Source organism: Halobacillus sp. HZG1, from assembly GCF_035818575.1.
In the GTDB taxonomy this organism is placed as follows: domain Bacteria; phylum Bacillota; class Bacilli; order Bacillales; family Halobacillaceae; genus Halobacillus; species Halobacillus litoralis.
The window spans coordinates 57672-112980 of record NZ_JAYLVQ010000024.1 but is presented as its reverse complement, the minus strand read 5'-3'; the positions used below and the strand labels follow the sequence as shown (position 1 = coordinate 112980).

At 43.5% G+C, this 55309-nt stretch carries 55 protein-coding genes (1 of these 55 running past the window's edge); 42 read left to right on the top strand and 13 right to left on the bottom strand.

Going from position 1 to position 55309, the window contains the following annotated elements:
- Positions 1–232: 232 nt before the first annotated feature.
- Positions 233–1426 (bottom strand): S8 family peptidase, encoded by a 1194-nt coding sequence (locus tag VKA52_RS03610; RefSeq protein ID WP_202412345.1) that lies wholly within the window; start codon positions 1424–1426, stop codon positions 233–235.
- A gap of 401 nt (positions 1427–1827) precedes the next feature.
- Here VKA52_RS03610 and VKA52_RS03605 point away from each other — a divergent pair, with 401 nt between their 5' ends.
- From VKA52_RS03605 to VKA52_RS03590, 4 genes are all read left to right on the top strand, one after another.
- The gene (locus VKA52_RS03605) at positions 1828–3564 is read left to right on the top strand and encodes a carbon starvation CstA family protein (RefSeq protein WP_326314225.1); all 1737 of its coding nucleotides are present in this window, start codon (positions 1828–1830) and stop codon (positions 3562–3564) included.
- 66 nt (positions 3565–3630) lie between these two features.
- Positions 3631–3996, top strand: a complete 366-nt coding sequence (locus VKA52_RS03600; protein ID WP_160911387.1) for a hypothetical protein — start codon at positions 3631–3633, stop codon at positions 3994–3996.
- Positions 3975–4238: a cory-CC-star protein gene (locus VKA52_RS03595; protein WP_089651275.1), complete on the top strand. Its 264-nt coding sequence runs from the start codon at positions 3975–3977 to the stop codon at positions 4236–4238. Before VKA52_RS03600 ends, VKA52_RS03595 begins: the two co-directional genes overlap by 22 nt.
- Before the next feature lie 11 nt (positions 4239–4249).
- On the top strand, positions 4250–5209 hold the full coding sequence (locus VKA52_RS03590) for an ArsA family ATPase (RefSeq protein ID WP_326314224.1): 960 nt from the start codon (positions 4250–4252) through the stop codon (positions 5207–5209).
- On the opposite strand, the gene VKA52_RS03585 is transcribed toward VKA52_RS03590, so the two are convergent.
- The 6 genes from VKA52_RS03585 to VKA52_RS03560 form a co-directional block, all read right to left on the bottom strand.
- The gene (locus VKA52_RS03585; RefSeq protein ID WP_326314223.1) at positions 5210–5569 is read right to left on the bottom strand and encodes a hypothetical protein; all 360 of its coding nucleotides are present in this window, start codon (positions 5567–5569) and stop codon (positions 5210–5212) included.
- A 114-nt stretch (positions 5570–5683) separates the two neighbouring features.
- On the bottom strand, positions 5684–6313 hold the full coding sequence (locus tag VKA52_RS03580) for a TasA family protein (protein ID WP_326314222.1): 630 nt from the start codon (positions 6311–6313) through the stop codon (positions 5684–5686).
- Positions 6314–6396: 83 nt separating this feature from the next.
- Positions 6397–6963 (bottom strand): signal peptidase I SipW, encoded by a 567-nt coding sequence (gene sipW, locus VKA52_RS03575; protein ID WP_326314221.1) that lies wholly within the window; start codon positions 6961–6963, stop codon positions 6397–6399.
- A 13-nt stretch (positions 6964–6976) separates the two neighbouring features.
- Positions 6977–8179 carry a hypothetical protein gene (locus VKA52_RS03570; protein ID WP_326314220.1) on the bottom strand — a complete coding sequence of 401 codons (1203 nt, stop codon included), beginning with the start codon at positions 8177–8179 and terminating at the stop codon, positions 6977–6979.
- Between the two features lie 611 nt (positions 8180–8790).
- Complete coding sequence (locus tag VKA52_RS03565) at positions 8791–10161, bottom strand: MATE family efflux transporter (RefSeq protein ID WP_326314219.1); 1371 nt, start codon at positions 10159–10161, stop codon at positions 8791–8793.
- Positions 10162–10178: 17 nt separating this feature from the next.
- Positions 10179–11912 carry a glycoside hydrolase family 13 protein gene (locus VKA52_RS03560; protein WP_326314218.1) on the bottom strand — a complete coding sequence of 578 codons (1734 nt, stop codon included), beginning with the start codon at positions 11910–11912 and terminating at the stop codon, positions 10179–10181.
- A 263-nt stretch (positions 11913–12175) separates the two neighbouring features.
- On the opposite strand from VKA52_RS03560, the gene VKA52_RS03555 reads away from it, so the two are divergent.
- From VKA52_RS03555 to VKA52_RS03510, 10 genes are all read left to right on the top strand, one after another.
- Positions 12176–13477: an extracellular solute-binding protein gene (locus VKA52_RS03555; protein ID WP_326314217.1), complete on the top strand. Its 1302-nt coding sequence runs from the start codon at positions 12176–12178 to the stop codon at positions 13475–13477.
- 159 nt (positions 13478–13636) lie between these two features.
- Entirely contained in the window at positions 13637–14902 is a 1266-nt protein-coding gene (locus VKA52_RS03550; RefSeq protein WP_160911864.1) for a carbohydrate ABC transporter permease, read from the top strand.
- A 1-nt stretch (position 14903) separates the two neighbouring features.
- On the top strand, positions 14904–15743 hold the full coding sequence (locus VKA52_RS03545; RefSeq protein WP_160911396.1) for a sugar ABC transporter permease: 840 nt from the start codon (positions 14904–14906) through the stop codon (positions 15741–15743).
- Positions 15744–15867: 124 nt separating this feature from the next.
- A complete protein-coding gene (locus VKA52_RS03540) occupies positions 15868–16905 on the top strand; it encodes a LacI family DNA-binding transcriptional regulator (RefSeq protein ID WP_326314216.1) in 1038 nt (345 codons plus the stop codon).
- 260 nt (positions 16906–17165) lie between these two features.
- Positions 17166–17864 (top strand): ABC transporter ATP-binding protein, encoded by a 699-nt coding sequence (locus tag VKA52_RS03535; protein ID WP_326314215.1) that lies wholly within the window; start codon positions 17166–17168, stop codon positions 17862–17864.
- A complete protein-coding gene (locus VKA52_RS03530) occupies positions 17861–18619 on the top strand; it encodes an ABC transporter permease (RefSeq protein WP_326314214.1) in 759 nt (252 codons plus the stop codon). The genes VKA52_RS03535 and VKA52_RS03530 overlap by 4 nt, the downstream gene beginning before the upstream one ends.
- A complete protein-coding gene (locus VKA52_RS03525) occupies positions 18616–19230 on the top strand; it encodes an ABC transporter permease (protein WP_326314213.1) in 615 nt (204 codons plus the stop codon). Before VKA52_RS03530 ends, VKA52_RS03525 begins: the two co-directional genes overlap by 4 nt.
- A 166-nt stretch (positions 19231–19396) precedes the next feature.
- A complete protein-coding gene (locus VKA52_RS03520) occupies positions 19397–20419 on the top strand; it encodes an SEC-C metal-binding domain-containing protein (RefSeq protein ID WP_326314212.1) in 1023 nt (340 codons plus the stop codon).
- Between the two features lie 333 nt (positions 20420–20752).
- Positions 20753–22423, top strand: a complete 1671-nt coding sequence (locus VKA52_RS03515) for a catalase (protein WP_326314211.1) — start codon at positions 20753–20755, stop codon at positions 22421–22423.
- A gap of 82 nt (positions 22424–22505) precedes the next feature.
- Positions 22506–22967, top strand: coding sequence for a hypothetical protein (locus VKA52_RS03510; protein ID WP_326314210.1), 462 nt, complete (start codon positions 22506–22508; stop codon positions 22965–22967).
- A gap of 37 nt (positions 22968–23004) precedes the next feature.
- Here the strand turns inward: VKA52_RS03510 and VKA52_RS03505 are convergent, their stop codons facing one another.
- Both VKA52_RS03505 and VKA52_RS03500 read right to left on the bottom strand, forming a co-directional pair.
- Complete coding sequence (locus VKA52_RS03505; protein WP_326314209.1) at positions 23005–25764, bottom strand: alpha-amylase family glycosyl hydrolase; 2760 nt, start codon at positions 25762–25764, stop codon at positions 23005–23007.
- 114 nt (positions 25765–25878) lie between these two features.
- The gene (locus VKA52_RS03500; RefSeq protein ID WP_326314208.1) at positions 25879–26472 is read right to left on the bottom strand and encodes a YdcF family protein; all 594 of its coding nucleotides are present in this window, start codon (positions 26470–26472) and stop codon (positions 25879–25881) included.
- A gap of 192 nt (positions 26473–26664) precedes the next feature.
- On the opposite strand from VKA52_RS03500, the gene VKA52_RS03495 reads away from it, so the two are divergent.
- Positions 26665–26874, top strand: coding sequence for a YkvS family protein (locus VKA52_RS03495; protein ID WP_115822794.1), 210 nt, complete (start codon positions 26665–26667; stop codon positions 26872–26874).
- A 477-nt stretch (positions 26875–27351) separates the two neighbouring features.
- Here VKA52_RS03495 and VKA52_RS03490 read toward each other — a convergent pair whose 3' ends face one another.
- Together VKA52_RS03490 and VKA52_RS03485 are read right to left on the bottom strand one after the other, a co-directional pair.
- The gene (locus VKA52_RS03490; RefSeq protein ID WP_326314207.1) at positions 27352–28413 is read right to left on the bottom strand and encodes an LCP family protein; all 1062 of its coding nucleotides are present in this window, start codon (positions 28411–28413) and stop codon (positions 27352–27354) included.
- Between the two features lie 138 nt (positions 28414–28551).
- Positions 28552–30012, bottom strand: coding sequence for an APC family permease (locus VKA52_RS03485; RefSeq protein ID WP_326314206.1), 1461 nt, complete (start codon positions 30010–30012; stop codon positions 28552–28554).
- 223 nt (positions 30013–30235) lie between these two features.
- On the opposite strand from VKA52_RS03485, the gene VKA52_RS03480 reads away from it, so the two are divergent.
- On the top strand, positions 30236–31282 hold the full coding sequence (locus VKA52_RS03480) for a glycosyltransferase family 4 protein (protein WP_160911413.1): 1047 nt from the start codon (positions 30236–30238) through the stop codon (positions 31280–31282).
- Between the two features lie 32 nt (positions 31283–31314).
- On the opposite strand, the gene VKA52_RS03475 is transcribed toward VKA52_RS03480, so the two are convergent.
- Entirely contained in the window at positions 31315–32301 is a 987-nt protein-coding gene (locus tag VKA52_RS03475; protein WP_326314205.1) for an LCP family protein, read from the bottom strand.
- 14 nt (positions 32302–32315) lie between these two features.
- A complete protein-coding gene (locus VKA52_RS03470) occupies positions 32316–32957 on the bottom strand; it encodes a YigZ family protein (RefSeq protein ID WP_160911416.1) in 642 nt (213 codons plus the stop codon).
- Between the two features lie 160 nt (positions 32958–33117).
- Between VKA52_RS03470 and VKA52_RS03465 the strand changes: the two genes are divergently transcribed.
- From VKA52_RS03465 to galU, 26 genes are all read left to right on the top strand, one after another.
- Entirely contained in the window at positions 33118–34257 is a 1140-nt protein-coding gene (locus VKA52_RS03465; RefSeq protein WP_326314204.1) for a sensor histidine kinase, read from the top strand.
- A gap of 170 nt (positions 34258–34427) precedes the next feature.
- A complete protein-coding gene (locus VKA52_RS03460; RefSeq protein WP_160911420.1) occupies positions 34428–35105 on the top strand; it encodes a response regulator in 678 nt (225 codons plus the stop codon).
- 312 nt (positions 35106–35417) lie between these two features.
- Positions 35418–36263: a DegV family protein gene (locus tag VKA52_RS03455; RefSeq protein WP_326314203.1), complete on the top strand. Its 846-nt coding sequence runs from the start codon at positions 35418–35420 to the stop codon at positions 36261–36263.
- Between the two features lie 59 nt (positions 36264–36322).
- Positions 36323–37738: a DEAD/DEAH box helicase gene (locus VKA52_RS03450; protein WP_326314201.1), complete on the top strand. Its 1416-nt coding sequence runs from the start codon at positions 36323–36325 to the stop codon at positions 37736–37738.
- 101 nt (positions 37739–37839) lie between these two features.
- Positions 37840–38400: a ComF family protein gene (locus tag VKA52_RS03445; protein ID WP_326314200.1), complete on the top strand. Its 561-nt coding sequence runs from the start codon at positions 37840–37842 to the stop codon at positions 38398–38400.
- 76 nt (positions 38401–38476) lie between these two features.
- Positions 38477–38890 carry a TIGR03826 family flagellar region protein gene (locus VKA52_RS03440; protein WP_326314199.1) on the top strand — a complete coding sequence of 138 codons (414 nt, stop codon included), beginning with the start codon at positions 38477–38479 and terminating at the stop codon, positions 38888–38890.
- A 29-nt stretch (positions 38891–38919) separates the two neighbouring features.
- Complete coding sequence (flgM, locus tag VKA52_RS03435; protein ID WP_326314198.1) at positions 38920–39237, top strand: flagellar biosynthesis anti-sigma factor FlgM; 318 nt, start codon at positions 38920–38922, stop codon at positions 39235–39237.
- An 18-nt stretch (positions 39238–39255) separates the two neighbouring features.
- On the top strand, positions 39256–39747 hold the full coding sequence (locus tag VKA52_RS03430) for a flagellar protein FlgN (protein WP_326314197.1): 492 nt from the start codon (positions 39256–39258) through the stop codon (positions 39745–39747).
- A gap of 18 nt (positions 39748–39765) precedes the next feature.
- Positions 39766–41307, top strand: coding sequence for a flagellar hook-associated protein FlgK (gene flgK, locus VKA52_RS03425; RefSeq protein ID WP_326314196.1), 1542 nt, complete (start codon positions 39766–39768; stop codon positions 41305–41307).
- A gap of 11 nt (positions 41308–41318) precedes the next feature.
- Entirely contained in the window at positions 41319–42200 is an 882-nt protein-coding gene (flgL, locus tag VKA52_RS03420) for a flagellar hook-associated protein FlgL (RefSeq protein ID WP_326314195.1), read from the top strand.
- Between the two features lie 77 nt (positions 42201–42277).
- Positions 42278–42829 carry a DUF6470 family protein gene (locus VKA52_RS03415; RefSeq protein ID WP_326314194.1) on the top strand — a complete coding sequence of 184 codons (552 nt, stop codon included), beginning with the start codon at positions 42278–42280 and terminating at the stop codon, positions 42827–42829.
- A 2-nt stretch (positions 42830–42831) separates the two neighbouring features.
- Positions 42832–43278, top strand: a complete 447-nt coding sequence (gene fliW, locus VKA52_RS03410) for a flagellar assembly protein FliW (RefSeq protein ID WP_326314193.1) — start codon at positions 42832–42834, stop codon at positions 43276–43278.
- Positions 43265–43492, top strand: a complete 228-nt coding sequence (gene csrA, locus VKA52_RS03405) for a carbon storage regulator CsrA (RefSeq protein WP_326314192.1) — start codon at positions 43265–43267, stop codon at positions 43490–43492. Before fliW ends, csrA begins: the two co-directional genes overlap by 14 nt.
- Before the next feature lie 125 nt (positions 43493–43617).
- A complete protein-coding gene (locus tag VKA52_RS03400) occupies positions 43618–44694 on the top strand; it encodes a flagellin N-terminal helical domain-containing protein (protein ID WP_326314191.1) in 1077 nt (358 codons plus the stop codon).
- A gap of 304 nt (positions 44695–44998) precedes the next feature.
- A complete protein-coding gene (locus tag VKA52_RS03395; protein ID WP_075035335.1) occupies positions 44999–45133 on the top strand; it encodes a flagellin in 135 nt (44 codons plus the stop codon).
- A gap of 177 nt (positions 45134–45310) precedes the next feature.
- Entirely contained in the window at positions 45311–45667 is a 357-nt protein-coding gene (gene flaG / locus VKA52_RS03390) for a flagellar protein FlaG (protein WP_326314189.1), read from the top strand.
- A gap of 12 nt (positions 45668–45679) precedes the next feature.
- Entirely contained in the window at positions 45680–47221 is a 1542-nt protein-coding gene (locus VKA52_RS03385; protein WP_326314188.1) for a flagellar hook-associated protein 2, read from the top strand.
- Positions 47222–47244: 23 nt separating this feature from the next.
- On the top strand, positions 47245–47634 hold the full coding sequence (gene fliS, locus VKA52_RS03380) for a flagellar export chaperone FliS (RefSeq protein WP_326314187.1): 390 nt from the start codon (positions 47245–47247) through the stop codon (positions 47632–47634).
- The gene (locus tag VKA52_RS03375; RefSeq protein ID WP_326314186.1) at positions 47634–47984 is read left to right on the top strand and encodes a flagellar protein FliT; all 351 of its coding nucleotides are present in this window, start codon (positions 47634–47636) and stop codon (positions 47982–47984) included. The genes fliS and VKA52_RS03375 overlap by 1 nt, the downstream gene beginning before the upstream one ends.
- Before the next feature lie 13 nt (positions 47985–47997).
- The gene (locus VKA52_RS03370; protein ID WP_326314185.1) at positions 47998–48381 is read left to right on the top strand and encodes a hypothetical protein; all 384 of its coding nucleotides are present in this window, start codon (positions 47998–48000) and stop codon (positions 48379–48381) included.
- A gap of 137 nt (positions 48382–48518) precedes the next feature.
- Complete coding sequence (locus VKA52_RS03365) at positions 48519–49925, top strand: cell wall-binding repeat-containing protein (protein WP_326314184.1); 1407 nt, start codon at positions 48519–48521, stop codon at positions 49923–49925.
- A 208-nt stretch (positions 49926–50133) separates the two neighbouring features.
- The gene (gene hpf, locus VKA52_RS03360; RefSeq protein WP_326314182.1) at positions 50134–50694 is read left to right on the top strand and encodes a ribosome hibernation-promoting factor, HPF/YfiA family; all 561 of its coding nucleotides are present in this window, start codon (positions 50134–50136) and stop codon (positions 50692–50694) included.
- Between the two features lie 194 nt (positions 50695–50888).
- Positions 50889–51071 (top strand): hypothetical protein, encoded by a 183-nt coding sequence (locus tag VKA52_RS03355; protein ID WP_326314181.1) that lies wholly within the window; start codon positions 50889–50891, stop codon positions 51069–51071.
- A 121-nt stretch (positions 51072–51192) separates the two neighbouring features.
- Positions 51193–53706: a preprotein translocase subunit SecA gene (secA, locus tag VKA52_RS03350; RefSeq protein WP_326314179.1), complete on the top strand. Its 2514-nt coding sequence runs from the start codon at positions 51193–51195 to the stop codon at positions 53704–53706.
- 68 nt (positions 53707–53774) lie between these two features.
- Positions 53775–54879 (top strand): peptide chain release factor 2 gene (gene prfB, locus VKA52_RS03345; RefSeq protein WP_160911454.1). Its coding sequence is split into 2 segments (ribosomal slippage): positions 53775–53846 and positions 53848–54879, totalling 1104 coding nucleotides; the frame shifts between segments, so codons are not numbered across the junction.
- Between the two features lie 101 nt (positions 54880–54980).
- Positions 54981–55309 carry the beginning of a UTP--glucose-1-phosphate uridylyltransferase GalU gene (gene galU / locus VKA52_RS03340; protein WP_326314178.1) on the top strand. The gene runs 553 nt beyond the window's last position, so the window shows 329 of its 882 coding nt (coding positions 1–329); it begins with the start codon at positions 54981–54983; the stop codon falls past the right edge of the window.

The following is a 55309-nucleotide window of genomic DNA, read 5'->3' as shown; positions in this document are numbered from 1 at the left end:
TTCGAGACACTTAAAAGGTCAAGGGGCGGAGGGAAACGGTGAGACTCCTATGGGACGTGTGGGACAGGTGAGACCCCGGAAGGCGTAGCCTGAGGAGGCTCACCGCCCGCCCCATGGAAAGCGAACCTTTTCCCGGAGCCCATAGAATCACACAAACATCTCGAAACTGAGTCTTCAACTAAAGGGAGCTATTGTAAAACAAAAAAGCGGCCGGGGGCCGCGTTTTTTTAGATTAATAGTTTACAGCATCATAAGAGTTGATGACACCGTGTTCGAAGTAGTAGCCGGTACCAGATATAGGATCAGCTGTTTGTTCGATAGCTGCACGGATGTTGCTGTTCGAACGACCTTGAGCCGCAAGCAATCCAGCTAACCCGGCTACGTGAGGGGAGGCCATGGATGTACCGGACATGTAGGCATATCCTCTGTTAGGTACAGTGGAAGCGATGTTGACACCAGGAGCTGTCACATCGACCCATGTTCCATAGTTTGAGAAGGAAGCCTTGTTGTTATTGCTGTTTACCGCACCAACAGCGATGACGTTGTCATAGGAAGCAGGTTCGAAAGTTGTGGATACGCCATCGTTACCTGCAGCGGCGATGACTACTGATCCTTTGTTCCAGGCATAGTTTACGGCATCTTCAAGTGTTTGCGTGTCGCAGTTACAACCAAGAGAGAGGTTGATGACTTCAGCACCTACATCAGCAGAGTAGCGGATGGCATCAGCGATATCATAAAGGGATCCATTACCACTTGCATCAAGGGCACGAACGGCAAGGATTTTCGTGTTTGGTGCCATACCTGCAACACCTGAACCGTTATTCGTTTCTGCAGCTGCCGTTCCTGCCACGTGTGTTCCGTGGTTGTTCAAGTCCATTGGATCATAATCGTTATCTACGAAATCATAGCCTTTGATTGTTTTTCCATCAAGGTCCGGGTGATTGTAGTCGACACCGGAGTCGATGATAGCAATTTCCTGGCTGCTGCTTCCCCGGGTAATATCCCAAGCGGCTTCTGTGTCTGTATTCTGCGGACCATACTGGTATCCACGATAGTAAGTATCATTTGGCGTCCATGTTGCTTCGAAAACGTAGTTGGGTTCTGCATATTCCACGTTTGGATTTTTGCTCAGTGCTTTTGCTACAGCTTCTACGTTTCCGACTTTAAGTACTTTTACTTTGGAATCTACAAAAGAGCGCTCTGCTGTCACTTCTTTTGCTCCGAACGTCTTCATTTGTTGCTTGTTCAAAGACTTCCCATTTTTAAACTTAACCACAATTTCTCCTTTTACGAACTCCCCTTTGTCTTCCTGTACGTTGATTTTATTCAATGACTCCGGCTGGGAATCAGCGAATACCTGCCCTGTTGTTGGCAGGAAGGCCAGTGTAGCGGCCAGTGATAATGTTGCTAGTTTTTTGAACTTCAAATGTATTCCTCCTTAAAAAGTTTATATTCTAATAATTCTGTCATTTTTGCTGTTTTCCTTCAAAATACGGGTTGGGATAGTTGCTGTGATTTTAGGCTTGTTAAGGAGGTTTTTACGAACGGATATTCCCAAGTCCGTGCGTTGAAAAGGTATGTAGACCTTCTTTAATGGATAAAAATGGGCATTCGAATTGAATAAGAGGATATTTACCATTAATCCAACTAATCTTCCTGCCTCATTTCTTCTATATAATGTAAGAAAAAGCATGGGCGTACGTACCTCATTCATATTTATTATTTTCAGAAAAATCTGTATATCGCATTGAATTCGGAATGGAAAGTAATATATAATACATTTAAATGTAAACGCATACATATTTTTGTAGATTGAGGAGGGTTTTTGTGAGTGGGATTTGGTTAGCTGTTGTTGGAGGTCTCATCTTTTTTCTAGGTTATCGGTATTATTCAAAATTCATTGCCGAAAAGATCTATCGTCTCGATCCGAATTATGTCACACCCGCCCATCAGTATAAGGATGGTGTCGATTTTGTCCCAACGAATAAGTTTGTATTATGGGGACACCATTTCACTTCTGTCGCAGGAGCGGCTCCGATTGTCGGACCAGCGATTGCTGTTTACTGGGGCTGGCTGCCTGCTGTGCTTTGGGTATTGTTAGGAACTGTTTTTGTTGCTGGTGTCCATGATTTCGGTACACTTGTTTTGTCAGTCAGAAATAAAGGACAATCCATCGGAACGCTCGCCAGTAAGTTGATCGGTCAAAAAGCGAAAGTGTTGTTTTTATTTATCATTTTACTTCTTGTTTTAATGGTAAACGCGGTCTTTGCCTGGGTCATTGCGAATCTATTCATTTCATTCCCTGCGAGTGTATTATCTGTTTTCATTCAAATTCCTCTGGCTGTTTGGATCGGCTACAGTGTGTATAAAAAGCAGGGCAATATGCTGCTTCCTTCCATTGTGGCGCTTGCGGTCATGTACTTAGCAGCCATTGTTGCGAGCTATGTGCCTGCCCTGCAAATCGACCTTGTCCGTTATTTTGGCGGCGAAGGTGCATCGACATTATTTGGTTTGAATGCAACGTCCATGGCTTTCTTCGTATGGATTGTCGTGCTGATGGTGTACGTGTATATCGCGTCCACTTTGCCGGTTTGGAAGCTGTTGCAGCCGAGAGACTATATCAACTCGCATCAGCTAATTGTTGGACTTGGTCTTCTATACTTGGGACTGCTTTTCACAAACCCTGAAATTACGGCACCTGTGACGAACGCTTCGGCGGATACGTCCTGGTTCCCGTTACTTTTCATTACGATTGCCTGTGGAGCGATCTCCGGTTTTCACGGTCTTGTGTCGTCAGGAACGTCTTCTAAACAATTGAATAAGGAAACAGACGCGCGTTTTGTCGGTTATTTAGGGTCAGTCGGTGAAGGGGCTTTGGCGCTGGTTGCGATTATCGCTGTTGTCACCTTTTTCCCTACAGCCGGTGAATTTTCAGCGACGTACAGTGGGTTTACTGCGGCGAGTGGTGCGGGACTAGGCGTCTTTATCCAAGGCGCAGGCCAGCTTGCTTCCGGACTTGGTATTCCGGCATCTGTCGCAGCAACGATTGTTTCCGTCATCGTCGTCAGTTTTGCCGCAACGACCTTAGACTCTTCTGTTCGTTTGATGCGTTATATCATCGCGGAACTTGGTACGGAATATAAAGTCACGCCTCTTACGAAAACCCATGTGGCGACAACAGTCGCTGTAGTTTCCAGTGCGGCTTTGACGTTAATTCCTCAGGGCCCTAAAGGGTTCGGTTCTGGAGGATACTTGCTTTGGCCTTTATTCGGAACCTCAAACCAGCTTCTGGCAGGAATCAGTTTGCTGCTCGTTTCCATTTGGCTGAAACGTCAAGGACGAAACTACCTGCCAACGATCATTCCGATGGTCTTCCTCATGTTTATGACGTTGTGGGCCATGATTGATCAGGTGGTGACCGAGTGGGCCCCATGGAATGAAGGAAGTGACTGGATGCTGTTTACTTTCGGTGCCATCATTCTTGTCTTTACCTTCTGGATTCTCATTACAGCGTTTTCTGCCATAGCAGGGAATCGTGACGATTCTATTGAGAAAAGTGCGTAATCATAAAAGGAAGCCGGCATTTGTCGGCTTTCTTTTTCCTTGATCCTTGAAAGGAGCATCAACATCATGAAAGAAATCATGATCATTCGTCCTGAAAAAGAAATTGGTATGGGATGCTGCGGAGGGATATGCAGCGATGACGATGGTTTCATTAACATGAAGGATGAGTTTAAACACCACGACCCGGACCGGGAAAAGTTAGGGGAGTGGTATAGAGAGAACCAGAGCGAAGGGGTGCATGTGGATTATGTAGATCCAAGGAATCTCCTGGCCATTCTTGTTTATTTTATGAAACACGTAAAACGGGGACATGTATCCATTTGGAGTGCGTTACGGTCGATCTTTTTTCGAATGCGATACAACAGCTTGTTCATTAATGGAGAATGGATCGAAAATAAGGAGGGAGAGGCATGGAGAAAAAGTTTTCGTTAAAGCGGTTATTTGAGTTTTATGATGAAGTGTTAAGCCTCCCTCATAAACAGGAAATTGCCAGGGAACTGAGGGATGAGGATGATCTCTTCTTACTCCTTGTGTACTCAGATATGTTAGGGATCCCGAATCCAGCTTTTTATTATACGTTAGAGTTATACCCGCACATCATTGAAAAGTTCCACGACTGGCATTTGCGTATGGGGATGGAAAAGTCTCCGCTCGATGGCATTCGTTGTTGTTAGGAGGAAGTAGAATGGAAGGTTTGCATAAGAACAAAGTGATTTTTGTAGGAGGAAAAGGGGGAGTAGGGAAGTCAACCTCCTCCGCTGCACTGGCTGTGGCATTTGCGAAAGAAGGTTATCGCACCCTTGTGGTATCTACAGATCCTGCCCATAACCTTGGGGATATCTTTCATGAGAAAGTCAATCATGAGAAGACACCCTTAATGGAAAACCTCTGGGGAATAGAAATCGATCCCCTTCATGAGTCTAAACGATACATTGCCGGTGTGAAGGACAATTTGGAAGGACTTGTGAAATCAAAAATGGTGGAAGAGGTTCACAGGCAGATCGATATGGCGAGTGCATCTCCGGGGGCGGATGAAGCCGCTCTGTTTGACCGTCTCATTTCTATTATATTGGAAGAATCCGAGCACTTTGACAAGATTGTATTTGATACAGCTCCAACAGGGCATACCATCCGCTTATTGACGCTGCCAGAGCTTATGAGTGTTTGGATTGATGGAATGCTTGAACGCAGGAAAAAGATTAATGACAACTATACGCAGTTGTTGAATGATGGCGATCCGGTCGATGACCCGATTTACGATGTGCTGCAGCGAAGGAAGGAGAAATTTGCTGCCGTAAGGAGAGTGATTCTGGATCCTGCTCAAACGGGATTTGTGTTTGTGCTAATCCCTGAGAGGCTTCCGATACTTGAGACAAATCAGGCAATTCGTAAGTTGCAGCAACACGATTTAAATGTAAAAACACTCATAGTGAATAAAGTCTTGCCTGGTCATGCAGACGGCACGTTTCTTGAAAAAAGACGTAAGCAGGAGAAGAAGTATGTAAAAGAAATCAAGCAGACTTTTTCGAGTCAGCAGTTGGTTGAAGTACCATTATTTGAAGAAGATGTTTCAGACTTGAAGAAATTAGAGGGGTTTTCGAGATACTTAAAATCTTCTATTCTAGAATCACTGACAGAGAAATAATTAAAACAAACGTCTCTCTGTTTTATTCTCTTCGTAAACAATTGAAAAAATAGCTTCTACTATATATATATATATATATTGACCTATTGCTAAAAGAATATTACCAATTAAATAGTACAGAAAAGGTGAGACTTCACCTGTTTGTGGCAAAAGACCTCCAATAGAAAGATCGGATGGTGACAAGTATTCTCCTGGTTCTCCAGGATTATCTTTTGATTCCGAAGGTGCTCCTTCAACTACAAACGTGAAAACTACTTTTGTTCCGCGCCCTTTCTGGGGTGGGATTTTATCTGCGACTGCTTGGCTAATTGAGATAAGTAAAACAAGAAGTAAACATCGTGATATGGTGGGAATGCCCATTTTCTTCTAATTATTATAGATTGGTGCATAACTACTTTTGATGTAAGGTGCATTGCCTTTACTCTAGTTTGATTTAAAAAGGGTGGGTTTCACCCCACCCTTTTTTATGATTTGTTATCTAGGCTGTCCGCCTTTTTGAGTAGCTTCGAAGTTGAAATCAAGAGTAGTAGAGTTACCTTGATACATGTTTTGATCATGCTCTCCATCTCCGTTAGAGTCGTCACTATTTTCTACGAATTCTACTACCATAGTGATTGTGTCAGAGTCTCTATTCTCCCCATCTTTTTTATCAAAACCATCACTTGAAGCAATATCAAAAGCTTCTGCTGAAACAAGATCAGCTACAGTAGCTGTGCCACCGAAATGGTCAGCTAAAATATCACGACCATCTGAGTCAAGCATTTGTATATTAAACTGTCCTAAAAATGCGCCCTCGTCTTTGTTACCACCGTTCACAGCATTACCTGGTTGGAAGTTAGAATCTACATCAAACAATACTTCAGCAATGTCAACATTACCACTATTCATGATTTCGAAGGAACGTTTTATAGTGTCACCAGGAACCAAGTTGTTTACAGATAAAGATTTATTTAAATGACCTAAACTTAAATCTAATTCCCCTGCAGAATAATTTCCTTGTGCTGTTTCCACATCGTTAAACGCCGCGTACGTTCCTCCACCTACTAGAGACAATCCAAGCGCACCAGCCATAACACCCATACCCAACTTTTTCTTAATACCCATTTTTCTTCCTCCTTGTGAATCGTTTTTATATTTTTGAATCCCTATGTATATTACGTGTATGTATGTTACATAAGGAGTACAAACTATTGAGCTTTTACGTCTTCTTCTTTACGATCTAAAATTGATAAGGCCCTCCAAATAGAGAATGCAGAATATAAGATTAGTAGGATTCCTGGAACAATCATCAGAAGTACGCTTCCTTGCTGTGAATTAGCAAATGACATAATATAACCAAGGTAAGGGATGGTGAAGTCCGCATATTGACCAACAACATTTGAGGCATAAACAGTTTCTCCATCAACGAAATCGTTATTATCTCCCTTGGTGATAAAACCCAGTGTTTCACCACTACCTTGTACTTCTTCTATCCGGTGGGTGACGAGATTCTCGTCTGGATTTACAAAAGTGATGATATCGCCGCTTTTCAGTGAAGCTGTATCTATATCGGGTTTAATGGCTATGACAGAACCTGTTTGAAACGTTGGCTCCATCGAACCGGATAAAACTGTTTTAAGTTGGTATCCCATAATATTTGGCTCTCCGCCAGATGCTTTTGATGAGATGACCAGAAAAATCATACAAGCTAATAAAACGAACAAGACCACATTAACGAAGCTGCTTAAGAAGCTCAGTATTTTTTTTCCTTTCACAGTTAGTCCTCCTTTAATCTGTAGTGACATTGGGATCTGAGTTGTTTGATTCTTCGTCAGATTTCTGGTGTTCCTTTTTGGTTATATCTTTATTATCCTTTTCTGAATCAGGGGCGGATGTAGGTGCACCTTCACCTTTAATCTTTTTCTTTTCTTCAGATCCCTCTTTTACAGGGGCATCTTTCTTTGGCTTTTCCTTCTTCTCAGGAACCCCTGTTACAGAACCTTCCTTCTCAGGAACTTCTTTTTGGGGAGAATCACTACCCTCTTTTTCTTTGTTCTCAGAAGGACTTTCTTCTTTTCTTTGGTCTTCTGTTTCTTCATTTGTCTCTTCTGAGTTCTTCTTGTCATTTTCAGAAGGATCTTCAGGGGTGTCTTCTGAAGATGACTCTTCATCTTTGCTTGTTTCCTTATTTAAAGGTTTCTCGGTATCTTTTTCTTTTTTCTCAGCTGCCTCTGCTTCAGTTTTATCCTTTAATTCTTTTTCTTTATTTAGTACAAGCTCTTCTATATTCTCGAGTTCTCTGATCGCTTCTTCTAGATCATGCTCTTGAAGGTTGAGATCTTCCAATATCTCTTCAAATTCTTTGGATACTTCTCTATCCAATTTTAGTGCTGAGGTAGCGGAGGCTTCTTGCATTCTTACATCATTACTTCCTTTAGCAGGATATAAATAAAGCAATCCCTTTACGTAGCTTTTAACTAGAGGAGGAAGAAATTCAGCATTGTGTAAGGACGTATTTAAAGAATTGTGGATAGATTTTCTATCAATAGTGATACAATTATTATCATAATGTCTGTACTTTAAAAGGAAGGCGGTTATTTCATTCATATCTTCGAGGGTCTCTAAAAGATCTTTGATGTGAGTTTCATAATCATTTTTCATCTTTTTTGTGTTGCTTAAATCATTTTGGTAAGTTTCTATTTTTGTAGTGATTTCACTTCCGAATTGATTGAGTTCTTCTAAAGTAGGATCATTTGGAATGGTTACACTGATTTTAGGCACTGTTGATTTTTTGTGTGCAGGTATGGATTTTGCTTTTTCATTAAGATCTTTAATGACTTGAACAAGTTCCTCGAACTTACTTTCAATACTAGAAGGAAAAATTTCACACATTTTAACTTGTCCACTAAGAACTTCTCGATTGTTGAATGAACTGTATGTTTGACCGGTAACCTGAGCAAGTCCACTGAGAAGGAGAGAAGAGATAGCCAAGGTAGTAGTGGTTTTCTTAGCGGCTCTTAACCTTTTTTCTTTGTTAGGATTATTTATTCTTGTAGATTTTTTATCCAGAGGAATGCACCCCTCACCTGTTCTTTATGTAGATTATTCGTTCTTTATTAAGAATAACTTGAGATGAGTATATACCGAGAAGCATCTATTTGAAAACTGTCAAAAACCCCCATTATTCTCTATGAAGAACGAATTATATGGAGTATTCTTTTATTTGCTCCTTTTATCTCATTTTTTTAATTAATGACCGACTTTAGTTCTATTAAAATAACAACTAATGGTGAATATTTGACCAAGTGTAGCTTCCAGACGTGGATTTCACTTTTTCACATGGGTTAAAAATCAATTTCAAGTTTTCGTAATTTCTATAGATAAAACGTAATATGTCTTAGATCATGATAAAGTAAGAAATTCTTCTTTCGTCAAGCGCGAACATGAATGATAGGTGGAGACTCTGAAATTGGAAAGAGGAGAAGGAATCGAGGATGACAAGGTAGTTTTTTGAAATAATCATCAATTTCGATATATTGGTTCGAGAGGGGGCCAGCTTATGGTGAAGCAGTCACACCAAATGAAAAAGAAAAAGCGCACAGTCAGCTTGTATTGGCCTGACTGTGCGCTTTTTCATTTGGTGTGACAAAAGATTTCTTCAGCCATACTCTCGATTTCCACCTTCGCAGCATAAGGACGCCGCGGAGCCATTCATCGACGATGAACCCGATCCAGATTCCAATCAGTCCGTAAGAAAAGTGGAGGCCGAAAATCCAGGCAATCGTCACCTGAATGCCCCACATGGATAAAATACCGACGATGACAGGGAAGCGCACGTCGCCGGCAGCTCTTAGGGAGTTGATGACAACGAGGTTGAAGGCTCGTCCAGGCTCCAGCAGCACAGTCAGCAGCAGTAAGGTTCCGCCTGTAGCCAAAATGGTTCGGTCTTCAGTAAAGAGTCCCAGCAAAAAGTCACTGGAAAAATAGAAGACTACCGCAACGGAAAGAGAGATGACAATGGCTAACTGCAAGCTCCGAATACATTGCCGGTAAGCTTTCTCCGTCTCTTTAGCTCCGATATGATGGCCGATCAGTATCTGCGTTCCCTGCCCTATGGCAATGGAGCATAAAAAAATGAACATCATCAGGTTTTGGGCATAGACTTTCGTCGTAATCGCAGTCGCTCCCATTTGGGCAACAAAATAGGTGATGACCATCTGACTGGCATTGTAGGAAAGCTGTTCACCGGCGGACGGGACACCGATATGAAGCAGGTTCTTTATATGTGCTTTTTCATAGTGATAAAAAGATCGCCATGGCAGGTCACCGGATACACGCTTAATGAGAAGTAATAGGAGAACGAGAAAGCCGAATGCTCTCGAAACCGCTGTTACATAGGCGACACCCTCTACTCCAAATACGGGAAGACCGAACGGGCCGAAAATGACAAAGTAGTTGCCGATGACATTTAAGATATTCATGCCAATCGTGACATACATGGGGTCTTTCGTGTGGCCATAACTTCTTAAAAGGGCTCCAATCGTCATCAGCATCGCCTGGACAAAAATAAGTCCGCCAACAATGTTCATGTATTCAGTGGCGTCTCCCATTAAAGAGGGAGGCAGATCCATCACATTCAGAATCTGTTCACTGAATAAAAACAGGCCGAAGCTCAGAAAAAGAGAAAACCATAAGTTGACACTGAGGGAAGTGACGGATATACTCCCTGCTTCTTTCTTTTGTTCAGCACCAAGATTTTGCGCCACTAAGATGGCGGCCCCCGTCGCGACGAATCCGAACATGACGATGACGACAGATAGGATTTGGTTGGAAACTCCGACAGCCGCAACAGCATCGTCGGAGTACTGACTGAGCATGAGTGTATCCGCGTTGCCCATCAACATATGAAGCAAAACTTCAATGAAGATCGGCCATGTGAGAGCGAACAGCGTCATTTTTTTAGTTCGAGTCATGAATAGACTCCTCTACATTACTTTTTCTCTACAATTAAATAACCGTACGGACTTACCATGGCTTTTTCAGCATTTACCGTTGTCTGCTGGTCCTGGTCTACGACTCTGGATGATGAAGACTCTATCGAAATGGAATCGGATGTAGGGTTGATCAGGAACAATAAGGACTGCTCATCTGAATGCTTTACGTAAGCGAGGAGATTCTTGCCGCAATCGACAAAAGAAAAGCGCCCGTCATTTCCAAAGGCAGGCTCGGATTTTCGAAGCCTGATCAACTTCTGAATAAAGGCAAACAACTCCTCATCCTGATCCTCTTCATCCCAGATCATACATTTACGACAGCCAGGATCTTCGCCGCCCGTCATGCCGATTTCATCTCCATAATAGATGCATGGAGTCCCTTCATAGGAGAGCTGGAAAAGATACATCAATTGAGCCGCTCGTTTATCCCCATCGGCATAGGTCAGGACTCTAGGGGTGTCGTGGCTGTCCAGCAGGTTGAACGCGACTTCGTTGACTGATACAGGATACATATGCTGCACATGGGACAACACATTCTTAAATTGCTCCAATCCTATTTTCTTCTTGGCAAAAAAGTCGATGACGGCGTTTGTGAATGGATAGTTCATCACGGCATCAAACTGATCTCCCTGCAGCCATGGCATGGAGTCATGCCATATTTCACCGAGGATGTAAGCGTCTGCTTTTGCTTCCTTGACGGTTTGACGGAACTCTCTCCAAAAGGCATGATCCACTTCATTCGCAACATCAAGCCGCCATCCATCAATATCAAACTCTTCAATCCAATAGCGAGCGACTTTCAGGAGGTAATCTTTGACTTCAGGGTTCTCCGTATTGAGCTTCGGCATGCTTGATACATAAGCGAACGTATCGTAATTCGGGAGCGGCTCTGTGACGACTTTGTCTTCTCTTAAATGGAACCAGTCGGCATACTCGGAATCGATCCCATTTTTCAACACGTCCTGAAAGGGTTCAAAGTAATAACCGCTGTGATTGAAGACAGCGTCCAGCATGACCCGGATGCCGCGTTTGTGACACTCTTTAACGAGCTTACGGAAAGTTTCTTTGTCACCGAATTGGGGGTCGATTTCCATATAATCGATCGTGTCATATTTATGGTTGGAATGAGCTTTGAATATCGGAGTGAAATAAATGCCGTTGATACCGAGCTTCTCCAGATGATCCAGGTGATCGATCACTCCTTGGAAATCTCCACCGAAAAAGTTTGTTGGGGTCGGTTTTGTGCTCCCCCATGCTAAGGTCCCTTCAGGATCCAGAGAGGAATCTCCGTTAGCAAACCGTTCGGGGAAAATTTGATACCATATCGTATCCTTCACCCATGAAGGCGCTTGAAAGACGTCGATGCTGTTCAGGAACGGGAAGCAGAAGTGGTAGGCGGTATCGTCTAATGGAACGTCATCATAAAAGCCTTTTTCAGTAAAGACGGTTTGCTCTTTTCCATCTTCTAGTAAAAAGGAGTAGCGGAGTCTGCGATAGGGAGGCTTTAACGTTACAAACCAATAGTCAAAAAGTTCATCAGAACCGGACTTTTCCATCGATTTCTGTTCGGCCTGCCAGTGTCCATCCGCCCAGTTGTACGGGTCTCCGTGAATGAGTTGGACAGACTCCACATCTTCTTTCTTCGTTCGTAAACGTATGTGGATGGTCTTCTCATCATAAGCGTATGCATAGTTATTCTTCGGTCTGTGATAGACTGCTTCTTTGAACATGTTTTTCCATCCTTTCTGAACAATCGTTTGCACATAAATATGCGTTTCTATTAAATAAAACTATAGAAGAAATAGAGGGAAGTCAATGAAAATGTGAAAGCGTTAACTTACTGTTATAGATAGTGAAACATATTTTTAATATTTTATAAGAAAACGCTTGCAAATCTATTTCTAGTTTGTATAATTAGAATCAAGATGTGTGCAATCGGTTTCACTGTGGTTGCGTAACATATCCATTAGGAAACTATTAGGGGGAGTTAAGTATGAAAAAGTGGTTGAGCTTATTGTTTATCGCTTTTCTTACGGTTGCGATGCTGGCTGCGTGTGCGCCGGATCGTGAAGAAGAAGCGAGTGGAGGGGAATCTGGCAGTGATGATACATCTTCTGAATCCTCAGAAGACGGCATGCCTGAAAAACCTGAAAAGCTGGTCGTTTGGGAAGATAAAGAAAAAGGTGTCGGTCTTGAGCCTGCGATTGCTAGTTTCGAAGAGGAACATGGTATTGAAGTAGAATTCAAAGAGTTGGATATGGCGACAAAAATGGGTGAACAGCTTCGTCTTGATGGACCAGCTGGGACAGGCCCAGACGTATTGACACTGCCACATGATCAGATCGGTCAAATGGCTATTGAAGGACTACTTTCTCCGATTGAAGTGGACAGTTCTGTGACAGATCTTTACACAGAAGCTTCCATTCAGGCACAAACATACGACGGAAGCCTTTACGGACTTCCAAAATCTACAGAAACTCCGGTTTTCATTTATAACAAAGAACATATGACAGAAGTACCTGAAAACTTTGATGAACTATTCGAGTTCTCGAAAGAATTCAATAATGGTGACCAATATGGTTTCTTAGCACTATGGGATAACTTCTACTTCGGAAACTCCATCCTGGCTGGTTACGGCGGATATGTATTCGGTGAAGAAGGTGGAGCTTTGAATCCTCAAGACCTTGGTTTAAGTAACGAAGGCGCTGTTGAAGGTGCCCAGTACATCCAAAAATGGTATGAGGAAGTCTTCCCATCCGGAATCATTGGCGAAAGTGGCGGTTCTGCGAAAGACGGTCTTTTCCAAGAAGGTAACGTGGCTGCCATGATGGACGGCCCTTGGGCGTACCAGGCATTGAACGAAGCGGGAATCGACTATGGTGTGGCACCACTACCTAAGCTTCCGAATGGGGAATATCCACAAACATTCGTAGGTGTGAAAGGCTGGCACTTGTCTGCGGCTTCTGAAAATAAAGAGTGGGCGACAAAGTTGATCGAGTGGATCACAAACGAAGAAAACGCGAAAGTCCGTTACGAAGAAACCAATGAAATTCCTCCAGTCAAATCATTGATTGAGGATCCAATCATTGCGGATAACGAAAAAGCACGTGCGGTTGCTGTTCAATCTGAGCGCGCGGTTCCAATGCCGAACATTCCACAAATGGGAGAAGTTTGGGAGCCGATGGCACAAGCCTTGCAAGTTGTAGCGACGGGTAAAGCTCAGCCGGAAGATGCGTTGACAGAAGCACAGGAAACCATCAAAACACAAATTGAGTTGAATCACTCAGGTAACTAAGATCGGGCAGAGCCATACCCGTCTGTCGGGTATGGCTTTTCCTTATTAAGTGCTGGATAGTTAGAAAGGAGATTGAACATGGGGGAACGTCAACCGAAGTCCAACTATGAGGGAAACCATCGTCCATCGAAGAAAAATAAGAAACAAGATCCTCATGGGATGACCAATCATCGTAAGATTGCTTTAGCGCTCTCGATCATTCCTGGTTTTGGACAGTTCTATAACAAACAGTGGCTGAAAGGTTCTGCTTTTTTCATTTTAATGGCCTCTTTTTTCATAGCCTTTTCCGACTTGTTACAGTTCGGATTTTGGGGTTTATTTACGCTTGGAACCGATCCCAATTACGATCATTCCATCGTGCTGCTTGTAGAAGGAATATTAACTCTGATCGTGACGATCCTGGGATTAGGCGTCTATGCCTTTAACTTAAGAGATGCTTTTAAAGTGGGAAAACAAAGAGACCTGAACGAAGCACCAAACTCTGTCAGGCAGCAGTATCAAAATCTGATAGGTGGAGGATTCCCTTACCTGATGATGACACCAGGATTCCTACTGCTTGTCTTCGTCGTTATTTTTCCGATCTTATTCGTTGTTTTATTATCATTTACAAACTACGACTTGTATCACTCACCGCCTGCGAACCTTGTTGACTGGGTCGGTTTCCAGAACTTTATTGAGATCTTCAATATCCCAATCTGGCGTGATACGTTCTTCAGTGTACTGGCCTGGACGGTTATTTGGACGTTTGGAGCTACCACACTGCAAATCGCCCTCGGCATTTTCCTAGCTGTATTGATGAACCAGAAGGGAATTATCCTTCAAAAAACGATCCGTACCATTTTCATTTTACCTTGGGCGGTACCGGCGTTCGTTTCCATTCTTGTTTTTGCCGGAATGTTCAACGAAACGTTCGGAACCATCAACCGCGATATCCTGGCTGCCTTTGGTCTTGGGGATATTCCATGGCTGACAAACCCGACGTATACGAAAATCGCATTGATCATGATCCAGACGTGGCTTGGGTTCCCATTCATTTTTGCAATGGTGACCGGTGTGCTTCAGTCGATTCCTAATGAATTGTATGAAGCGGCGGACGTCGATGGCGCTTCGATTTTCCAGAAGTTCAGAGGTATTACACTTCCGCTGGTTCTGTATGCAACTGCACCAATTATGATTACGCAGTACACATTTAACTTCAACAATTTTAATGTCATCTTCCTCTTCAATGGAGGCGGTCCAGCTGTTCCTAACCAGAACGCGGGAGGAACAGATATCTTGATTTCCTGGATCTACAACTTGACGATGACCTCTGCCCAGTACGGAAAAGCAGCAGCGATTACGATGATCCTGTCCTTGATCGTCATTACCGTAGCCTTGTGGCAGTTCAGAAGAACGAAATCATTCCAAGAAGAGGATATGATGTAATATGAAAAATAACAAACGCGTGTTACAGCTGACGTTTTCGTACATTGTGATTTTGGCTATGATCACGATCATCCTATACCCGATTCTATGGATTGTCGGATCTTCCTTTAACCCGGGGAACAGTTTATCAGGTTCCTCGATCATTCCTGAAAATGCTACTTTGAAACATTATAAAGAGTTATTCGACCCAGCGCAGAGTGACTATCTGATTTGGTATTGGAACACGATTAAAATCTGTGTTCTGACCATGCTCTTCTCTGTCGCGCTCGTGTGTATGACGGCGTATTCTTTTTCAAGATTCCGTTTTGTAGGACGTAAAAATGGTTTGATGACCTTCTTGATTCTGCAAATGATCCCGAACTTTGCTGCCTTGATCGCCATTTATGCACTAGCGAACTTGACGGGTCTGCTCGATACCCACCTTGCGTTGATTCTCGTTTACACAGGTGGAGCGATTCCAATGAATACGTATTTGATGAAAGGGTATTTGGATACTATTCCGAAAGAGCTGGACGAGTCCGCTCGTATGGACGGTGCAGGAAACTTCCGTATTTTCTGGCAGATTGTTATGCCTCTTGCCAAGCCGATGATTGCGGTTATCTGTCTGTTTACCTTCATTACACCGTTCACAGACTTTATCCTTGCCCGCATCCTCCTGCGTTCGGAAGATAAATTCACACTTGCGGTAGGACTTTATGAAATGATTGCCGATCAGTTCGGAAATGAATTCACATTGTTCGCTGCCGGTTCTGTATTGATTGCGGTACCGATTTCTTTGCTGTTCTTATCCTTGCAGAAATATTTTGTTACTGGATTGACAGCAGGGGGTACGAAGGGATAACCTTGAAGACATATGTATGGAAGGAGAAGCGGAGCATCCCTCCGGTTCTCCTTTTTTAATAAAAGATCGATGAAAGCGTGCTCATGATACAATAATCATAGTATGGAAATAGAAGGTGAAAGTTATGGCGGTAACCATTAAAGAAGTGGCCAAAGCGGCAGGGGTAGCTCCTTCCACCGTGTCCCGTGTGATTGCAGATCATCCTAGAATCAGCCCGGCTACGAAAAAGCGAGTAAAGAAAGCCATGAAAGAGATGGGGTATCATCCGAATGCCAATGCGAGGAACCTGGCGAACCGTTCGACACAATCGCTCGGTGTTGTCATGCCCTCCAGTGCAGACAAAGCGCTCCAAAACCCCTTCTTCCCTGAGGTTTTGCGGGGAATCAGTGCGGTTGCTCATGAACTTGATTACTCGATGCTTTTATGTACAGGAGAAACTGATGAAGAAATGCTTGAGGCTGTCAAGCGCATGGTGTACAGCAACCGGACCGATGGCATCATCCTTCTTTATTCACAGGTGGACGATCCGATTATGGAATTCTTGCTGGAACAGAATTTTCCTTTTGTCATCGTCGGTAAACCGGCGACACGTGTGGATGAAATTACACATGTGGATAATGATAATATCCGGGCCGGCAAAGAAATTACCAATCACCTGATTGATATCGGACACGAATGCATTGCGTTCATCGGTGGTTCTGAAGATCGTATTGTAACCATTGATCGTATGCGCGGGTATGAGTTGGCGCTGCAAGAAGCTGAATTGCCATACTTGGATGAGTACCGGATTCATACAGAATTCTTAAAGTCCGGTGGTCGACAGGCGGTGCATGAATTGTTCGCCCTTCCGAAACCACCGACTGGCATTGTGATCGCCGATGATCTCATGAGTATCGGTGTGGTGAACATGCTGGAGGAATTCGGGAAACGTGTTCCCGACGACATCTCGATCGTCAGTTTCAACAATGTGTACTTATCAGAGATCACCCGCCCTCCACTGACGACTGTGGATATTCACATTCATGGACTCGGCAGTCAGGCGGCCAAATGTCTGATTGAAAAAGTAAAAAACAAAGAGGAACCGGCGAAACGGATCATCGTCCCATTCGATATCAAATATCGCTCTTCCACCAAAGAAATCAAACCACAGCTCGAAGGCTAACCTTCAAGCTGTGGTTTTTTTTGTGTCAGGAGGGTGAGGATGTGTAAGAAAATGTAAGACCTGGTCACCCATTTTATGGGTGACCAGGTCTTACATTTTTTAACATGTGACTGAGAGTCACATCCGTCTTCCTATTAATAGAAAGATCTAAAATGGGAGACTGACTTTCAGATTTTCTCCTTACTATTAAAAAAGATGAAATGTTTAGGGCGTTTCTTTCGTCTTGTATGTAAAAGGTTAGCATGAAGGGAGAAATGATTATGATTAAAGTGGAGAGGTTGTCTCATTCGTTCTTTGTAGGAAAAAAGAATAATAGACAGGAAGTTTCGGTATTAAGAGATATCAGTCTTGAAGTAAGAGAGGGCGAGGTTGTATCGATTGTAGGCCGGAGTGGTTCCGGTAAATCGACATTGTTGAACTTGATGAGTGGTTATATTAAACCGACGGAGGGCGATATTTTTATAGCTGATGAGAGGGTGACAGAATACAAGGAGTCTGAGTGGGCAGAGTTTCGATCCGATCACCTGGGGTTCATTTTTCAAAGTTTTCAACTGATTCCGAGTATGACTGCCTATCAAAATATCGAACTTCCGCTGGTTATGAAAGGTGTTTCTGAAAAGGAGCGGGAGAAACGAGTGCATGAAATGCTCATCAAAGTCGGACTGGACGAATATCAGGAGCACTACCCCTCAGAACTATCCGGCGGGCAGCAGCAGCGTGTATCCGTTGCCAGAGCGCTCATTGTCCAACCACCGATCATTCTAGCGGATGAACCGACGGGGAGCCTGGATCAGGAAACAGAGAAGGAGCTGCTTGATTTTATTCAAAAATTGAACATAGAAGAGAACATCACCTTTGTCATCATTACTCACGATGAAGAAGTGGCGCAGATAGCTGATCGGACGATCCGTCTCGAGGATGGGCGTTTAGCTGCAGATCGAGAGGTGGCGTTTCGATGAAGTGGAAAGACCGGTTCAATTTTATAAGACAGAACATGAAGAAGAATAAATCGCGCGTATTTATGACGATTCTTGCTACAGCGATCGGATGTGCCTTTCTAATCGTCCTTGCATCTGTTGGATTCGGCGCCCAACGGTTCATTGTTAACGACCTTATGCAGGACCGAGCCATCACGGAAGTAACGGTTTATGGAAAACAGGCAGCGGATGAAGGGGAGAGTCCTGAAATCACTAAAGAGGACCTTGAAACTTTTCAATCGATGGAAAACGTCAAGGCTGTCTCTCACAAAATTCAGCTGAGGACAGAAGCGGATATTCTTTATGATGCCTACGCAGGCAGTTCAACAGTCAGTGTTGTAGATTTCCAATCAGAAAAAGAAGCCGGGTTGAACTTATCCTCCGGCCGCATGCCGCAGGAAGAGAATGAAGTGCTGATCGGATACCACCTGGATCAACTTTTATATAAAAAGAGTGAGGAAGAAACCGAGGACCAGATCTTTAATCAAAATGGTCTTGTCAAAGAAGAGTACAGGATGGATGAGGAATTACTAAATAAAACGATTGAAATTGAAGTGGAACAATACAAGGATGATGAATGGGTGACCGAAACCTTTGCTGTGGAAGTGGTGGGGATCATGGAAGAACCTGCGAGGGATTGGCAGGTGAGTAACGATGTCTACATTTCTGAAGCTGTGTTGAGTGATATGAAGCTTTTACAGGAACGGCTTATGGTGCTGCCATCCACCCGGAGATGAAAACAGACGAGGTGGCAACCTTACAGTCCGAGGACCAGGACAGGGTCTATAGTGATGTCCAGGTCATAGCAGGAAACATGGAAAAGGTGGAGCAGCTTTCCCAGAATTTGAAAGATGAAGGCTACTATATTTACTCCGTCACGGAAGAACTCGATCAAATCAATGTTGTATTCGCTGTTGTCAAAGTCGGGTTGATCGTTGTAGGTACAATCGCTTTATTGATTGCCTCGATTGGCATTTATAATACGATGTCCATGGCAGTTACAGAAAGAACGCAGGATATCGGCATCATGAAAGCGATCGGTGGCCATCCTAAAATGATCCGCAGCATCTTCCTGATGGAAAGTGGCTATATTGGGTTAATGGGGGCGTTTGTTGGAGTTGTCATTGCCTATCTAGTAAGCGTAGGAATTAACATGCTGCTTCCTTTAGTTATTCAGCAAGCCTTCGACCAAACCATTGAAGAAACCATCCAATTGTCTTACATCCCTCCTTACTTAGCGCTGATCTGTGTGGCCCTCAGTATCGGTGTGGCCATGCTCTCCGGGCTCAAGCCAGCCAAAAAGGCCACGCGCATCGATGTACTAAGCGCATTAAGAAGAGATGTTTAAGTATGGTCTTGTATTTCCATTTACTGTATGACCAGGTCATCCAAATAATGGATGACCTGGTCTGTATATAATTTCCTCCTTCTTTTTTCCTTGATTTTTTGCATGTTGGCTCAATCTTCGGTACTCTAGTAGAGTTGAACGTTTAAGAGTTAAGAGAGGGATATTTATGAGTAAGGTAAAAAGAAACGACCCATGCCCTTGTGGAAGTGGGAAGAAATATAAGAAATGCTGCATGAATAAAACAGAGGAAGGTGTGGGATCCACAAGCCTTCATGAAGAGCTGAAAAGCCACTACAGTCACTTTATGGCCTATGTGAACCGTAACTATCCAAATGTTACGCCTAACGAAGAGCGTGAAACGCAGGAGGAAGAAGTAGAAGCGGCTTTCCGTATGGTTCAAGGTGTATTCATGGAACAGCAGGAAGATGGCACAACGCTTTACGATGAATTCTTTGAAAAGAAACAGGACAAAATCGTCCGTCCAGCGACCTTGGCATCCATGGAAGCGTGGAAATCACCACTCGCCAGTGTTTTCCATATCCAGGAGGTTCAGAACGACCAAACCGTTACGGTTGAAGACGTGTGGAGCGGTCTTAAGTATGAAGTGAAGCGTGACGGCATTCCATTGAAGGAAGAAAATTATCCTCACATGCCGTATGCGATTGGAGTTGTCTTGAAATGGGGGCCGATCTACAATTTCGTCCCGCTTGCGATTCCAAACTATGAGGAATCCTACCAAACATTCAAGCATGCAGTAGAGGAAAAATCCCAGCAAGCTGGATATGAATCAATTCATGCTTACATGCAGGCAACCCTTATTGAGCAGTTGAGAACCTGGATGTATATGAACGTTGCTGAAGAAGCGTCAGAAGAACAAGGGTCTCATGAAAATGAAGCACAAGGAACCGGGGAAGATGAAGTGCTCAATCTTGTCGACGATGAGCTTAAAACCGAACCAACCTTCGAGAGGCTGCGCGAAGCTTGGCTCTCTTATAAACAGGCAGAAGATCCGACATTCCGTAAACCGGAAGTGGTTTCTGCTGCACTCGAACACATTTATCGTACTTCTGATGAGTTCCGTACAGAGCCTGAGAAGGTGACGAAGAAAGCCGTAGCGACGAAATATGATGTTAGCCCGAGCAGTATGAGTAAACGAATTACCCAGTTGAAGGATTATATCGAAGGTTAATCTTTTAAAGGCTTAGAGCGTAGTGCTCTAAGCCTTTCTTTTGTATGGATACGGATAAAAGTTTGAAAGTCACTGATAAAATACTGAAACCCACTGATAAAAGTCCGAAAGTCACCGATAAAAGGCTAAAAACCACTGATAAAAATTCCGAAGTCACCGATAAATTCTAAAAGTCGCCAATAAAACTCCCAAAGTAGCTAATATAATCCCTAAACCAGCTAATAAATCCTCGAAATATGCTAATATCCTTCCACCAAAGTTCCATTTCCTCCATTGGAATAAAAAGCCTGAACTCAGCAAACACTCTTCCTATATAAAAGAGGAGGAAAGAGTATGGATAAACAAGAACAAGGACCAGGAGGAGCGGAGGATCAACGCTTTTCTGAAGATGAGAATGAAAAGACCCTAACGACAAGACAGGGCCATCCTGTCCGCACCAACCAAAATTTGCGTACGGTCGGCAATCGCGGCCCGGCGACACTTGAGAACTATGATTTTATAGAAAAGATTTCACACTTTGACCGTGAACGGGTTCCTGAACGTGTGGTCCACGCGCGTGGTACCGGGGCACACGGGTATTTTGAGACATATGGAAAAGTAGGGGAGGAACCTGTGGAGAAATATACACGGGCGAAGGTGTTTTCTGGTGCCGGAAAACAAACACCTGTCCTCGTGCGTTTTTCCACTGTGACGCATTCGGCTGGGTCTCCGGAGACATTGCGCGACCCGCGCGGGTTTGCGGTGAAGTTTTATACAGAAGACGGGAACTGGGATCTGGTTGGAAACAACTTGAAGGTGTTCTTCATCCGTGATGCGATGAAGTTTCCTGATTTGATTCACTCCTTCAAGCCGGACCCTGTCACAAACATTCAGGATAGTGAGCGGATCTTTGACTTCATCAGTCAAACGCCTGAGGCGATGCATATGGTGACATTCCTTTTCTCCCCGTGGGGAATTCCGGCGAATTACCGGCAGATGCAAGGGTCTGGCGTCAATACGTATCGCTGGGTGAATGAGGAAGGAAAAGCGGTGCTCGTCAAATACCACTGGGAGCCTCTAAAGCACGGGATCAAAAACCTGACACAGGAAGAGGCGAACGAAATCCAGGGTGAAAACTTCAATCATGCCACACAGGATTTGTATGAAGCGATTGAAAGCGGTGACTACCCAGAGTGGGAGCTTTGTGTTCAAATCATGGACGATCATGAACACCCGGAACTCGACTTTGACCCTCTTGATGATACGAAAATTTGGCCGGAAGATGAGTTTCCATTTTTGAAGGTAGGAAAAATGGTGCTTAATAAAAATCCAGACAATCATTTTAATGAAATCGAGCAGGCGGCCTTCGGTACAGGGGTGCTTGTGGATGGACTCGATTTTTCTGATGACAAAATGCTGCAAGGGCGTACGTTCTCTTATTCCGATACACAGCGTTACCGGGTTGGTGCGAACTATCAGCAGCTGCCGGTAAACGCACCGAAAAAACATGTGGCGACCAACTACGAAGGCGGCAGCATGTCTTACTTTAAAGACCGCCCGAAAGACGCGAATCCACATGTGAACTATGAACCTTCGACATTAAATGGTTTGGAAGAAGCCAAACCGAAAACGAAACCGCATCAGCCTTATACAGAAGGTAAGTTGAAGAAAGAACCGATCGATCGAGAAAACAATTTCAAGCAAGCCGGCGAGCGCTACCGTCTTTTCAAAGACTGGGAGCGGGACGATTTGATCATGAACCTCGTTACTTCCCTGAAACCCTGTCAGCCTCACATCCAGAAGAAAATGATTTCTCTTTTCTCCCAATGTGATGAGGATTATGGAAAGCGAGTAGAGGAAGGGCTCGGCATGAATGCCGGTGACATGAACGCAGAAATGGCCAGTGAAATAACTCCGACTAAAGGGAAGCTGCCGAAAAAGGGAGGGTCTCCGATTGGAAGTGCCGGAGCTGCGGATGCCGTTGATCAAGCGCAGGAAAAAGGACACGAAGCGGATCCGTATTGATGATGGAAGTCTGACTCGAATAAGAGTCAGGCTTTTCTTTTTTTACACCCCGATGCATAAGGTAAGTAGGGGAGGGATGATAATGAAGCGCAGCCGTTCACCCATGATTTTCATCTTTGTTTTGGTCGTGATTCTTATCCTTGCGGTTGTCCTCACCATTTTCTTTATGACTCGACCAGGTCAGCGTGCAGAAAGTACGATCGAGCAATTTTATGTGCATGAACAACAAGGGAAGTTCTCCGATTCGTGGGAACTTTTTCACTCTCAAATGAAAGAGAAGTTTACCAAAGGGGCTTACATACAAGACCGTGCGCACGTGTTCATGAACCACTTCGATGTGGAGAGTTTTGAATTTGTGATGGGAGATTTGAAGAAGCTCGATCAATGGACAATGGAAAAAGGATCGAAACCCTTATCGCCCGTTTATCAAACGACTGTCATTCAAACATACAAAGGAAAGTACGGCCTTTTCCGCCTTCATCAGGATATTTATGTGGCAGAAGAAAAAGGGGAGTGGAAGATCCTATGGGATTATCATAAATAACAAAAAGCTTCCTACTTAAGAGTAGGAAGCTTTTTTGTCAGGCGGCTTCATTCATGGCTTGCATCCGTTCCACCGTCACTTGATATTCGTTTTGGGGGTCAAAAATAAAGATGTATTCTCCATCTGTCTCTGGTGTGAAGCGGAGGTTATCGCCTTCCAGCCATTCACCGTCACGGACAAATTTATATTCCACGGTTTCTCCTGCCTTCAATTCAATCGGTTGACTCTTCCAAAGGGCATCTTTTTCATCGAAAGTCAGCATGTTAGCATCACTGGACCAGTCGAATGGTGCAGATCCACGCAACACGACTTTGTTGTATTTCTTTTCTTCCGATGGAGCTTCATAACGCAGTTTCCCTTTGACATCATAAATCGCAACAGAACCCGCTTCGCTCGTCATTTCAAGTTCGCCTTTGTGACTCTTCAGCTTTTCCTTGTCAAGAAGGGAAGTGAGCTGTACTTTGTTTGGTGTCTGCTGGTTGTAAAGGTCGATGATATCCAGGTTGCGGTCCTCTTCGCCGAGGTTCATGACGACAAGAACCTTATCCTTTGGCACGGATCGTTCAAAGACGAGGACGTCATCATCCGAGTAAATGATGTTAAAATCGCCGTGCGTTAAGGCTGGCTGGTCATTTCTTGCATCAATCAACGTTTTGTAATGGGAAAGAACCTCTTCGTTCTGCTTTTCTTCTTCCCAAATCATCATTTCACGGTAATAGCGGTCTTTCCACTCGTCTACCAGGTTATGGTCACCACTCTGAGACAAGCCGACCTCATCACCATAGTAAATGATCGGTGCGCCAGGTAATGTAAACTGTAACGCTGCTGCGTTCTTTAATGTTTCTTCGTTTCCATCAGCTTCGAACAAAAAGCGAGGCATGTCATGGCTGTCTAAAAAGGTTGCCGCAACGAATTCATCGCCATAAGTTCCGAAGGTCTCATCAAGAGAGGAGGCTAGTGCGTTTACCGAACCATCCTGAATGAATGCATTCGTAATCGCTGAATGTGTTTCAAAATCGATCGCTCCATCCAATTTTCCTTTGTAGGAAGAGATGGTATCAAGGTTGTCCCACACTTCTCCGAAGATGAACGCATCTTCATCAAGTGATTTTACTTGATGACGGAAATCAACCCAGAAGCTTTGACTTGGACCTTTGGCATAATCCAGGCGGAAGCCGTCGACGCCGATTTCATTCATCCAGAACGGAACGACTTCATCAAGCATATAGGCGCGCGTTTCTGGGTTGTCGTTGTTCAACTCAGGAAGCTCTTGAATGCCATAAAACGTATCATATTCATTCGGATAATCCGTAAATGTGTACCAATCATAGTAAGGACTGTCCGGCCCTTTTTCTAACGCATCCTGGAAAAAGTCGTGCTGGTCGGATGTGTGGTTAGGCACCAGGTCATAAACGACTTTCATATCACGTTTGTGGGCTTCATCGACAAGTTCCTTCATCAGCTGGTTGCTGCCAAAACGAGGATCGATGTTCATGAAGTCTGTGGGGTGATACCCGTGAGAATAGGGCCCTTCATAGATCGGTGAAATCCATAGGGTATTCACACCAAGATCCTCGATGTAGTCGATCTTTTCAAGCACTCCTTGAAGATCGCCGCCCATCCATCCTTTCAACTGTTCATCATAGGGCTGCTCAGGATTTACAGAGGTATTGTTCTCTGAACTCCCATCACGGAAACGATCGACAAACACCTGATAAATGACCGCTTCTTTCGCCCACTCTGGAGACTCATAGGTGTCTACATAATAAGCGAACTCTGTGGCATCTTCAGAACTCAATACATTGTTGTCGGCAAATTGAGAACCTTCACTGTTGGAGTTCCAAACATCGAGTTTATATTTCACGCGTGTTTCTTTTTTTTGAGAGGGAATAACCCCTTCCATGATGGATGTTTTCAGTCCATCGTCATTTTCAGTTGTATCTGTCACCTGTAAAGGAACGGTTTGTCCATTTGCAGCTTCTCCTCGTTTTCCATCAGGAGTAGTGCCATCTGTCGTGTAATAGATGGCTCCTTTGTCGATCGGGCCAAAGTGCTGCACTTCAACTTTGACTGTTACATCATCACGATGATTCGGAACGTATGGAGTGTGATTATAGTCATGAGTGACTGATTGGGCGACAGGTACTTTCTTCCACTGGTTGACTGTATCTTCTTTGGTACCGCCGGACGTGGATAATGTCACTGTCCGTGGTTCTTCGAGATCTTCCTTGTAAGCTTCTCCTGCAAGGCTGTAAAAATAGGAAATTTCTTCTCCTGCTTGCCCTACAATCTTAGTTGTGTACGTATTTTCAGAGATTTTCGTCATAGGTGCGGCTGTATAATGGAAGTCATTTTTGCTTGAAGCGACTGTCGGCGTCACCCATTCCGGCGTTCCTTCAGGGACGGTGAGTACAAGTTCTACACTTGCTTCATAAGTATCAGCAAGGCGGATGTCCACTTTGCGTTCGGCTTCCGGGTGAAAAGCGAAAATGTACGCAGCATCCTGAGGGGCTGTGTACGTCAAGTTTGCACCAGGCATCCAATTTCCGTCATAAACAAACTTGAACTCTGTCACTTTTCCTCCTTCCAAAGAAATGGGCTGACTGAGCCAGACTCCTTCTTCGGCATTGTAAGTAAGTGGGTTGTTATTCGAACTCCAATCTAAGGTTTCAGCGCTGCCACGCAATACAACATCATCATACGTTTTTGCATCTGCATAGGTTGATGCAACCGGTTGCGCAAATGACAAAAATAAAAGCGTGAGACCGATCAGCCAAATCCAACGTTTTTGAATCAAATGAATCCCGTCCTTTCAAATTTATAAGTGAAATCGCTTTCATAATATAGGAAGCAACTTAGATTGTCCATAGTGCAATAGAATTAAATGTCAGAAAACAAAGAAAAGTTCCATTCACTCGAAGAGTAAACGGAACCAGTAGACACTCATTTTCACATATTCGCCGAACGTTATTCTTTTTTCATTTTCTGTCATTCCATCAGAAGGATCAAAAAAATTTGAAGCGAAGGAGTAGTCAAGCTTTAATTGGCTGTCGTAAATATCGTCAAATGTCATTTTCGTCCGCCGGGAATGGAAATCGCTCGTGACTACAAGGGCAGATTCGAAACCTTCTTCTTCCATAATTTCTTTTGATCGTGTGGCATTTTCATATGTACTTGTGGCAGAAGGTTCTTCGTAAATGGCGCTTTGAGGTATGCCTCGTTCCATGGCTTTCTCAGGCGTGGTGCTGTCCTCTGTCGAATTGGTCAAAATCATATGACTCGTCAATCCTTCGTTATAGAGTTCAGCCGCATGGTCGAGACGCTCTTCACCTCCGCTTAAAACGATAATCGCATCGTACTCTTTGGAGGGTTCCAGGGAATCTTCTGCCATTAAAAACTCTGGACCTAAGAGAAGGGGGGTCATCACTGCTGCCGAAAGGAATAGAATAAATACTAAGAAGGATAGAAGCATAATCTTTTTTGCTTTAGTAATATGAGACGCCATAAAAAACCCCCAAATTTTGGATACCTTTGCTATCTAGTATATATCTCCTGAGAAATTAAATAAACCTACTTTTGTTTTACTTGTATAATCTTGTCGAATTTAGTAACATATATTGTAAAAGTTTTGTTTGAATTGTTTGTTAATTTATTGTAAGGTTATTCAAAATACGAGGAAGAGAAAGGGTAGAGAGATATGGTACAACCTGATGATCGCATTGCCACACCAGGGCAAATCGTAACTTTTGAGAGAAATGACATCATTTTCAAGGGCAAAGTCATTCCGAGTCAATGTCAACAATCCGTAATCGTAGATTTGACTATTATGGACAACTTAGATGAGATCGATTTCGAATACGACAGAACGGTTGTGGCTCATACCAATTATCGTATTATTGAAGAATGAATGTAAAGCCTCTTTCTACAGCGAAAGGGGCTTTTTACTTTCTACCTAGTCCGATATGCTGTTTTCGGTGACTCTTTTTTCTTATACCATGAAAGAAAAAGAAAAGGTATACAGGATCAGGGTGGGTATTTTAGAAAGGGTGCATTTACGTGGGATTGACTAAAATTATTTTAGACCATCTGGAGTTTTCCATTAAGGCACGTTATAGTGTTAGAATAGATAAAACCATTGTTGTAGAGCCATTGATTCGAATTACAGAAGATACATTTAACCGGTTTTTTTATGACAAACCTGTCATTCATTGTATCTCCATACATAATCCAGACTCCCCATCTCTTTTAACTTATGAAGGCCCCTATAAGTTTGAAAGGATGAATGGTCTGCTAATCTTTACACTCTGTTCATATTGAAATTGATAAAAAAGCTTAAACAATGATAAAACACCAGCTCCCGTGTCACATGGAAGCTGGTGTTTTGTTAATTAGATTCCTGAGTGTCTTGTTTAGATGCAGAAGAAGAATAGGAGCTCTCCTCCGATGGTTCTTCGTTAATTTTTAAAGCTGTCCTTATTTTATTCGACAGTTCACTGACACTTCCGTCATAAGGGACGAAGTAAAAGAGTCCGTCTTCCAAGCGGGTATTTTCTCCTTCAAGTGTAAACGTCTCTGTTGAAGGGTCTTTCGATGAAAAAACTTTTTGGAGTGCGAAAGCTTCTTTCACGGAAAGGTTGGTTTGAACGTTGCTGCTGACCGCATCTGCTAATTCATCGGCCTTGAAAATATTTCCTGGAGAGAGAGCTTCCTCAATACTTGCTTTTATAAATTGACGCTGTCTTTCATCTCTTGGATACTCAATGGCAACGTCTCTTTTTCTCATTCTTACAAAGGCAAGAGCTTCTTCTCCATCCATTTTCGTTTCGCCTTCTGTGAATTCAATTCTTTTATCGTGTTGTAAGTGGCTTCGTTCCCAGAAACCTTGTTTGACGTCTACGGTTACTCCGCCTAACACATCTACGATTTCAGCGAAACCTTCAAAGTTGACCGAAGCGTATTTATCAATGGGGATGTCTAAATAATCCTCCACCGTTTCAATCGTCAATTTTTCAGCACCATACCCACTAATTTCACCGATCGTGTAGGCAGCATTAATTTTATGACTTCCTCCATATTCTTCCCCGACTTTACTGGCAGGGATGTCCACTTTTAAGTCTCTGGGAATACTGGTCATCGTCATATCCTGCGTTTCCGGATCGATGGTCAGCACAATTTGAGTATCGGCTCTACCTGCTTGCCCATCGGAAGAATAATCCTCAACGCCGAGCAAAAGTATGGAAATCGGTTCATCTCCAATATCCACCGCTTCCTCCCGTAAATCAGATTTATTTCCTCGGTCCAGATCTTCATATGAAGCTGTATATACTTGCGACACATAGTAGAAAATTCCACCTATGGTCATTGCGAACAAAAGAAAAAGCGTCAGTGCGATGCGTCGTTTCTGTTTCTTTTTGCGTCTGCGAACGCGAATGATACGTTTTGCCAATGTATGTCACCTCTATTTTAACCTCTCAGCTTTTCATTCTACCACATTTGAAAACAATCGAAGGACCCCGTTCTTTTGTTGTGGAAAATGTAAAACGATTGACATAAACGTATCATGTATCACTCTCGTAAGGATCGGTTATATTTCTTCTTTTTCGAGAATCAGATAATTCATTTCTTTACGATCAATATGGCGGTACCGCTTATAGTTGAAAAGGTAAAAAACCAAACCGATGAGAATCCAAAAAGCCAAAGCAATGTAGGATTCTCTCCCGAGCGAAGCAGGGGACCAAGGGATTAAGAGGAGAGCTAAGAAACACAAAGAACTGAGCATCCCGATCAGTGATAAAAGTTTTCTAAAGGGGGCGATGGTTGCTCTTTTCTGAGAGGTGGACGAATTCTCCTTCCAGTGAAAGAACTTATAAGCGGTAGCGGTGCAGAAGAAGTAAGCAATGGCTACGCCTGTAGAAGACATATCGACAACCCATAGCAAAGCTTCCCGACCGAACCACGGAGCGATTAGGCAGACGCCCATCGTAAATAGAATTCCTACGTACGGTGTTTTGTATTTAGGGTGGAGTTTCCTGAATATATCTGGAAGAATGCGAGCCCTTCCCATCGCAAACGTTAATCGGCTTGCCGAGATATAAAAGCCGTTCAAGCCTGTGAAAATGCCCATACAAACAGATAGAGCGATGAGCCAAACACCGATTCTCCCCATGTAACTTTGAATGGCATCTCCTGTTCCCCACACGGATTGCGTTCGTTCAATCTGCTGTAACAACTCCTGCCAGGGCATGGTGCTTGCAGTAATCAGAATCATAGCGCTGTATGCCAAGCCTGCTGCTAAAAGAGACCAAATAATTAAGCGGAAGGCTTTTTTCGGAGCAAAATCGAACTCTTCAGCGGCTTGAGGAATGTTGTCAAAGCCAACATAAGCGAATGGAGCAATGGCTAATATGGTGACAATCGATGCGATGGTTGATTTTTCAGGTGAAAAAGGAGGTGTGATATGGGTAAGGCTTGGACCTTCTGCCCACAAGGCTCCCACCGCTAATAATGCAATCCCGAAAATTAAAATGATGCTGAACACAAATTGTGTTTGTCCTGAAAAACTCGCCCCTCGAACGTTTAATAAAGCGAAGACAATTAAGGCGGCGCTTGCAATCGCTACTTGAATAATGGAAACATCATACCCGGCAACGTTATACATATTTCCTGTTTCGATGAAAGAAGGGAATAAAAACTTAGCAAGTAATGCCAGGGCGGAGGCGTTTAAAGCAACAATGCAGATGTAACCTAACGTAAGGAACCAGCCGGCAACAAAGGCATACATTCGTCCAAATCCGATATAGGCATAGGCGAATTCACCGCCTGTAACGGGGAACTTTTCAATCAAGAACCCGTAACTGACTCCAATGATCATCATCAATACAGCCCCAAGCGATAAACCTATAACGACACCCAAAGGGCCCGCTTGAGCAATCCAATCGGTAGGAAGGACAAAAGCCCCCCACCCAATAGCCGAACCGAACGCGATCGCCCATACCCAGTGAGGCTTTAATGACTTTTCTAATTTTTTTCTTTCTCTTTCCGCCATATCCTTCTCCTCCCTCCATCTTTTTACATTTAAAGGTTTCACCCTATTAAAAAAAGGCTAATAAAAAGTAATCAAATCGTTACATGAAATCGGCTGTTCTTGTGATATAATTTTTCACGGTTAATATGGTGCTTTTCCATAAGAACTATGCATGGGAAAATGGTATTTAATATCAGCTGTTATTTCATTCGGAGAGGATATAATAAACCTGAGGAGGGTCTTTATGGAGTATAAGGCCTTGCTATTTTGCTTGATCGTTGCGGTCATCATCACACCGTTAGTCAAGAAATTAGCAATTAAAATCGGTGCAACGGATCAACCGAACCACCGTAAAGTACACAAAATTATCATGCCACGCCTTGGTGGGCTGGCGATTTATATAAGCTTTGCTCTCGGTATTTTATTTTTCTTTCCCGAAAGTAACTACACCTGGCCTGTTCTTATAGGCGCTACTGTCATTATCATCACCGGGGTACTCGATGATCTTACGGAGCTATCAGCGAAACTTAAACTTTTCGGCCAGTTACTGGCCGCTGTCATTGTTGTTATGGGTGGAGTTCAGGTTGATTTCATCAATTTACCTTTTGGTGGTCAGCTCGACTTAGGGTATTTAAGCATACCGATTACAATTTTGTGGATCATTGCTATTACCAATGCCATCAACCTTATTGATGGACTGGACGGATTGGCCGCGGGCGTTTCGGCGATTGCTTTGTTAACGATTTCCGGTATGGCGATTACGATGGGGAATGTCTTCGTTGTGTTCGCTGGATTAATGATGTTAGGAAGCACCCTTGGTTTTCTGGTGTATAACTTCTATCCTGCTAAGATCTTCATGGGTGACACAGGGGCCTTGTTTTTAGGATTCATGATTAGTGTGCTTGCCTTGCTTGGTTTTAAAAACGTCACGTTATTTTCTTTCGTCATTCCGATCATTATTCTTGGTGTTCCTATATCGGACACGTTATTTGCGATTGTCCGCCGAGTGATTCAAAGAAAACCTTTATCTGCTCCTGATAAATCTCACCTGCATCATTGCTTAATTAATCTCGGTTACAGTCATCCTGAGGCAGTTCTCATGATTTATGCTGTTAGTGCCTTGTTTAGTTTAGCAGCGGTGATTTTCTCACAAGCCACCATCTTCGGAGCTATATCGGTTATTGCACTACTTGCGGTTATGATTGAGTTAATCGTTGAGATAACCGGACTTGTAGGGAAAGAGTACAGACCTTTATTGAATATGATTAACGGCACAAAGTCGAAGCAATAAAAAAAAAGCTGCTCCAGATTTGGAGCAGCTTTTTACATGGAATTTTCTTCTTCATTTTCACTGGCAATTGGATTCTGCAATTCAAGATGATTCTTCAGTTCATCAGACGTAGCTGTTAAATCGTCCTTCGCGAGCTGATAGTACCATCCATGACCAGTGAAACCACCTTCACCTTCCAGCTGCATTTTGTCAAAGGTGAAATTCTCTTTTTGAAGGAAATAATCTTTAAACTGAATCATTTCACTAAAGGTTAAGTTGGTTTTCATGTTCGCACTCACGGACGATAAAATTTCATCCATATTATTCAGCCCTTTAGCAGAGACGGTCTCCCTGAAAATCTGCTGGATAATTTCCATTTGTCGCTCCCCGCGAGCCAAGTCGCTGTCATACTTTCTCGTTCTGGCTAAAGCGAGGGCTTCTTCCCCGTTAATCAGTTGTTTTCCTTCCGTTAATTCAATGGCTCCTGCCTGATCAGAACTATTTTGTTCCTGCATGTCAAAAGGGACATCATAAGTAATTCCGCCGATCGAATCAACAATTTCAACGAATGAGTTAAAATTCAGACGTACATAATAATCAACGGGCACATCCAGCATCCGTTCGACCGTTTCTACCGTTCCATCGATTCCGCCGAAAGCATGGGCGTGAGCAATTTTATCTTCATAACCAACTTCAGGGATATACGTGAGAGAATCTCTAGGAATGTTCAGCATCTTAATGGATTTATCATCCTCATTGAAAGTGGCGAGGACCAATGCATCAGATCTTGAAGGTGAACTTTCGCGTTTGTCACTGTCATCGATTCCTACAAATAAGACAGAGGTGTGATCTTTAGCTGGGATCACTTCTTTTGTTCGTTTGTCTGATTTCTCACCACGGTCAAGTCCTTGGTGGGAATTTAGGGCTGTTTGTTTCACTTGGTCCGTCAAGTAGGCGGCATAACCGGTTGCCGCTCCAACACCAACGAGAAAAACAAACAGGAAGGACCAGATGAAGACATATCTTTTCCGGCGCTTCATATCCATAAGCTCCTTTACTCAGGTGTGACATCAAATTCTACATAGGAAGCGTCTCCTTGTTCGATGGATGCCTGACCACTTGTCAGATTAGTCATCCAGTCTTCACATTCCTTTTCCAGTCCGCTTTCTACATATACTATTAATTCCACATTTTCTAGGTAATTAATCCTTTCTAATGTGTAATCTGAGTTCCTTACTTCATTTTCCACTTTACCGAGAAGATGATAATCAATGGTGACCTTCATTTCCTTCATGAGCTGCCGCCTGACGACCCCTGTTGTGTTGATCGCTTCGGAAGCGGTTGATCCATAAGCACGAATGAGCCCTCCAGCGCCAAGTTTAATCCCGCCGAAATAACGAGTCACAACGACAGCTGTGTCTTTCAGCCCTCTTTTCTTCAACACTTCAAGAATGGGAACGCCGGCCGTGCCGCTTGGCTCTCCATCATCGTTCGCCTTTTGTATAAGGTCCTGCTCACCAATCATATAGGCCGAGCAGTTATGGGTGGCATCATGGTGTTTCTTTTTGATCTGCGAAATAAAGGCCTGCGCTTCCTCTTCGGTTTCACAGCGTTTGACATAACCAATGAAACGCGATTTCTGGATTGTCACTTCTTCTGAACCTTCTGGTTTTACGGTATAATAGCTTTCTAACATCGTCTCAAAAACCTCCTGAGGTTTAATTATATCGATGGGGAAAAAAATCGGCAAATGGTTCGACTATTGTTCATTATTATACATTTTTACTGAGAATCACCCCCATAAATGGACATAGGTCTTACGAATGAGTATGTGAATATTGATGGAGGGACTTATGATGAGTTTTAAAAAAACTGGGGACATCGCCCTTGACCATATCATCAATGAGATGGTTGAGACCGTCACGAATAGCAAAGATGAAATCTTTCAAATTGGTGAAGAGTCCCGAAGTGAATTTGAAAAACTGAACAAAGAACTGACAGAAACGAAGAAACAAGTATTGTCTCATATCGATGAAGGGGACAAGCTTGAACAAAAAGTCCGTTTTTCACGGACGCGCTTATCAGAAGTCAGCAAGCACTTCCAGAAGTATTCAGAGGAAGAAATTCGAAAAGTTTATGAACAAACCCACGAACTGCAAATGGATTTGTCCATGAAGCGTGAAAAGGAAAAACAACTCCGCGAACGGCGGGACGATATAGAGATCCGTCTCCGTAACTTAGAAGAAACTATTGGCCGTGCGGAAGCGCTCAGTGGGAAAATTTCGGTCGTGCTTAATTATTTGACCGAAGATTTCAAGCATGTCAGTGATGCTCTTGAAGATGCGAAGGAAAAGCAGGAGTTCGGCTTGCAGATCATTGAGGCACAGGAAGAAGAGCGGCGTCGTTTGTCCAGGGAAATTCATGATGGACCTGCGCAAATGCTCGCAAATGTCATGTTACGTTCAGACCTTGTCGGCCGGACTTATCGCGAGCGTGGGATTGAGGAAGCCATGGAAGAGGTTAAAAGCGTACGATCTTTAGTACGGTCTGCGCTATATGAGGTCCGGAGAATCATCTATGATCTTCGACCGATGGCATTGGATGACCTCGGGCTAATCCCTACATTGAAGAAGTATTTGGCCACCATTGAGGACTACAACAAAAATGTCCAATTTTCTTTTGTCTCTTTTGGAGAAGAGAAACGTCTGGAGACCAAGTATGAAGTAGCTCTCTTCCGCCTAGTTCAAGAAGCCGTGCAAAATGCATTGAAGCATGCAGAGCCGACTGAAATCAAAGTGAAAGTTGAAATGAAGTCAAACGTAGCTCTGATCATCGTGAAAGATGATGGGAAAGGTTTTGACACCACGAAGAAAAAAGAGAAATCTTTCGGCTTGGTCGGCATGAGGGAACGCGTCGACATGCTCGATGGCGAGCTCAACATCGATTCAAGTATTGGAGAAGGGACGATTGTCACGATTCATTTACCAATAAATTGATAATTTTTCGAAAAACTATGTAAATGGACGTGAATCGTTTATAATAGGGAATAGGATTAGGGTAGATTCAATCTTTTAAAAAATAGACAAAAACAAAGATAGAGAGAGATAAAGAATAGGTTAGGGGAACCAAAAACCATTCTATGTGTGAGAAACAGGAGGAAATGACCATGACGACCAGAATAGTCCTAATTGATGATCATAAATTATTCCGTGAAGGCGTAAAAAGAATTTTAGATTTTGAAACGAGCTTCGAAGTTGTAGCCGAAGGTGATGACGGGGATACAGCGGTGAACCTTATTGAAGAGCACATGCCTGATGTTGTCCTGATGGATATCAACATGCCGAGCATGAACGGGGTTGAAGCGACAGCTGAAATTACGAAACGCTATCCCGAAATGAAAGTGATCATTCTGTCGATTCACGATGATGAGAACTATGTGACACACGCACTGAAGACAGGGGCGCAAGGTTACCTTCTCAAAGAGATGGATTCTGATGCATTGATCGATGCCATCAAAGTTGTAGGTGCTGGAGGTTCTTACCTGCATCCGAAAGTCACACACAACCTAGTCGCTGAATATCGTCGTCTGGCAGATAGCAAAGGTGGCAGTGCTTATCGAACGATCGAATATCGTAAGCCATTGCACCTTCTCACACGCCGTGAATGTGAAGTGCTGCAACTGTTGGCGGACGGAAACAGCAACCGTGGCGTAGCGGAAGCTCTCTATATCAGCGAGAAAACCGTAAAAAACCACGTCAGTAACATTCTGCAGAAAATGAACGTCAACGACCGTACGCAGGCTGTCGTCACAGCCATCAAAAACGGATGGGTCGAAGTTATCTAAATAAAAGAATATACAAAATTGTTAGGGCTGTTTTTTTAAGGTGCAGAAATGTATACCTGAAAAAACAGTCCTTTTTGATGTGTGATTTGGCGTTTAATTGGGGGTTGATTAGAGGTTATTTGGAATTATTTGGTGTACCAGGTCATCCAGATTCTGGATGACCTGGTACACCAAATATAGACATACGGATGACTGTTTTCGTATTAGTTGGTGCATTGTGGGTGGGGTTCATGTAAAATAGATAGAGAGAATATCGGAAATTATTTTACATATATTCATAGAAAAGACTAAGCATACAAGGAGTTGGATCGGATGAAAACAGCCGTAATTACAGACAGCACAGCTTACCTTCCGAGAGATGTACGTAAAGCCAACCACATACATATGGTTCCGTTGAACGTGATTTTTGGTCATGAATCCTATCAGGAAGAAGTAGATATTAACGCAGATGACTTTTACGATATGGTGAAAGAAGGCGGAGAACTTCCGAAAACGTCTCAGCCTTCCATCGGCATCATGACTCAAAAGCTCGAGGAACTCTCGCAGGACTATGATGCGGTCATTTCTATCCATTTATCCAGTGGCATCAGTGGAACTTACCAAGCGATGGTTACGGCAGGTGAAATGGTTGAAGAGATCGATGTTCACGTGTTTGATTCAGAGATCAGCTGTCACATGCAGGGCTTTTATGCGCTTGAAGCTGCTGAATTGGCGGACAACGGGGCAACGCCTGATCAAATTATGAACCGTTTGGATGAAATGAAGAAATCAATGAGCGCTTACTTCATGGTCGATGATCTCAGTCACCTGCAGAGAGGCGGCCGCCTGAATGGAGCCCAGGCCTTTGTAGGCAGCCTTCTCCAAGTAAAGCCTGTTCTTCATTTTGTGGATACTAAAATCGTGCCGTTTGAAAAAATCCGTACAAGGAAAAAAGCGATTAAGAAGATTGTTTCCCTTTTTGAAGAAAAGGTAGAAGAAGGCGGAACGTACAAAGCCTGCCTGATTCATGCCAATCGACCGGAAGAAGCGGCGGATTTGAAAAAAGAATTGGAAGAAAAACATGATAACGTCGAGGTCGTCCTCAGTTACTTCGGTCCCGTCATCGGCACGCACCTTGGTGAAGGCGCGATGGGCCTTGGATGGTACCGTCAATCCTAATAGAAAGAGCCTGTTTGTGAGACTCAAACAGGCTCTATTTTCTATAGGATGGTGGTTAAATGTTCAAAACGGTTAAGAAATACCTTCAAAAAGACTTCTCCTGGATTCCTCCTGAAAATCCCACCCACAGCTTCTCTTCTCTCTCCGGAAAACTCCTTCTTCGTCACGAAATCCCTTATGAAGATGAAAAAGTAGATTACTTAGTAGCGCAATCGATCCTTACAAAAGTAACAAGCATTGAGACTTATCCTTGGGGTTATCGCTGCAGGCGTTGCGGAAACACAAAGTCCTACCTTTTTGCGAAAATGCCCCACGCGACATGTGGGCAAACCTGTGTGTACTGCCGCTCCTGTATTCAAATGGGAAGAGTGATAGAATGTGAATCTTTATACTATGGAAGTTCGGGTTTTGAATGGTCCGTCCATGAACACCCCTGCCAATGGGATGGGGAATTGACGCGACTTCAACAAAAAGCGGCAGATGAACTGGTGGCACTTGTCCGAACAGGATACGGAGAAAAACTAGTATGGGCGGTTTGTGGAGCCGGAAAGACAGAAATTCTCTTTCCTGCCCTGACGGAAGCGCTGAAAAATGGGAAGCGCATTTGCCTTGCTACACCTAGAACCGATGTTGTCCGAGAGCTGCTCCCTCGCTTAAAAAAGTCATTTCCTGATGTGAACATCCACGCTCTATACGGCGATAGTCCAGATAAAGCTGGTGATGCCCCTTTTATTATCGCTACTACACATCAGTTGCTCCGCTTTGCTCATGCGTTTGATGTCATGATCATCGATGAAGTCGATGCTTTCCCTTTTCATAATGACCCATCTCTCCATTATGCCAGTGAACGAGCGTCCAAACCGCACGCTTCTATCATCTATTTGACGGCTACACCAAGAAAGAAGCAGAAGCGAAGGATTCATTCCAAAGACCTTCCTGCCGTATTCATCCCTCAACGTTTCCACGGCCATCCTCTACCCGTGCCTCAACTCAAACTTACTCCTACTCTTCACCGTTATTTACAAAAAGGAGAGCTTCCACCCAAGTTTCTCCAGCAAATCGTTCATCAGCAACAGACACCGAGACAACTGCTTCTCTTTCTTCCTTCGATCAAAATGGCTGAACAAATCGCTGAACACTTAAAGGAACGGAACTATGAGGTGCGATCGGTTCATGCGGAGGACAGTCAGCGGGCAGAGAAGATCCAGGCGTTCCGGAAAAAAGAATACCGTGTACTCATCACAACGACGATTTTGGAGCGGGGAGTGACGTTTCCGTCTGTTGATGTTTATGTCATTGACGCAGGGCACGTGGTTTTCGATGAAGCCGCGCTCGTTCAGATTTCAGGAAGAGCAGGAAGAAGTCCGGACGATCCTAGGGGAAATGTGATTTTTTATCATATTGGGAAAACGGATGAAATGCTCGATGCTGTGGAGTCGATTCGTTATATGAATAAACTGGGGCGGAAGCTATGAGGTGTCTCATCTGTCATGCTGAAACCATTCCTGCTGTTACGTGGGGTACGTTCTGGAAGCCCCCTGTTCAGAAAAAGATATGCCGGGATTGTGAGGAACAAATGGATAAAATAACGGCTCCTTCATGCCCTCGATGTCATCGTCCAAGGCATGAGGGAGTGTGTCACGACTGTGAAAAATGGGAGAAAACAAACCCTGGTTTATTAGAACGAAATGTTGCAGCTTTTCCATACAATGATTTCAATAAAGACCTTGTGGCACGCTGGAAATACAGGGGAGACTATGCGGTTTTGGGTGCTTTTAAGGAAGATCTGCAAAATGCGTGGTTAGCTTCTGGATTTAAAGGGAGACAGGTATTGAATGTGCCCCTGAGTCGCAAGCGTCTCGATGAGCGTGGTTTCAATCAATCAGAAGCGATTATCCAGTCGTTGGAGCAAGAGCCTTTATCTATATTTGAACGGTCCCACAGTGAGAAGCAGTCCAAAAGAGGCCGGAGGGACCGCATGCAAGCCGTAAACCCCTTCCGGCTTCTGCATCCAATTACAGACCCTGCAGTTATTGTTGATGATATTTACACTACAGGGAGAACGGTCCGGCATATGGCTTCGTTATTGAAAAAACATGGATGTCCATCCGTATCATCTTTTACTATTTTTCGCTGAATGGGCTATAGGACTTTTGAATCTCTCCATCTGTGCCGATATAATAGATAAATAGAGAACATGGAGGACGATGAAGATGGGGGAATTAGCGAATTGCTCACGTTGTAATGGGCTTTTTTTGAAAGGATCGAGCACCGTTTGTCCTGAGTGTAGGAAGCAGGAAGAAAAGGACTTTCAAACCGTCTATGCTTTTCTGAGAAGAAAACAAAACCGGACAGCAACGGTTGATGAAATTGAGGCAGGGACAGGGGTTTCTGAACGGCAGATCCGTAAGTTTGTCAAAGAGAAGCGGCTTCACCCCGCCCATTTTCCAAATGTAAACTATCCTTGTGAAAAGTGCGGAGCGTCCATTCGAGAAGACCGTTTATGTGCTGCCTGTAAAGAATCGATCCAAAAAGGACTCGATGTACAAGAACGTAATGAATCTTTGGAAGCTAGAAAAGAAGAGAAGGAACGGGAAAAAGCAAACAGGACTTATTATTCATGGTGAAATGAACCATAAGCATGATTTATATCTTCATGACTGTTGTCGATATAAATAGTAATAGACAGTCGGATAGAAATGAGGTGACAGAATTGAAAATTAATAGCCCGAATCATACGAATTTAAATCCATATCAAAAGCAGATGAACAAGCAGGCAGAAATCGGACAGAAGAAGCAAGCGACCGACAAAATCGAAATTTCTGAAACTGCCAAACAGATGCAGGAATCCGGGAAGAACGATTCTGTACGTGAAAAACTGGTTGAACAAGTGAAAGCAGATGTACAGCAGGGAAATTACCAGGTGGACGCCAAGGCGACCGCTAAAAAGATGCTTGATTTTTGGTCGAAGTAATAATAGAGGAGAATCATCATGACGATCGATCCGGTCATCAATCATATGAAACAGCTTCAGCAGTTGCATGAAAGCCTTTTGTCTTTGTCGCAAAAGAAAACAGAGGCACTGAAAACGAACGATGTCACTAGTATTCAAGAGCTGCTGACTCAGGAGAAGAAGCATGTTCAGGCGATTGAAAAAATCGAAAAACAAAGAGAACGGTCAGTAGCTCAGTGGGCTTCGGAAGAGGGGCTTGCTACACATGGACAGACCGTATCCGAACTTATTGAAATTCTTAATGGAGAGGAAAGAGAGAGACTTCAGAACGTTTATAAAGCTCTCATCCTCGTTTTAACTGATTTGAAGCAACAGGAAAAGTTGAACACAGAATTGACACAGCAATCCCTGCAGTTCATCAACATGTCGCTCGACCTTCTCCAACCCTCCCTTCAGTCTGTGAATTATGGAGGAAAAGAAATAAAAGATGAGAGCACAGCTAAACGTTCCATCTTTGATTCAAAAGCATAAAGCAGAGGAGTAACCATCATGGGATCAACGTTTCACGGATTGGAAGTAGCAAAGCGCGGGCTTTTCACTCAACAATCCGCTTTATATACGACAGGACATAATATTGCTAATGCGAATACAGAAGGATATACGAGGCAGCGTGTCAATTTTGAACAGACAGGGCCCTTTCCACCGGCTTCGCGAAACCGCCCGGAGATTCCTGGTCAGGTCGGAAGTGGTGTAGAAGCAGGATCAATCGAACGTGTTAGAGTCGGCTTCCTTGATCAGCAGTATCGTGGTGAAAGCAGCAAGTCCGGCTATTATGATACTCGCTCTGGCGCATTAGGGAGATTGGAAAATGTAATGAATGAACCTTCTGAAGATGGTCTCGCGAAGACGATGGATCGTTTTTGGCAATCTCTCCAGGACTTGTCTGTTAATCCGGAAGACTCTGGTGCGCGCTCTGTCGTGCGTCAACGTGGGCAAGCTGTAGCGGAAACATTCAATTACCTTTCAAATACCATCCAGTCGATGCAGAAAGATGTTAAAACAGAGATAGGTGTTACGGAAAAAGAAATCAATTCATTGGCGAACCAAATCAATAACATTAATCAGCAAATCGCTGAAGTGGAACCCCATGGCATGGTTCCGAACGATTTGTATGATGAACGTGATCGATTGATTGATCAATTATCCCAACATGTGAATATCGAAGTGAAATACGAAAATACACCTTCTTCCGCTGAACCACTGGCTATGGGGAAGGCGAGTATCTCAATTGTTGGTAACAATGGGCAGCCTCTAAGTCCACCCGCCAAACTTGTAGATGGAGCTGCGAATGAAGTGAACCCTCTAAAAGTCAATTATGACGAAGATGAAGTTCATGCTGGTAGTATCCAGGTCGGTAGTAGTGCTTCCTATACTATAGAAGACTTCTCATCCCAAGGTAAATTGAAAGGCTTGCTTGACTCCGGAGGCTACATGCAAGGTAACGAGGAAAAAGGGAGCTATTCGCAGATGCTTTCGAACTTGGATAGAATGGCGACAGGTTTTGCACGCGAGTTTAACACTGTCCATACTCAAGGGAAATCTTTAAATAGTATTGAAAACGGGGATGAGGTTCCTAACTTTTTCAATATTGATATGGAAGCAGAAGGAGTCATTGAAGGTGTAGCGGGTACTATTGGTTTGACTGATGCAATTAAAGCGGATGGAGACAATATTGCCGCAGCTGTAACAGATAAAGCCGGTGACGGAGAAAATGCTTCGAATTTAGCGGATGTCCAAAGTGAACCGAATGCAGTATTTGGTGAAGAAACTTCTATGGACAGCTTTTATGAATCGATGATTGGTACGATGGCTGTTGAGACACAGGAAGCAGAACGGATGTCAAGAAACGCAGGTACACTTAAAAGCTCTGTAGATGAACAAAGGCAGTCCGTCAGTTCTGTGTCATTGGATGAAGAAATGTCGAACATGATCAAGTTCCAACATGCGTATAATGCAGCGGCGAGAAACATTACTGTCGTCGATGAGATGCTTGATCGTGTCATCAACCAAATGGGACGAGTAGGAAGGTAGGTGAATGACTGATGCGTGTAACTCAAAGTATGCTTTCGAATAATATGCTGCGAAACTTGAGCGATAGTTATAGGAATATGGGGAATTATCAGGAGCAATTATCGACAGGGAAGAAAATTTCCCGTCCTTCCCAGGATCCTGTGGTAGCTATGAAAGGAATCAACTATCGCCAGCAAGTAACCGAAGTGGAGCAATTCCAGCGTAATATCGGTGAAGTCCATAATTGGATGGACAATAGTGATGCAGCTCTTGATAAAGCTACACAGGCAATGCAGCGAGTTCGTGAACTGACCGTTCAGGCGAGCAATGATACATACGATGAAGGCCAACGTGAGAATATTGCTAAGGAAATTCGTCAGCTGAAGGAACATATCGGATCAATCGCTAATACGAAAGTGAATGATAAATATATTTTCAATGGATTGAATACAACGGAAGCTCCTTTTGATATGGAAGATTTAAAAGGTTCTGAACCACCTGGGAACGATCCGGTCAATATCGAGGTTTCATCTGGCGTTAAGCTTCAGACGAATATTACCCCTGGGAATGTGTTCAATCAAAAACTTTTTGAAGACCTCGAGAATTTCGCATCTGCACTTGAAGGTGATACAACACAGGGAGAACTCGGGGATTTCATTGAATCATTCGACGGTCATATCGGAAATATCGTTAATGAACGCGCCGATTTGGGGGCCCGCATGAACCGTGTCGAGCTGATTGAGGATCGTTTGGAATCACAAAAAGTAAGTGCTACAAGAATGATGTCCGACAACGAAGATGCAGATATTGAAAAAGTAATCACGGATTTAAAAACACAGGAAAGTGTCCATAGAGCGGCGATGGGCGTCGGGGCCCGAATCATCCAGCCCACGTTGATGGATTTTCTAAGATAAGGCTGTCTCGATTTGAGACAGTCTTGTTTTTTGAATAAGCCTTTCATTGCAAGGTACCTTCATGAGGAGGGACAAGGATGAATATTCCTAAGCTTCAGATGCAGTCCACTCCAGGACGGATTGGGTTGAGGGTTAATAAGCCAGAGCAAACGATCAAGCAGCATCAAGTAGAACAGTCGATTCAACAACCAAAAGCGGATATGAAAATTGAACAAAATCCTGGGAAGCTGACGATCGATCAGACAAATGCTTGGCACAACCTAGACATGAAAAGTGTAATGGTGCGAACCGAAGAGCTTGTCGGCATTGCGAAGGATTTGTGGATGGAGGGTCTTGCTCGTGTCTCTCGTGAAGGAGATGACCTTATGCGCATTGAAAATGGTGGAAATCCCATTGCTGAGCAGGCGAAGAGGAATACAGGGTATGATTTTACCTTTCAACCTGGGGGACGTCCGACATATGAGCTCGTTAAGATTAACTATCAGTCAGAAGAAACAAAAATTAATATCCAACAGCGGGAACCGATCATTGAAAATAAGAAACGCGAGCCTGAACATCACTACCGTCCTGGTAAGGTTGATGTGAGCATGGAGCAGATACCAGACTTGAAGATTGATTGGAAGGTGTAAACATGAAAATCGAAACGAGATACTTTGGTGAGATTGAGATTGATAAGAAAGATTGTATTGAATTCCCTGCTGGACTTCCAGGGTTTGAAAGTTATCATTCTTTCGTTCTTTTACCTGTTGATGAGTTAGGTACATACTTTGCGTTACAGTCTGTGGAAGAAGCAGGTTTGTCGCTCATCGTCACAAACCCTTACCATTTTTATAAAGATTATGAGTTTGACATCGAGGAAGAAAAGTTGGGAATTATGCGTACAGAAGATGTGGCAGTTTATAATGTGGTGACATTGCGTGACCCATTTGATGAGTCGACGTTGAATTTACAGGCTCCCATAGTTATGAACACTGCTGTAGGGAAAGCCAAGCAGTTGATTCTAAATCAACCAGAATACAACACGAAGCATCTTTTGATTCCTTCCGGGAAAGGCGGTGAATCTCATGCTCGTCCTTAATCGCAAAGAAGGAGAAACTGTTAGAGTAGGAGATGATATCACTATCACTGTTGTCGGTCTCGAAGGTGGCCAGGTGAAATTGGGCATAGAAGCACCGAAAAGTGTGGGTATTCATCGTCAGGAAGTGTATGTGGCGATTGAAAAAGAGAATGAGGAAGCAGCTAATGTGTCTGGAGATTTGTTGAATCTATTAAAAAATGCAAAAAAAGATTAAAAAGAATGGGAAGTCGGTCGATATAAGTAATGTAAAACATTACATAAGTCGGCCGGCTTTTTGTTTTGTAACTAATGGATCACACAAGGATGTGGGGTCACATATTTCAAGGAGGAATTTTTAAAATGAGAATTAATCATAATATTGCGGCACTAAATACTTACCGTCAGTTATCAAGTGCGAATAACGATGCTTCAAAATCTATGGAAAAATTATCTTCAGGACTTCGTATTAACCGTGCTGGTGATGATGCAGCTGGTCTAGCTATTTCAGAAAAAATGCGAGGTCAAATTCGCGGATTAGATCAAGCTGGTCGTAATGCGCAAGATGGAATCTCTATGATACAAACAGCAGAAGGGGCATTAAACGAAACGCATTCCATCTTACAACGTATGCGTGAATTAGCAGTTCAATCTTCAAATGATACAAACACTGCTAGTGATAGAGGTGAAATTCAAAAAGAGATTAATCAATTAGCTGATGAAGTTGATAGAGTTGCTAACACTACTGAGTTTAATACCCAGAAGTTGTTAGATGGAAGTAAGGTTGGTTTGAAAGATAAAATAGATGGTAGTATTACGGTTCAAAATAATAGTAGCTTGGCATCAGTGACTGCAACTGCCGATAACTCGACAGACAATTTAACTTTAACAGGAACAATTACTATCACAAGGACAAATGAATCAGCAGCTGCAGTTGCTGGAGATTATTCTATTGGAGATCCTAATGGGTCAGGAGTAGCTTTAACCTCTTCTGGAGCTGGTGTTATTGATGGGCTTGACAACTCATTTGGTGACACTATTTCATTAACTGACTTAGCTGGAATGAAGTCAGGGGAAAGTATTACACTTTCTATAGGTAAGATGGAAGCAGCTTCTACAGATGTATCAAAAGCAATTACAGCTCAAATTGGAGCTAATAGCGGTCAAAACATGCTTATGGGCATAAATAGTATGAAGGCGGATGCTTTAGGTATTAGAACTGCTTCCGGAGATGCTATCGATATCTCTAGTTCAGGTAAAGCATCAGCTGCAATTACAACAATTAATAACGCATTAGAAAGTGTATCAGCTGAACGATCAAAGCTTGGTGCCTACCAAAACCGTTTAGAACATACTATAAACAATTTAGGTACATCATCTGAAAACCTAACTGCTGCGGAATCTCGTATCCGTGACGTAGATTATGGTTTAGCTGCATAAGCTAAGCACAGTCGTCCTAGCTGGTAACGGCTAGCGATTATAATCGGGTGAATTGCTGGAAACCCCTGAGAACTTTTCTTACCACAACGTAGTTGGAAACGACAAGCGTGATGGTAGAAAAAAGAAGAGATTGGGCAATCAGCAGCCAAGCTCCTGTCTTGAAAAAGTGGAGAAGGTTCAACGACTAGGATAGACCACCGTTTTAGGTGATGAAATCCGTAGGTGAAGCAATGTTCATCAGCATTGTGAATCCGAAGTGCCCGACCCCTTTACATAAGAGGGTGAAGATATAGTCTGGTCATTTATGAAAGTAAATGTTCGCACGATGGCGAAGGAAATGATGAATCAAACGAAACAAAGTATTCTTTCTCAAGCATCTCAAGCAATGCTTGCAAAAGCAAATCAACAGCCACAAGGAGTTCTTCAACTTCTACGTTAATAATAAAGACAAAAAGGCCCCAGTATTGGGGCCTTTTTTTCATAGAATTATTTTTTTGGTTCATCGTTAAACACTTTTATTAAACAATGAATGTTAAAAACCCCTTTATTCTCCTCAATAAAAATATCTTCCATCCGATATAAAAAGAAACTACATAAAACAAGGGAGTTGTTGAAGATGAATATAAGAAATATTTCATCCCACTCACAACTCCTGCAGAGAAATCAAGAACAACTTGGTGTCCGTTCATCAGTTCAGGAGAAAACAAATAAGATTGAAGTATCACAACATGAGCTTCCAAACTCAGATCAAAAAGAAAAGCTAATAAAAGCAACAGATAGCATGAATGAAATATTGAAAAAACTGGAGACGTCGCTTCGTTTCCAATTTCATGAAAAGCTTGAAGAATATTATGTAACCATCGTAGACAACCAAACGGAGCAGGTTATAAAAGAAATACCCCCGAGAAAGATGCTTGACATGTATGCTTCGATTATAGAATCTATTGGTATTATGGTGGATGATAAAATATAAGTAGGTGAAAAGATGAGTGATATGCGAATCGGAGGCTTAGCTTCCGGTATGGATATAGATAAGCTTGTCAACGATTTGATGCGTGCGGAGCGGCAGCCGCTGAATAAGATGGAGCAGGACCGTGAATGGCTGACCTGGCAGAGAGATGCGTATCGTGATGTGAATAAGCAGTTAAGTGAACTGGATACGCTCGCATTTGATATGAAGTTGGAGCGAACGTTCAATTCGAAAAGTGTGACTTCCTCTGATTCCGCTGTTTCAGCGACAGCTACTGCTGCCTCGGGCAGTGGTGACTATACGCTAAGCGTGGAACAGGTCGCGACTTCGGCCTATAACTACAGCAAAAACCCAATTACATCAGATGGGAAAACCCTGGATCCTAATGCCAATCTAAGTACGCAGACTGGGAACTTTAAACATGGATTAACGCTTGGAGAAACGTTCTCCATAACTACATACAACGAAGATGGTTCAAAGAATACCCAGTCTTTTGATGTAACGGGAGATAAATCGTTGAACGAAATCCTTTCAGAAATCAGCGATTCTGATTTAGGTGTACGAGCTTTTTACGATAAAAGCGCAGATCAAGTGATGATTGAACGAACAGTGACGGGTAACTTTAACCAAAATGAGAATGAGTTCCTGGGAGCCGAAATTGGTTTTGATGGAAATGCGGAGTTTTTAGCGACCACTTTAGATATTAAGAACGGTGACAATTCGTCTGGGTCCTGGAAGTTGAATGAAAAAGGTGGAGAAGATGCTAAATTCACGTATAATAATGGATTGAAAATCACCTCTCATTCCAATCAATATACGTTGAATGGGGTTAACTTCCAGTTCAATGATGTCACAGACGGAAATATCAAAGTGAATGTTTCCAACAACGTGAATGATGCTGTCGATAAAATTGTTGAATTCGTTGATAAATACAACAAGGTCATCGAAGATCTAAATGAAAAAACAGACGAGAAGAGATACCGTGATTTTCCTCCTTTAACTGAAAAGCAGAAAGAGGACATGGAAGAGCGGGAGATTGAACTTTGGGAAGAAAAAGCTAAAAGCGGCATGCTGAAGAATGACTCGGTCATCGAAGGCGGATTGAATCAGATGCGTACGAACTGGTACACGCCGATTGAGAATGACGGAGCCTTCAAGATGATGTCGGAGATTGGAATTACAACTTCCTCCAACTATCGAGATGGAGGCAAACTTTTCATTGACGAAGATGAATTGAGGACAGCCTTGAGTCAGGATCCGGAGTCTGTTCACAAGTTATTTTCAGGAACGGATGCGAACCCTGGGGTAGCCCGTAGATTAGAACAGACCATTGATAACACGGTCCAGTCGATTGAAAAGAAAGCGGGAAAATCTACCACCGTAGATAACAGCTTTTTGCTTGGGCGTCGAATTGAGGATTTGAATAAAGAGATGGATGACTTTGAAGACCGGTTGATTCAAATTGAAGATCGGTATTGGCGTGAGTTCGGTGCGATGGAAAAAGCGATTCAGAGAATGAACCAGCAATCTGCATATATTATGCAGAACTTCGGTTAATGGTAAAGGGAGTGTGCGGCTAGATGTCTATTCAAGCCTATCAAAATAATTCAGTAGAAACGGCTTCGCCTGGAGAATTGACGCTGATGCTTTATAATGGATGTATCAAGTTCATTAAAGTGGCGCGAAAGTCTATGGAAAATAAAGAAATCGAGAAAAAGAACACCAACATTCAAAAAGCACAGAAGATCATTCAAGAATTGATGGTGACCATGGATCAGCAGTATGCGATCACTAAAGAAGTCATGCCGCTGTACGATTACATAAACCGCCGTTTGATAGAAGCGAACACGGTAAATGATGTCGAGATATTGGATGAGGTTCAGGGGCTTGTTGAAGAATTCAGGGATACTTGGAAGCAGGTTATTCTCGAAGCACGCAAATCACAGTATGGACAAGGTGGCAATGCTTGATGGGTGGTTGGACTGACTTTTTGTCAATCACGAAGGAACTGGATGAGCTCGTACACCGTCCTATACACGAAAAGAACCGCGCCGCCATGGTTGAAAAGGTCGATGTTCTTCTGGATAAGAGGGAAGCAATGCTTAGAGATCTTGCACAGCCTTCCCCTGAAGAAAAAGAGCTGGTTCAAGAAGTCATTCAACGTGATTTGAAGGTGAATCAGAAGCTTGAGTTTCTTTTTGCTGGATTGAAGCGGGACATGCGTAATGCAAAAAAACAAAAATCCAGCAAACAGCGCTACGTCAATCCCTATCAAAGTGTTTCCGGCTATGACGGTATGTATTTAGACCATAAAAAGTAGAATAGGTGATTTTTTGTCAGAACTAACAGCAGAACAACATGAAATGCTGGAGCGGTATGATGAGCTGTTAAGTACCATTAGTGAAGGGCTCAAATATTTAGAAGACCATATGAAAACAGAAGAGACTCCAATGTCACAGCAAGTGTTTCAGGATGTGCTCCTTAGCTTGGAACAAATCAGCCGTTCACATGATCAAATGGAGGTCTTTTTTAAAGGGAACGAAGAGCTTCAGGCTTTAGTTATTGATTTTCACGGAATCGTCAATCATCTGCAAGGGTGGTTCGAGCATGACACGGCACAAGAAAAACATCATTTGTTGGTGGAGCATGTGGTCCCGGCATTTGAAAGTTGGCGGACGCGTATGGAAGCATTCGTGAAACCCTATACGGCTCATTAAAAGAAGTATCCATGACGGATGCTTCTTTTTTATGGTAGATTTTGAGATAAATCTCCTATATAATCCCACAGTGGATGGGTAAATGAATCGATGATAGGTTTACCCTCCGTCTTTACATAGGAAAGGAGTACGAATAGATGTGGAAAGTGACAGGGATGGCCGCAACCTTATTGTTATCGGCTGGTGTACTTATGAATCCTCTAGGGGAAGTGTCTGCAGAGGTGGATGATGATTCGAAGCGTTCTATACATACCGATCGTGTAACTTTAGAGGCGAGTAACATGGAAGATCTTGAGGAGGAAGAGCCCAATGACTCTATCGATGCAGCAAATTCATTGGCACAGAATAGGTGGGCGCGGGGATATTTGACTGATGAAGATGAAGACTATTTCACATTCGAAATAGAAGGGGATCATCGAATAGAATTCCAGTTAATGTTATATTCTATGGTGGATGGTACTTATAACACAGAGATGGATTTAGACGCGGAATTGTATGATGCCAATGGAAAGGTAGTCACTGGCTACACAGAATATAACAGTGAATATGGATATAATGGTGGATTCTTTTTAGATCCAGGAATCTATTATGTGAAAGTTATGGACGAAGCCAATGTGGATAATGGGATTCCCTATACGTTAGCTTCCGATGTGCCTGATAAATATCCGAGAATCAATCGTTATTGGGGTGTAGACCGCTATTGGACGGCTGCGAATATTGCGAGACAGGATAGCAGTCGGGTCCCTTCTGAAAATGTCGTTCTGGCAACCGGACAGGACTTCCCTGATGCTCTTGCAGGTGCTCCACTTGCGGAACACTTGGATGCTCCAATTTTGTTAACGCGAAAAGAACGATTGCCGGATATAACAGAACAGGTTTTATCGACATTGGATGCTGAACATGTCACCATCCTTGGAGGCACAGGAGCGATTTCCGGAGACGTAGAAGATTATATCAAGGATGAACTGAACCTTGATGTTGAACGGATTTCTGGAAAGAATCGTTACGAAACGTCGGTAGCCATTGCTGAACATCTCCCTCCATCCGATGAAGCAGTCGTTGCTTATGGTGGGAATTTTCCAGATGCTCTATCTATTGCTCCTGCAGCGGCCGGAAAAGCGATGCCGATTCTTTTAACGAAGAAAGAAAGCATACCAGCTGCGACAGAGAACGTTCTTGACAATTACAACCAGACGTATGTCGTTGGCGGGACAGGTGTCGTTAGTGATCAGGTGTACCGTCAGCTTCCAGATGCGGATCGTCTATCAGGGAAAGATCGCTATGCCACTTCCTTAGCCGTTGCGAAGTACTTTGATATGGAGACACAGTCCGTAAGTCTTGCCACAGGCTCGAACTTCGCAGATGCGTTAGCCGGGTCTGTACATGCAGTGAAAGAGCCATTGCTGCTGACACCAAAAAGTAAGCTGGATGAAGAAGTGAAGCAGTATTTTATCGATCATCAAACAACCTACTTCCAAATCTTTGGCGGGGAAGCTGCCGTTGGTGAGGGTGTAGAAGAAGATATTTGGTCCATATATGAATAAAGTTGAAGGAGCCTATTCTACATAGGCTCCTTTTTTATCTAGTAAAATGACAAAATAATAACCAGATAAAGGCTGTATTCTTATACAAAGGTCCATCTTCCAACAATTACCGACACAAATTAGACAAAATATTTCGAAAGTTTATGCAGGAAAGGGTGTGGGTATGATAGAATATATATCACATAAGGATGAAAGGAGGACACTTCTAATGCTACAATACAACATTCGTGGTGAAAACTTGGAAGTGACGGATTCTATTAAAGAATATGTGGAGAAAAAGGTGAGCAAGCTCGAACGCTACTTTGATACTCCGCCGTCTTCCGAGGTACACGTTAATTTAAGTGTCTATAATGATGAGCAGACAATCGAGGTCACAATTCCGATGAAGAATCTACTTCTTCGTGCTGAGGAACACAACACAGATCTATACGCTGCCATCGACCTTGTGGTAGATAAATTGGAACGACAAATTCGCAAGCATAAAACGAAAGTGAATCGTAAGTTCCGACAAGAGGGTGCTCCGAAACACGTCTTTGCCGAGCTTGAACGCGAGGCGCAGCAATACCAAACACAAACGATTGATGCTGAATTTGATGTTGAAATCGTGAAAACAAAGCGTTTTGACTTGAAACCGATGGATAGTGAAGAAGCGGCATTGCAGATGGATATGCTTGGTCACAACTTCTTCGTCTTTACAAACGCAAATACAGATGAAACGAACATTGTTTATAAACGTCGTGACGGCCGTTATGGTTTGATCGAAACTTGATAGCTTCATAGAGTAAACGTCTCTGCTTCGGCAGGGGCGTTTTTTTGTTTTTACAAGCATATGGGATGAAAAAAATGATATTTCTCTATAGAGAAATATCATTTTTTAGCATTATTTGGAACGTAAAATGGAGTTTTGTGCGTTCGCTCATTCTCAGGAAAAGTAGTATAAAGGATACAACAGGAGGTGAAGGCATGAATGGTAAGGAGTTTGAGTACATTTATAAGCGCTTGAACCAGCAGGAAGAAACGATCGCTCAGCTTGTGGAAATCATCGGAGCGACCAATCGCCGAATTACGGATCTGGACCGCAGGCAGCTCGGCGTTGAACATCAGATCATCCGCGAACGCCCCCTCTCTTTTACGACCTCTACATAAATCTTTCATCGGTGTCTCTCATCCTATGTAGTTGATTGTCAGGCCGCTTCTCTTAGTGTTATGATAATAGAGGATTAAACTATTCAACCGAAGTTCGGAAATCAACAGAGGAGCGGTTGCGATGCTTGGTACTTTAAAGAAGATCTTTGGCGATGGGAATACACGTCAATTGAAGCGATTGGAGAAAATCGCCGATGACATCGAAGCGATGGAATCGCAAATCGAAAAAATGTCTGATGATGAATTAAAAAATAAGACAGAAGAATTTAAAGAACGCTATCAAAATGGCGAAGATCTAGATAATATGCTGGTCGAAGCTTTCGCGGTTGTACGTGAAGCTTCTAAACGTGTGCTTGAAATGCGCCCGTTCCGCGTACAGCTCTTGGGTGCGATTGCCCTTCACGAAGGGAACATTGCCGAGATGAAAACCGGTGAAGGTAAAACACTGGCATCTACGATGCCGGCATACTTGAACGCAATTACTGGAAAAGGCGTGCACATCATCACGGTCAACGATTATTTGGCGAGCCGTGATGCGACAGAGATGGGCGAACTTTTCCAATTCTTAGGTTTGACCGTCGGATTGAACTCGAATGGCATGTCGAAGGATGAAAAGCGTGAAGCCTACCTGGCGGATATTACGTATGGTACGAACAACGAGTTCGGATTTGACTACCTACGAGACAACATGGTGCTTTACAAGGAGCAGATGGTTCAACGTCCGCTTCACTTTGCCATCATTGATGAGGTTGACTCGATCCTGATTGACGAAGCGCGTACACCATTGATCATCAGTGGTTCGGCTTCCAAATCCGCAGACCTTTATCAAGGAGCAAACTCTTTTGTCCGTTTGCTTGCGAATGAAGAAGATTATACCTATGACGAAAAAACAAAGAACGTTCAGCTGACTGAAGAAGGAATTAACAAAGCCGAGCGCTTTTTCAAAATTGAAAACTTGTTCGACCTTTCTAACGTATCCTTGATTCACCACATTAACCAGGCGCTCAAGGCGCATACGTCGATGCAGAAGGATACCGATTATGTTGTCGATGAGGGCGAAGTGGTCATCGTTGACCAGTTCACCGGTCGTTTGATGAAAGGCCGCCGTTACAGCGACGGACTGCACCAGGCCATTGAAGCGAAAGAAGGACTCGAGATTCAGAACGAGAGCCAGACGCTTGCTTCAATCACGTTCCAGAACCTTTTCCGTATGTATGAAAAACTTTCCGGTATGACCGGTACAGCGAAGACGGAGGAAGAGGAATTCCTGAACATCTACAACATGCGTGTTATCGTGATCCCGACGAACCGTGATATCATTCGTGATGATAAAGCAGATCTTGTTTACAAGACGATGGACGGGAAGTTCAAAGCGGTGGTCGAGGATATTAAGGAACGCCATGAAAATGGACAGCCGGTGCTTGTCGGTACGGTAGCGGTTGAAACGTCCGAAATCATATCTCGTTACTTGACGAAAGCAGGAGTTCCGCATAACGTTTTGAACGCGAAAAACCACTTCCGTGAAGCGGAGATCATCGAAAACGCTGGTCAGAAAGGCGCCGTAACAATCGCGACGAACATGGCCGGTCGTGGTACCGACATCAAGCTCGGAGATGGTGTCAGAGAAGCTGGAGGACTGGCGGTTATCGGTACAGAACGTCACGAATCCCGCCGAATCGATAACCAGCTTCGTGGTCGTTCCGGTCGTCAAGGCGACCCGGGAATGTCCCAGTTCTACCTGGCGACAGATGACGAACTGATGCGCCGTTTCGCTTCTGACAACATTCGCAGCATGATGGATCGCCTTGGAATGGACGATTCTCAGCCGATTGAAAGTAAGATGATCTCCCGTGCAGTCGAATCCGCACAGAAACGTGTGGAAGGAAACAACTTCGATGCGCGTAAGACGATTCTTTCTTATGATGATGTCCTTCGTCAGCAGCGGGAAGTCATCTACAAGCAGCGTTATGATGTGCTCACTTCCGAAAACTTACGTGATATCATTGAACAAATGATTCAGCGTACCGTTTCTCAAACGGTGGCGACTCACACGAGTGAGGAAGAAGAGGAAAACTGGGAGCTTGAAAGCCTCGTAGAATACCTGCGTGCGAACTTGCTGCATGAAGGTGATGTAACGGTAGATGACCTGAAAGGAAAAGATCCTCAGGAGATGGAGGAGCTTATCCTTGAAAAAGTGAAACAGCGTTATGACGAGAAAGAAGAAGAACTGACGCCAGAACAGATGCGTGAGTTTGAAAAAGTCATCCTGCTGCGTACGGTCGACCAGAAGTGGATGGATCACATCGATCAGATGGACCAGCTGCGTCAGGGAATCCACCTGCGCGCCTATGGTCAAAACGATCCGCTTCGTGAATATAATTTCGAAGGTTTCCGTATGTTTGAACAGATGGTTGCCAATATTGATGAAGAAGTTTCCCGCTATGTCATGAAGGCTCAGATCCGCAACAACCTGCAGCGTCAGGAGGTCGCTCAAGGGGCTCAGGCCGTCTCCGGCGGCAGTGAAAGTAAAGAGCCCAAGAAAAAATCCCCGGTCGTGAAGAAGGATCATATCCGTCGTAACGACCCATGTCCTTGTGGAAGTGGGAAGAAATATAAAAATTGTCACGGAAAATAAGAGGTTGAGGCACTCTCTTTCTAGAGGGTGTCTTCCCTTGTTTTAAGAATCATATAGGAGTGATGGATATGGATATGGCAGAAATCCGCCATGCATTGGATAATACAGCTAAGCGATTAGCGGACTTCAGGGGGTCTCTTTGACGTCGATCAAAGAAAAACCCGCATTGCAGAACTAGAAGAACAAATGACAGAGCCAGGCTTCTGGGACGACCAGAACACGGCGCAGAAAGTCATTGATGAAGTGAACGGACTGAAGGGTCTTGTCCACACACTTGAAGACCATGAAGAAACGCATGAGAATTTGGAAGTTTCTTATGAGCTCGTCAAAGAAGAAGATGATGAAGAATTGCGCGAGGACCTCGAACAGGAAGTCCAGCAGCTGAAGAAAGACCTTGACCAATTCGAACTGAACATTCTTTTGAGTGAGCCCTACGACAAGAACAACGCGATTCTTGAGCTTCACCCGGGTGCGGGTGGTACGGAGTCCCAGGACTGGGCAAGCATGCTTCTTCGTATGTACACACGCTGGGCAGAGAAGAAAGGTTTTTCTGTTTCCACGATGGACTATCTCCCAGGGGATGAAGCTGGCGTGAAGAGTGTGACCCTTCTGATCAAAGGGCACAATGCGTACGGCTATTTGAAAGCGGAAAAAGGCGTCCACCGTCTTGTCCGAATTTCTCCTTTCGATTCCTCCGGCCGTCGTCACACGTCCTTCGTGTCGTGTGAAGTGATGCCTGAGTTCAACGATGAGATTGAAATTGATGTCCGCACAGAAGATTTGAAGATTGATACCTACCGTTCCAGTGGTGCCGGTGGACAGCACGTCAACACGACAGACTCTGCCGTTCGTATCACGCACCTCCCGACAAATACAGTCGTGACGTGTCAGTCGGAACGTTCGCAAATCAAAAACCGTGACCAAGCGATGAAGATGTTGAAGGCGAAACTTTACCAGCTTGAGATCGAACGCCAACAGCAGCAGCTTGATGATATCCGCGGCGAACAAAAAGAAATCGGTTGGGGAAGCCAAATCCGTTCCTACGTGTTCCACCCTTATTCCATGGTCAAAGACCATCGTACGAATGAAGAGGTCGGAAACACGCAAGGGGTCATGGATGGTGACCTTGATAAATTCATCAACTCTTACCTCCGTTCTAAAATGGATGCTTAATATGGAAGACGCTCACTATTAGTGAGCGTCTTTTTTTCTGTTCACCTATGACTATTTTTGCTACTATGAAGTTATCTTACATACGAAGGAGCGAATAAAGAATGAAGGTGAAAAAAGCGATTATTCCTGCAGCTGGACTCGGCACACGTTTTTTACCCGCAACAAAGGCGATGCCGAAAGAGATGCTTCCGGTCGTCGATAAGCCGACGATTCAATATATCGTAGAAGAAGCGATCCAGTCAGGGATTGAGGATATTATCATCGTAACAGGAAAAGGGAAGCGTGCGATTGAGGATCACTTTGATCATGCGTTTGAACTTGAGGATAATCTTTATAAAAAAGGAAAGCTTGATCTCCTTGAGGAAGTTCAGCAATCGGCTGAAGTTGACATTCACTATATTCGCCAGAAAGAACCGAAAGGGCTGGGACA

What these genes read in the sequence shown, in the direction of transcription:
- VKA52_RS03600 (WP_160911387.1), top strand. Translation starts at nt 3,631, where the DNA reads ATGAAAGAAATCATGATCATTCGTCCTGAAAAAGAAATTGGTATGGGA.
- VKA52_RS03595 (WP_089651275.1), top strand. Translation starts at nt 3,975, where the DNA reads ATGGAGAAAAAGTTTTCGTTAAAGCGGTTATTTGAGTTTTATGATGAA.
- VKA52_RS03590 (WP_326314224.1), top strand. Translation starts at nt 4,250, where the DNA reads ATGGAAGGTTTGCATAAGAACAAAGTGATTTTTGTAGGAGGAAAAGGG.
- VKA52_RS03585 (WP_326314223.1), bottom strand. Translation starts at nt 5,569, where the DNA reads ATGGGCATTCCCACCATATCACGATGTTTACTTCTTGTTTTACTTATC.
- VKA52_RS03580 (WP_326314222.1), bottom strand. Translation starts at nt 6,313, where the DNA reads ATGGGTATTAAGAAAAAGTTGGGTATGGGTGTTATGGCTGGTGCGCTT.
- VKA52_RS03565 (WP_326314219.1), bottom strand. Translation starts at nt 10,161, where the DNA reads ATGACTCGAACTAAAAAAATGACGCTGTTCGCTCTCACATGGCCGATC.
- VKA52_RS03560 (WP_326314218.1), bottom strand. Translation starts at nt 11,912, where the DNA reads ATGTTCAAAGAAGCAGTCTATCACAGACCGAAGAATAACTATGCATAC.
- VKA52_RS03555 (WP_326314217.1), top strand. Translation starts at nt 12,176, where the DNA reads ATGAAAAAGTGGTTGAGCTTATTGTTTATCGCTTTTCTTACGGTTGCG.
- VKA52_RS03550 (WP_160911864.1), top strand. Translation starts at nt 13,637, where the DNA reads ATGACCAATCATCGTAAGATTGCTTTAGCGCTCTCGATCATTCCTGGT.
- VKA52_RS03545 (WP_160911396.1), top strand. Translation starts at nt 14,904, where the DNA reads ATGAAAAATAACAAACGCGTGTTACAGCTGACGTTTTCGTACATTGTG.
- VKA52_RS03540 (WP_326314216.1), top strand. Translation starts at nt 15,868, where the DNA reads ATGGCGGTAACCATTAAAGAAGTGGCCAAAGCGGCAGGGGTAGCTCCT.
- VKA52_RS03535 (WP_326314215.1), top strand. Translation starts at nt 17,166, where the DNA reads ATGATTAAAGTGGAGAGGTTGTCTCATTCGTTCTTTGTAGGAAAAAAG.
- VKA52_RS03530 (WP_326314214.1), top strand. Translation starts at nt 17,861, where the DNA reads ATGAAGTGGAAAGACCGGTTCAATTTTATAAGACAGAACATGAAGAAG.
- VKA52_RS03525 (WP_326314213.1), top strand. Translation starts at nt 18,616, where the DNA reads ATGAAAACAGACGAGGTGGCAACCTTACAGTCCGAGGACCAGGACAGG.
- VKA52_RS03520 (WP_326314212.1), top strand. Translation starts at nt 19,397, where the DNA reads ATGAGTAAGGTAAAAAGAAACGACCCATGCCCTTGTGGAAGTGGGAAG.
- VKA52_RS03515 (WP_326314211.1), top strand. Translation starts at nt 20,753, where the DNA reads ATGGATAAACAAGAACAAGGACCAGGAGGAGCGGAGGATCAACGCTTT.
- VKA52_RS03510 (WP_326314210.1), top strand. Translation starts at nt 22,506, where the DNA reads ATGAAGCGCAGCCGTTCACCCATGATTTTCATCTTTGTTTTGGTCGTG.
- VKA52_RS03500 (WP_326314208.1), bottom strand. Translation starts at nt 26,472, where the DNA reads ATGGCGTCTCATATTACTAAAGCAAAAAAGATTATGCTTCTATCCTTC.
- VKA52_RS03495 (WP_115822794.1), top strand. Translation starts at nt 26,665, where the DNA reads ATGGTACAACCTGATGATCGCATTGCCACACCAGGGCAAATCGTAACT.
- VKA52_RS03485 (WP_326314206.1), bottom strand. Translation starts at nt 30,012, where the DNA reads ATGGCGGAAAGAGAAAGAAAAAAATTAGAAAAGTCATTAAAGCCTCAC.
- VKA52_RS03480 (WP_160911413.1), top strand. Translation starts at nt 30,236, where the DNA reads ATGGAGTATAAGGCCTTGCTATTTTGCTTGATCGTTGCGGTCATCATC.
- VKA52_RS03475 (WP_326314205.1), bottom strand. Translation starts at nt 32,301, where the DNA reads ATGAAGCGCCGGAAAAGATATGTCTTCATCTGGTCCTTCCTGTTTGTT.
- VKA52_RS03470 (WP_160911416.1), bottom strand. Translation starts at nt 32,957, where the DNA reads ATGTTAGAAAGCTATTATACCGTAAAACCAGAAGGTTCAGAAGAAGTG.
- VKA52_RS03465 (WP_326314204.1), top strand. Translation starts at nt 33,118, where the DNA reads ATGAGTTTTAAAAAAACTGGGGACATCGCCCTTGACCATATCATCAAT.
- VKA52_RS03460 (WP_160911420.1), top strand. Translation starts at nt 34,428, where the DNA reads ATGACGACCAGAATAGTCCTAATTGATGATCATAAATTATTCCGTGAA.
- VKA52_RS03455 (WP_326314203.1), top strand. Translation starts at nt 35,418, where the DNA reads ATGAAAACAGCCGTAATTACAGACAGCACAGCTTACCTTCCGAGAGAT.
- VKA52_RS03450 (WP_326314201.1), top strand. Translation starts at nt 36,323, where the DNA reads ATGTTCAAAACGGTTAAGAAATACCTTCAAAAAGACTTCTCCTGGATT.
- VKA52_RS03445 (WP_326314200.1), top strand. Translation starts at nt 37,840, where the DNA reads ATGGATAAAATAACGGCTCCTTCATGCCCTCGATGTCATCGTCCAAGG.
- VKA52_RS03440 (WP_326314199.1), top strand. Translation starts at nt 38,477, where the DNA reads ATGGGGGAATTAGCGAATTGCTCACGTTGTAATGGGCTTTTTTTGAAA.
- flgM (WP_326314198.1), top strand. Translation starts at nt 38,920, where the DNA reads ATGACTGTTGTCGATATAAATAGTAATAGACAGTCGGATAGAAATGAG.
- VKA52_RS03430 (WP_326314197.1), top strand. Translation starts at nt 39,256, where the DNA reads ATGACGATCGATCCGGTCATCAATCATATGAAACAGCTTCAGCAGTTG.
- flgK (WP_326314196.1), top strand. Translation starts at nt 39,766, where the DNA reads ATGGGATCAACGTTTCACGGATTGGAAGTAGCAAAGCGCGGGCTTTTC.
- flgL (WP_326314195.1), top strand. Translation starts at nt 41,319, where the DNA reads ATGCGTGTAACTCAAAGTATGCTTTCGAATAATATGCTGCGAAACTTG.
- VKA52_RS03415 (WP_326314194.1), top strand. Translation starts at nt 42,278, where the DNA reads ATGAATATTCCTAAGCTTCAGATGCAGTCCACTCCAGGACGGATTGGG.
- fliW (WP_326314193.1), top strand. Translation starts at nt 42,832, where the DNA reads ATGAAAATCGAAACGAGATACTTTGGTGAGATTGAGATTGATAAGAAA.
- csrA (WP_326314192.1), top strand. Translation starts at nt 43,265, where the DNA reads ATGCTCGTCCTTAATCGCAAAGAAGGAGAAACTGTTAGAGTAGGAGAT.
- VKA52_RS03400 (WP_326314191.1), top strand. Translation starts at nt 43,618, where the DNA reads ATGAGAATTAATCATAATATTGCGGCACTAAATACTTACCGTCAGTTA.
- VKA52_RS03395 (WP_075035335.1), top strand. Translation starts at nt 44,999, where the DNA reads ATGAAAGTAAATGTTCGCACGATGGCGAAGGAAATGATGAATCAAACG.
- flaG (WP_326314189.1), top strand. Translation starts at nt 45,311, where the DNA reads ATGAATATAAGAAATATTTCATCCCACTCACAACTCCTGCAGAGAAAT.
- VKA52_RS03385 (WP_326314188.1), top strand. Translation starts at nt 45,680, where the DNA reads ATGAGTGATATGCGAATCGGAGGCTTAGCTTCCGGTATGGATATAGAT.
- fliS (WP_326314187.1), top strand. Translation starts at nt 47,245, where the DNA reads ATGTCTATTCAAGCCTATCAAAATAATTCAGTAGAAACGGCTTCGCCT.
- VKA52_RS03375 (WP_326314186.1), top strand. Translation starts at nt 47,634, where the DNA reads ATGGGTGGTTGGACTGACTTTTTGTCAATCACGAAGGAACTGGATGAG.
- VKA52_RS03365 (WP_326314184.1), top strand. Translation starts at nt 48,519, where the DNA reads ATGTGGAAAGTGACAGGGATGGCCGCAACCTTATTGTTATCGGCTGGT.
- hpf (WP_326314182.1), top strand. Translation starts at nt 50,134, where the DNA reads ATGCTACAATACAACATTCGTGGTGAAAACTTGGAAGTGACGGATTCT.
- VKA52_RS03355 (WP_326314181.1), top strand. Translation starts at nt 50,889, where the DNA reads ATGAATGGTAAGGAGTTTGAGTACATTTATAAGCGCTTGAACCAGCAG.
- secA (WP_326314179.1), top strand. Translation starts at nt 51,193, where the DNA reads ATGCTTGGTACTTTAAAGAAGATCTTTGGCGATGGGAATACACGTCAA.